Source organism: Ammoniphilus resinae (assembly GCF_017873965.1).
GTDB lineage: Bacteria > Bacillota > Bacilli > Aneurinibacillales > RAOX-1 > Ammoniphilus_A > Ammoniphilus_A resinae.
This window is the reverse complement of sequence record NZ_JAGGKT010000005.1, coordinates 173,015-230,685: the sequence shown is the minus strand read 5'-3', so window position 1 is coordinate 230,685 and position 57,671 is coordinate 173,015. Positions and strand designations below refer to the sequence as shown.

General features: G+C 46.1%; 49 protein-coding genes (2 of these 49 running past the window's edge). 42 read left to right on the top strand and 7 right to left on the bottom strand.

Translation table 11 applies throughout. From position 1 onward, the window contains the following. From J2Z37_RS11090 to J2Z37_RS10995, 20 genes are all read left to right on the top strand, one after another. Positions 1 to 924: the end of an AAA family ATPase gene (locus tag J2Z37_RS11090; protein ID WP_209810323.1), read on the top strand. It extends 1,338 nt beyond the left edge of the window; the window shows 924 of its 2,262 coding nt (coding positions 1,339–2,262); its start codon lies beyond the left edge, outside the window; the stop codon is at positions 922 to 924. 222 nt (positions 925 to 1,146) lie between these two features. Then, positions 1,147 to 4,176 carry a cyclic nucleotide-binding domain-containing protein gene (locus J2Z37_RS26000; RefSeq protein WP_209810322.1) on the top strand — a complete coding sequence of 1,010 codons (3,030 nt, stop codon included), beginning with the start codon at positions 1,147 to 1,149 and terminating at the stop codon, positions 4,174 to 4,176. A gap of 11 nt (positions 4,177 to 4,187) precedes the next feature. After that, positions 4,188 to 4,619, top strand: coding sequence for an ATP-binding protein (locus tag J2Z37_RS11080; RefSeq protein ID WP_209810321.1), 432 nt, complete (start codon positions 4,188 to 4,190; stop codon positions 4,617 to 4,619). 30 nt (positions 4,620 to 4,649) lie between these two features. Further along, complete coding sequence (locus tag J2Z37_RS11075; RefSeq protein WP_209810320.1) at positions 4,650 to 4,988, top strand: STAS domain-containing protein; 339 nt, start codon at positions 4,650 to 4,652, stop codon at positions 4,986 to 4,988. Between the two features lie 18 nt (positions 4,989 to 5,006). Continuing rightward, positions 5,007 to 6,386 (top strand): PP2C family protein-serine/threonine phosphatase, encoded by a 1,380-nt coding sequence (locus J2Z37_RS11070; RefSeq protein WP_209810319.1) that lies wholly within the window; start codon positions 5,007 to 5,009, stop codon positions 6,384 to 6,386. Between the two features lie 342 nt (positions 6,387 to 6,728). Further along, a complete protein-coding gene (locus tag J2Z37_RS11065) occupies positions 6,729 to 7,292 on the top strand; it encodes a Pvc16 family protein (protein WP_209810318.1) in 564 nt (187 codons plus the stop codon). 120 nt (positions 7,293 to 7,412) lie between these two features. Next, entirely contained in the window at positions 7,413 to 9,095 is a 1,683-nt protein-coding gene (locus J2Z37_RS11060; RefSeq protein WP_209810317.1) for a phage tail sheath family protein, read from the top strand. 38 nt (positions 9,096 to 9,133) lie between these two features. Then, positions 9,134 to 9,571 (top strand): phage tail protein, encoded by a 438-nt coding sequence (locus J2Z37_RS11055; protein WP_209810316.1) that lies wholly within the window; start codon positions 9,134 to 9,136, stop codon positions 9,569 to 9,571. Positions 9,572 to 9,667: 96 nt separating this feature from the next. Further along, positions 9,668 to 10,045, top strand: a complete 378-nt coding sequence (locus J2Z37_RS11050; protein WP_209810315.1) for a phage tail assembly protein — start codon at positions 9,668 to 9,670, stop codon at positions 10,043 to 10,045. Between the two features lie 20 nt (positions 10,046 to 10,065). Further along, positions 10,066 to 10,239: a DUF6760 family protein gene (locus J2Z37_RS11045; RefSeq protein WP_245203729.1), complete on the top strand. Its 174-nt coding sequence runs from the start codon at positions 10,066 to 10,068 to the stop codon at positions 10,237 to 10,239. 5 nt (positions 10,240 to 10,244) lie between these two features. Further along, positions 10,245 to 10,694: a phage tail protein gene (locus J2Z37_RS11040; protein WP_209810314.1), complete on the top strand. Its 450-nt coding sequence runs from the start codon at positions 10,245 to 10,247 to the stop codon at positions 10,692 to 10,694. A gap of 25 nt (positions 10,695 to 10,719) precedes the next feature. Then, positions 10,720 to 14,442 carry a hypothetical protein gene (locus J2Z37_RS11035; protein WP_209810313.1) on the top strand — a complete coding sequence of 1,241 codons (3,723 nt, stop codon included), beginning with the start codon at positions 10,720 to 10,722 and terminating at the stop codon, positions 14,440 to 14,442. A 134-nt stretch (positions 14,443 to 14,576) separates the two neighbouring features. Further along, positions 14,577 to 15,206 (top strand): CIS tube protein, encoded by a 630-nt coding sequence (locus J2Z37_RS11030; RefSeq protein ID WP_209810312.1) that lies wholly within the window; start codon positions 14,577 to 14,579, stop codon positions 15,204 to 15,206. Positions 15,207 to 15,223: 17 nt separating this feature from the next. Continuing rightward, positions 15,224 to 16,324 (top strand): phage late control D family protein, encoded by a 1,101-nt coding sequence (locus J2Z37_RS11025; RefSeq protein WP_209810311.1) that lies wholly within the window; start codon positions 15,224 to 15,226, stop codon positions 16,322 to 16,324. A gap of 32 nt (positions 16,325 to 16,356) precedes the next feature. After that, on the top strand, positions 16,357 to 17,052 hold the full coding sequence (locus tag J2Z37_RS11020) for a phage baseplate assembly protein V (RefSeq protein WP_245203728.1): 696 nt from the start codon (positions 16,357 to 16,359) through the stop codon (positions 17,050 to 17,052). A gap of 21 nt (positions 17,053 to 17,073) precedes the next feature. Beyond that, on the top strand, positions 17,074 to 17,475 hold the full coding sequence (locus J2Z37_RS11015) for a GPW/gp25 family protein (RefSeq protein ID WP_209810310.1): 402 nt from the start codon (positions 17,074 to 17,076) through the stop codon (positions 17,473 to 17,475). After that, a complete protein-coding gene (locus J2Z37_RS11010; protein ID WP_209810309.1) occupies positions 17,459 to 20,623 on the top strand; it encodes a baseplate J/gp47 family protein in 3,165 nt (1,054 codons plus the stop codon). Before J2Z37_RS11015 ends, J2Z37_RS11010 begins: the two co-directional genes overlap by 17 nt. A 14-nt stretch (positions 20,624 to 20,637) precedes the next feature. Beyond that, a complete protein-coding gene (locus J2Z37_RS11005; RefSeq protein WP_209810308.1) occupies positions 20,638 to 22,782 on the top strand; it encodes a putative baseplate assembly protein in 2,145 nt (714 codons plus the stop codon). Between the two features lie 12 nt (positions 22,783 to 22,794). Continuing rightward, the gene (locus J2Z37_RS11000; protein ID WP_209810307.1) at positions 22,795 to 24,846 is read left to right on the top strand and encodes a phage tail protein; all 2,052 of its coding nucleotides are present in this window, start codon (positions 22,795 to 22,797) and stop codon (positions 24,844 to 24,846) included. 21 nt (positions 24,847 to 24,867) lie between these two features. Then, entirely contained in the window at positions 24,868 to 26,541 is a 1,674-nt protein-coding gene (locus J2Z37_RS10995) for a hypothetical protein (RefSeq protein WP_209810306.1), read from the top strand. A gap of 16 nt (positions 26,542 to 26,557) precedes the next feature. Here J2Z37_RS10995 and J2Z37_RS10990 read toward each other — a convergent pair whose 3' ends face one another. Together J2Z37_RS10990 and J2Z37_RS10985 are read right to left on the bottom strand one after the other, a co-directional pair. After that, positions 26,558 to 28,222: an MORN repeat-containing protein gene (locus J2Z37_RS10990; protein WP_209810305.1), complete on the bottom strand. Its 1,665-nt coding sequence runs from the start codon at positions 28,220 to 28,222 to the stop codon at positions 26,558 to 26,560. A gap of 34 nt (positions 28,223 to 28,256) precedes the next feature. Continuing rightward, positions 28,257 to 28,643 (bottom strand): DUF4280 domain-containing protein, encoded by a 387-nt coding sequence (locus J2Z37_RS10985; protein WP_209810304.1) that lies wholly within the window; start codon positions 28,641 to 28,643, stop codon positions 28,257 to 28,259. Between the two features lie 245 nt (positions 28,644 to 28,888). On the opposite strand from J2Z37_RS10985, the gene J2Z37_RS10980 reads away from it, so the two are divergent. The 14 genes from J2Z37_RS10980 (at position 28,889) to J2Z37_RS10915 (ending at position 45,551) form a co-directional block, all read left to right on the top strand. Further along, entirely contained in the window at positions 28,889 to 31,633 is a 2,745-nt protein-coding gene (locus tag J2Z37_RS10980; RefSeq protein WP_209810303.1) for a HAMP domain-containing protein, read from the top strand. A 21-nt stretch (positions 31,634 to 31,654) separates the two neighbouring features. Continuing rightward, entirely contained in the window at positions 31,655 to 32,209 is a 555-nt protein-coding gene (locus J2Z37_RS10975) for a GNAT family N-acetyltransferase (RefSeq protein WP_209810302.1), read from the top strand. A gap of 385 nt (positions 32,210 to 32,594) precedes the next feature. Continuing rightward, positions 32,595 to 33,287 (top strand): GntR family transcriptional regulator, encoded by a 693-nt coding sequence (locus J2Z37_RS10970; RefSeq protein ID WP_209810301.1) that lies wholly within the window; start codon positions 32,595 to 32,597, stop codon positions 33,285 to 33,287. 117 nt (positions 33,288 to 33,404) lie between these two features. Further along, the gene (locus tag J2Z37_RS10965; protein WP_209810300.1) at positions 33,405 to 34,469 is read left to right on the top strand and encodes a TRAP transporter substrate-binding protein; all 1,065 of its coding nucleotides are present in this window, start codon (positions 33,405 to 33,407) and stop codon (positions 34,467 to 34,469) included. A gap of 70 nt (positions 34,470 to 34,539) precedes the next feature. Continuing rightward, positions 34,540 to 35,070: a TRAP transporter small permease gene (locus J2Z37_RS10960; protein WP_209810299.1), complete on the top strand. Its 531-nt coding sequence runs from the start codon at positions 34,540 to 34,542 to the stop codon at positions 35,068 to 35,070. 6 nt (positions 35,071 to 35,076) lie between these two features. Beyond that, the gene (locus J2Z37_RS10955) at positions 35,077 to 36,357 is read left to right on the top strand and encodes a TRAP transporter large permease (RefSeq protein ID WP_209810298.1); all 1,281 of its coding nucleotides are present in this window, start codon (positions 35,077 to 35,079) and stop codon (positions 36,355 to 36,357) included. A gap of 141 nt (positions 36,358 to 36,498) precedes the next feature. Then, the gene (locus J2Z37_RS10950) at positions 36,499 to 37,812 is read left to right on the top strand and encodes an acyclic terpene utilization AtuA family protein (protein ID WP_209810297.1); all 1,314 of its coding nucleotides are present in this window, start codon (positions 36,499 to 36,501) and stop codon (positions 37,810 to 37,812) included. A gap of 2 nt (positions 37,813 to 37,814) precedes the next feature. Continuing rightward, entirely contained in the window at positions 37,815 to 38,126 is a 312-nt protein-coding gene (locus J2Z37_RS10945) for an AtuA-related protein (protein WP_209810296.1), read from the top strand. A 315-nt stretch (positions 38,127 to 38,441) separates the two neighbouring features. Further along, entirely contained in the window at positions 38,442 to 38,849 is a 408-nt protein-coding gene (locus J2Z37_RS10940) for a M48 family metalloprotease (protein ID WP_209810295.1), read from the top strand. Next, a complete protein-coding gene (locus J2Z37_RS10935; protein WP_209810294.1) occupies positions 38,850 to 39,521 on the top strand; it encodes a class I SAM-dependent methyltransferase in 672 nt (223 codons plus the stop codon). A 361-nt stretch (positions 39,522 to 39,882) separates the two neighbouring features. Next, entirely contained in the window at positions 39,883 to 40,962 is a 1,080-nt protein-coding gene (locus J2Z37_RS10930; RefSeq protein ID WP_209810293.1) for a TAXI family TRAP transporter solute-binding subunit, read from the top strand. A 43-nt stretch (positions 40,963 to 41,005) separates the two neighbouring features. Further along, complete coding sequence (locus tag J2Z37_RS10925) at positions 41,006 to 41,524, top strand: DUF1850 domain-containing protein (protein WP_209810292.1); 519 nt, start codon at positions 41,006 to 41,008, stop codon at positions 41,522 to 41,524. Further along, positions 41,505 to 43,451, top strand: coding sequence for a TRAP transporter permease (locus J2Z37_RS10920; protein WP_209810291.1), 1,947 nt, complete (start codon positions 41,505 to 41,507; stop codon positions 43,449 to 43,451). The genes J2Z37_RS10925 and J2Z37_RS10920 overlap by 20 nt, the downstream gene beginning before the upstream one ends. Positions 43,452 to 44,204: 753 nt before the next feature. Further along, a complete protein-coding gene (locus J2Z37_RS10915) occupies positions 44,205 to 45,551 on the top strand; it encodes a M20/M25/M40 family metallo-hydrolase (protein WP_209810290.1) in 1,347 nt (448 codons plus the stop codon). Between the two features lie 21 nt (positions 45,552 to 45,572). Here J2Z37_RS10915 and J2Z37_RS10910 read toward each other — a convergent pair whose 3' ends face one another. Together J2Z37_RS10910 and J2Z37_RS10905 are read right to left on the bottom strand one after the other, a co-directional pair. Next, the gene (locus J2Z37_RS10910; protein ID WP_209810289.1) at positions 45,573 to 46,454 is read right to left on the bottom strand and encodes a response regulator; all 882 of its coding nucleotides are present in this window, start codon (positions 46,452 to 46,454) and stop codon (positions 45,573 to 45,575) included. Then, on the bottom strand, positions 46,435 to 47,625 hold the full coding sequence (locus J2Z37_RS10905; RefSeq protein WP_209810288.1) for a sensor histidine kinase: 1,191 nt from the start codon (positions 47,623 to 47,625) through the stop codon (positions 46,435 to 46,437). The genes J2Z37_RS10910 and J2Z37_RS10905 overlap by 20 nt, the downstream gene beginning before the upstream one ends. A gap of 155 nt (positions 47,626 to 47,780) precedes the next feature. On the opposite strand from J2Z37_RS10905, the gene J2Z37_RS10900 reads away from it, so the two are divergent. Beyond that, positions 47,781 to 48,998, top strand: a complete 1,218-nt coding sequence (locus tag J2Z37_RS10900; protein ID WP_209810287.1) for a dicarboxylate/amino acid:cation symporter — start codon at positions 47,781 to 47,783, stop codon at positions 48,996 to 48,998. Positions 48,999 to 49,476: 478 nt separating this feature from the next. Next, a complete protein-coding gene (locus tag J2Z37_RS25835) occupies positions 49,477 to 49,605 on the top strand; it encodes a hypothetical protein (protein WP_280922198.1) in 129 nt (42 codons plus the stop codon). A gap of 14 nt (positions 49,606 to 49,619) precedes the next feature. Here the strand turns inward: J2Z37_RS25835 and J2Z37_RS10895 are convergent, their stop codons facing one another. Then, complete coding sequence (locus J2Z37_RS10895) at positions 49,620 to 50,528, bottom strand: nuclease-related domain-containing protein (protein WP_209810286.1); 909 nt, start codon at positions 50,526 to 50,528, stop codon at positions 49,620 to 49,622. A gap of 91 nt (positions 50,529 to 50,619) precedes the next feature. Between J2Z37_RS10895 and J2Z37_RS10890 the strand changes: the two genes are divergently transcribed. From J2Z37_RS10890 to J2Z37_RS10870, 5 genes are all read left to right on the top strand, one after another. Continuing rightward, positions 50,620 to 51,651: a threonine aldolase family protein gene (locus tag J2Z37_RS10890; RefSeq protein WP_209810285.1), complete on the top strand. Its 1,032-nt coding sequence runs from the start codon at positions 50,620 to 50,622 to the stop codon at positions 51,649 to 51,651. Positions 51,652 to 52,423: 772 nt separating this feature from the next. Continuing rightward, positions 52,424 to 53,683, top strand: a complete 1,260-nt coding sequence (locus J2Z37_RS10885) for a ribulose-bisphosphate carboxylase large subunit family protein (RefSeq protein WP_209810284.1) — start codon at positions 52,424 to 52,426, stop codon at positions 53,681 to 53,683. Positions 53,684 to 53,698: 15 nt separating this feature from the next. After that, entirely contained in the window at positions 53,699 to 55,012 is a 1,314-nt protein-coding gene (locus J2Z37_RS10880; protein ID WP_209810283.1) for a four-carbon acid sugar kinase family protein, read from the top strand. A gap of 24 nt (positions 55,013 to 55,036) precedes the next feature. Beyond that, on the top strand, positions 55,037 to 55,867 hold the full coding sequence (locus tag J2Z37_RS10875) for a phosphogluconate dehydrogenase C-terminal domain-containing protein (protein WP_209810282.1): 831 nt from the start codon (positions 55,037 to 55,039) through the stop codon (positions 55,865 to 55,867). Positions 55,868 to 55,895: 28 nt separating this feature from the next. Beyond that, positions 55,896 to 56,546, top strand: a complete 651-nt coding sequence (locus tag J2Z37_RS10870; protein ID WP_245203727.1) for a GntR family transcriptional regulator — start codon at positions 55,896 to 55,898, stop codon at positions 56,544 to 56,546. A 25-nt stretch (positions 56,547 to 56,571) separates the two neighbouring features. Here the strand turns inward: J2Z37_RS10870 and J2Z37_RS10865 are convergent, their stop codons facing one another. After that, positions 56,572 to 57,141, bottom strand: coding sequence for a CBO0543 family protein (locus J2Z37_RS10865; RefSeq protein ID WP_209810281.1), 570 nt, complete (start codon positions 57,139 to 57,141; stop codon positions 56,572 to 56,574). A 39-nt stretch (positions 57,142 to 57,180) separates the two neighbouring features. Then, positions 57,181 to 57,351 (bottom strand): hypothetical protein, encoded by a 171-nt coding sequence (locus tag J2Z37_RS10860; RefSeq protein WP_209810280.1) that lies wholly within the window; start codon positions 57,349 to 57,351, stop codon positions 57,181 to 57,183. Between the two features lie 245 nt (positions 57,352 to 57,596). Here J2Z37_RS10860 and J2Z37_RS10855 point away from each other — a divergent pair, with 245 nt between their 5' ends. Next, positions 57,597 to 57,671, top strand: the start of a protein-coding gene (locus tag J2Z37_RS10855) for a GNAT family N-acetyltransferase (protein WP_209810279.1). Its footprint extends 522 nt past the window's final position; only the first 75 of its 597 coding nucleotides appear in the window; it begins with the start codon at positions 57,597 to 57,599; its stop codon lies off the right edge, out of view.

The window sequence follows — 57,671 nt, the reverse complement described above, 5'->3', positions numbered from 1 at the left end:
TGGAGAGACATAACTGCAGAGCCCCACATCCCTCGCCCATCCAACACACAAATCCTTCATCAAAGCGCTTATCAGCTGATTAGCCATCGTCTAAAGGACAAGGCAGTAAAGATGGAAGCCCGTTTTGGCTGGGAGGATCTCATCCTGCCGCCAGAAACGATCCAATTGCTTCGTCAAGCTTGTAGCAGACTGCAGCATCGACATACTGTTATGTATCGTTGGGGCTTTGATCGAAAGATGGCCTATGGCAAGGGGATTAGCATGCTGTTTACGGGTCCGCCTGGAACAGGTAAAACAATGTCTGCAATGGTAATTGCCAGGGAGATGGATGCAGAACTATACCGTATCGATTTATCTAGAGTGGTCAGCAAATACATAGGAGAGACAGAGAAAAATTTAAGCGATATTTTTGAGCAGGCTAGATTAAGCGGAGCGATTCTGTTCTTCGACGAGGCGGATGCCTTATTCGGCAAACGCTCTGAAGTAAAGGATTCTCATGATAAATACGCGAATATGGAGACTTCGTATCTGCTGCAAAAAATGGAAGAATACGACGGACTTACAATACTAGCAACGAATTTCTCGCAAAATCTGGACGAGGCTTTTACCAGGAGAATACAATTTATTATTAAATACCCATTCCCTGACGCGGTTCAACGAGAGCAGCTATGGCGATCTGCGTTTCCCTCTCAGCTTCCTGTTGAAGAGATTGATTTTGCATTTCTCGCCCAAACCTTTGACTTAGCAGGCGGTCCAATCAAGAATATTGTTTTGACGGCATCGTTTCTAGCTGCGAGCGAGGGCGTGCCGGTCTCTATGAAACAGCTGATCGAAGGCGCGATGCAAGAATACAAGAAAACCGGGAAGTTGCTGCTTAAGGATCGATTAGGGCCTTACGCCGATTATGTATCATCCCCAATCTAATGCTAAGAGGTGTAGGTGACTGCTTCGGCAGTCTTTTTTATTTGTCTTTTGATATATCAGAAAGACGTGATTGAATCATCTAGGATGCACGCAAAGATTGCGAATATGTCAAAACTGAGTTAATATTTTTACAGAAGTTGCAATAATTATAAAGTCCTAGTCATTATCCTCAATTTTTCCTGGGTTGAACAGATTTTAATAGATTATAAGGTGGAGCTGCGTGTGTTAGCTGGAATAGAGACATTATTTAATCTAAAATTCGAAGATCGGCGAAAAGTATGGATCTTGGGAACGGTTTTTTTCCTTGCGGGTGTTTCCGAGATGGTTAATTATACTTCGTTTATGTCTATTTTTAACAGCCGGGTAGGAACGCAATCTTTACCTATGATGTATCTGATTGAAGCCTTCGTGCTTCCCCTTGAGGGGTGGTTTTTTTCGTTCTTATCACAACGTTTGTCAAAACCGCGCTTTATGATTTCCTTGTACACCCTTTTCATTTTAATTGGGGTGATGAATGGGGGTGTGTTGTTAGCCTTCCAATGGTTTGGATGGCAATGGGACGGCTTTTACTTCCTTTTGTTTCTAACATCCAATTTTGTGGTTCGACAACAGACCTTATTGATGTGGAGCACGGCGTTTGATTTATGTCCAACCCAACAGGCGAAACGGGTGATGCCAATCTTTGTACTTTCGGCGATTATCGGCGGCATCGTGGCAGGGATTCTATCGAATAAGTTGGCACCGATTATCGGATCGGACGTGCTTTATATTCTAGCATCTGTTTTTTTATTGCTAGGTTTGCCCAACTTTCTCATCGCCTTAAAACAATTTTTAATCCCGCTTACGTTTAAAGGGAATTTGGAAGCCGAACAACACACATCATCTATGGCCTTTTATTTGAAAGAGACGTTGCGATCTCCATTCTTGCTTACAGTCATTGGTATCATGACATTCATGCCTGCTATTTATTTCCTAATGGAATATCAATACTTCACTGTTGCCCAGTCCGTATTCCATACAGAAGCGCAATTGACTTCTTTCTATGGATTCATGGTCATTCTTCTATTCTGCGCGGCTTTTCTTCTTCAATTATTTGCTGCAAAGCTGATCGATCGATTAGGTGCGAGTAACACGATATTTGCCATCACATTGATATTTTTAGGCTGTTTTTCCCTTGTTGCGATGTTCATCGAGGCTGAATTTGCGCTTACCTTTGTTTCTATAGGGTACAGCCTTACTTATTTGCTGCTTTATTATTTTGCCGAGCCGGGGTACCAATTCTTTTTTAAAATGCTTCCCATTCAGCACCGGGATGGGTTTCGCTATCTTGCCCAGGGGATTGCTGCCTCGGTGGGGATTCTGCTGGGTTCCGCCCTTTCTATGCTGCACTCTGAGGCGCTGCTTTCTTTACCTGAGCAGGCGCTGCTTGGGGCATTCATGTCCGTTTTACTGCTTGTCCTGGCATGGATTGGACGTCATCTCTATATTAAAGAGCTTGTACGCTATTTGAAGGTCAGCGGTTCTGCGGTTAAGGACTTTCTCAATGAGCTTCTTGAATCGATGAAAAATGACCATGTACGGCAAACGTTGGTGGAGCAACTGAATTCTCCAAGCGAAACGGTCCAGATGTTAACGATTGAATTATTTTTGAGTCATCCGGACCCCGCTGTAACGAATTCCTTAGTTCAATTGGCAGAACGTAGTTCGGAGCGAATTCGGACCTTGGCGCTGGATGCCATTCATCCAGAGGGTTGGAGAACACTGAATCCTAAAAGGCAGGAAACCTTTCTGACGGATCAGGAGGCATCCGTCCGTGCAGCGGCGTTTCGCAAGTTGTTTTCCGATAGGAACCTAATAGGCGATAAGCACCGTTGGATTCAAACAGCCCGTTCGGATGTTAGTCCTGTTGTACAAGTGGAAGCGTTGCGGGTGATGGAGGAATCAGAACAACTCGGTGCAGATCTACGGCGGTTGTTAGGAGAAGGAGGGGAATCTGCCATCCTGGCATGTGAGGTCATTGCAGAGCGGGGACTCCAGGAATTTTATTTCGATGTCATGATGTGCATGCTTGATCCAACACCCGTCGTGAAGATGACAGCCGTTCGAACCATTGGGAAAATTGGCGGCCACGAAGCTGCTACGAATTTAACAGAATTGCTTGTTGGAGCAGACATGGAATTGCGCACTGCGATTGAACAAGCATTGATCGACATCGGTACCTTGGCACTGCCTGAATTAACTCGGTTTATTCCCTCAACAAATGATGAAATCTGGCGAACGGCTGTTACCGTCGTGAATGCCATTGGTTCTGATAAAGATATTCAGAACTTGATTGTGCCATCCTGTGTGAAGAAACTTCTCGAATTACAGGCCAATCACGAATATGTAAGAAAGATTCAAGCCGCGGGACGTGAAGAGTGGACACAGCTGGCACATAGGCGCAGTGATGAATTGACTTTATCTTTACTGGATACGATTTGGACGGTGATGATCCGATTTGGAGATGAACGAACCATCCCGCAAATCCGACAGGCTGTTGAGGACCAAGATGAAGAAGTCCGTGACCATGGTTTGGAAATTTTGTCGGAAGGATTAGGGAACCCAAAATTAGCGTCAGCACTATTAACTTTCTATCAGAGAAACCCGTATTTAGTTGGGGTAGATGGCGGTCATTCCGTGCCCTCGCAAACTGTGAAAACAGCAGTAGACTTATCTGTTACCGTTACAGATCCGTGGTTGCAGGCAATAGCAATTAAAGCCGGTGTGGCAGAAGGAGAATGGGAATTGGTCAATAATTGGGAGTATCTAAGTGCTTTAGACAAAATCGTACTTCTTAAACAAGTTCCTTTGTTTGAGGAAATCCCGATTGAGGAGCTAGGCCGTGTGGCTAGCATTGCAAAAGAGAAAGTATACCAAGAAGGTGAATATCTGATCAAACAAGGAAACCCGGGTGCATCCTTATTTGTCATTGTGGAAGGTAATGTAGAGATCAGCGGCATGAATGATGACGGCATTGAAGGTACCATTAGTATTATGGGACCGAAGCAATCTGTTGGCGAAGCTGCTCTTTTTGATGATCGGCCTTCTCTTGTCTCTGCCCAAGTCATTTTTGATTATGTGAAGGTTCTTGAAATCGAGGGAAAGGAAACGGCGCGGCTCGTCCGGTTGTATCCGAACATCGGCATCGGTTTATTGCGTTCGGTTGGGAATCGTTTAAGAACGATGGAACATATGGTACTTAAGCTTGGATAGGAGGGGAAATCTTGAAAAGAGAATCTATCCAATTAGCTCCCAACCTGGAAGAGTGGGGGCATCTGAAGCGATTGGTGACGACTTTCTGTGAAGAAAATGAAATTGCCGATCAATTAAACATAAGCCTGCAATTGGTTTGTGAAGAGTGGTTCACGAATATTGTTGTGCATGGGTATCAGGGGAAGGGGGAAGCTTCCTCAACTCCCCCATTGATTGAGGTGTTTCTCTGGATAAATGGGGCAGGTGAAGTCACCATTCAATTTATCGATACGGCCCCTGCCTTTAACCCGCTTGAAAGACAGGACCCAGATGTCACATTGCCTGCCGAGGATCGTTCAATTGGCGGACTTGGCATCTTTTTGATCAGGACCACGATGGACAGCTGTGAGTACAGCAGAATTGATGAAAGAAACCGATTCACTATGCGTAAGAAGGTCAAATAATAGGAATGAGAAGAGGGGAGGATCCAGGGCATGAACATTGTCGTGGAAGAGCAAAAGGGCATTCAATTTATTCGGATCAATGGAAGATTGGATGGAACAACCATGCAGATCGTTGAAGGTGAATTTTTGGAATTAGTGAACAAGGGATCCAAGTTCTTCGTATTTGATCTGTCAGAGCTTGAGTACATAAGCAGTGCAGGTTTGCGGGTGATGCTGTTATCTGTGAAGAAAACGAGGGCCGCGGGGGGGAAGATCGCCTTATTTGGGTTGAATGAAAACGTAAATGAAGTATTTAAGATCTCGGGATTTTCCACGATCTTCCCGATCTTTCAAACAGAAGAGGAAGCGCTGAAGTTTGCAGCTTCTTAAAGAAAGCTGGGATTTTCAATGATGTACGTTTTAGAGATTCTTGTTTTCCTGCTGTTGATCATGATGGCCATTGCCTTTATCTTTTGGAAAGAATGGCGCAGAACAGTCACCTTATTCAACATTGGTCTGGAGTTAAGCTCTACCATTCAACGCAAGGATCTGTTGCAAATTATTATGAAAACCGCTGCGAAAACAATGAATGCAGAAGGTTCTTCCATCATTCTCGTCGATGAAGAAAGGGATGAACTATATTTTGAAGTGGCAATTGGAGAGAAGAACGAGGAGATTCGGGAGATTCGCTTGAAAATAGGAGAAGGGATTGCCGGATGGGTGGCGAAGACGGGGGAATCTATCCTTATTCCCGATGCTGCAAAAGACCCTCGCTGGTCAAACCGCGTATCTACCAAGGTAAATGTTCCAACAAGAAATATGATCTGTGTTCCTGTCATTACGAATGGCAAGACGTTAGGTGTCCTTCAGGTAATAAACAAAAAGGGAAACAAGTCTTTTAACCAACGAGATTTGCGTTTGTTGGAGATGATCGCCTCTCCAACGGCTATCTCTCTTGAAAATATGTTTTTATATGAAGCATTGGTCGAGTCGCTGGAAACTTTGCGTAAAACGACAGCTGCCAAAGAGCGGATGGAGAGTGAACTGCAGATTGCCCAAGACATCCAACGAAGCTTCCTGCCGGGTTCTTCCCTCCAAATGGGCGGGGTTGAACTGTTTGCTTGTTTGTTTCCTGCGAAAGTGGTTGGCGGGGATTTCTATCATTTCATTCCGCTTGATGACAAAAAACTCTTAATCTGTTTAGGGGATGTTTCAGATAAAGGAATGCCCGCTGCTTTGTTTATGTCGGGTTTGATGATCTGGATTCAGGCGAAAGCAAATTCCTATCATACCCCCGCAGAAATTTTGCAAGAGATTAACCGTGAGGTCAGTTCGGAAGATTCGACGATGTTTGCCACCATTTTTTTAGCGATCCTGGATGTGCAGACGGGACAACTTTGTTATTGTGACGGAGGACATTGCACGCCATACATCATTGGGAATCATGGAGTCAGAGCGCTGGAAGGGATAAAAAATCTCCCTATAGGGATCTTTGAAGATGGGGGATATGGAGATCAGGAAGTACGGTTGGAACCTGGGGATTCACTAGTGCTTTATACCGATGGGATTACAGAAGCAGAGAATGACCAGGGTCAGTGGTTCACAACGAATCGCCTATTTCAAGTGTTAGAGGGTTGCACAGCATCCACACCGCGTGTGGTAACCGAATTGTTGCGGGAAGAAGTGCTTGGATTTGCAAACGGTCATCCGCAATCCGATGATATTGCGATAATGGTTGCAAACTTCGACGGTATTCGAGCAAATTTTCATTCAAAACAAAAAATGTGATTGCGGTTTTTGCAAGATAATGTAAAAATAGGACTATAGCATGCTAGGACAATAGTCATTTTATTGCTTTCAGGTGGGAAGGTATAATGCACTAATAACATCCATCCTCTTCCTGCTAATATCGAACCATAGAAGCATTAAGCATTTAATGGGAGGGGATTGATTTCCTTTCCGCTTGGGAAGATTATAAACCATTTTCAGTATTATCATCGTAAATAACTTGATAAGACCTCATAGGCATTTCTGAATTCGGTGGGCTATTTTTACAGAAAATTCAACCTATATTTAAGTTTTAGTTTCCAAATTAAGAACCTATGCAGAGTATTGGGGGGATGAGGGTCTTTGGCTTCTTACACGGTTATCGCTGATGTTGGATTATCCTTAGTTAAGGTGTTAAGAGAGGCGCTCGTTCCTGAATTAATTGGTCACCCTGATGGAATCGGGCTAGCGCATCCTCATGATAAAGGGGATATGAATCTTAGCCTATTCCTATATGAAGTAAAGGAAAACACAGACTTTCGCAGCAATGAGCTTGTTGATTTAGGCAATACCATGCGCTTTCCGCCTGTGGCTTTGGATTTAACCTATCTGATTACCGCCCATTCAGCCTCCGATGTGCTCTCGCGAGCCATTGACGAGCATCGGATAATCGGCAGGACGCTTCAGGTGCTTCATGACCACAATGTTTTAAAAGGGGAGGACCTTGTTGGTTCCTTAGAGGGCTCTGGAAGTACCTTTCGTGTGGTAAAAGAGGAGGTCCTGCTTGATAAGGTTGTTGGTTTATTCCCAAACATGCCATACAAACTGTCGCTAAGCTATAAAATTGGCCCCGTTTATGTAGACTCAACGCGAACGAAGACAACATCCCGCGTACGGGAACGACATGTTCATGTAAGTCAGAAGTAATTCACTTTGTAGCATTGATCGGTCGCATTTTGCGAATGGTCTTGCATAATATTTCACCCCGAAAGGAGGAACCGATTTCGGAGGGGACCTAACCCCTATATGTAAATCGGGCACTTAAAAATGGCTGAATATTTATCACCGGGTGTTTATGTCGAGGAGTTTGACAGCGCCGGTCAACCGTTAGCAGGCGTAAGCACAAGCACCGCAGGTTTCATTGGATTGGCTGAGAGAGGTCCTGTTGAAGGATTGCCTGTCCTCGTAACCAGCATGAACGATTTTAAAAGAAACTATGGCAAGTATTTGTCAGAAAATCAGTTTGGTGCCTATCGTTATCTTGCCTATGCGGTTGATCAATTTTTTGTCAATGGAGGTTCTCGCGCTTATATCATGCGAATAGCGCCTTCCGACGCGGCTATTGCATCAAGCGTTGGCGAGTTGTTCAGTATATCCGCGAAAAATCCAGGAACTTGGGCGAATGCAGTGGAAATTTACTGTGAACCTTCGAGTAAAGCGAAGACTCAAATTTATGAGGATTTGGGTGGCGGGAAATACAGAGTAAAGAATGGTGCAGGCTTCAATGAAGGGGATGCAGTTACTTTCTTTACGGGTGACGAGAAGATCTCCAATAAGGTTATGGAGGTTCGCGATAATATCATTGGCCTGGAGAGCGCATTCGAAGGTGACGTAGTAGATAACGGTTTGCTGCCAGTGAAGGTTCTGTCTACTGCTGAATTTACAATGCATGTTGTATATGGCGATGAAGTAGAAACTTATGAAAATTGCTCGTTTAATCGCGCAGCGGCGAACCATGTTGATAAGGTAACCTCGCGCTCAGCATTAGTACATATTCAGGCAAACACAGACGATGTTCATGCGTTTGGTGATTTTGCCAACAAATATACCGTGTCCCTTTCCGGCGGATCCGATGGTTCGATTGGTGGGATTAGTCCATCCGATTATATTGGGGAGGATAATGGACCAGGCAAACGGACTGGGATCCAGGCTTTTGTTGATAATGATCAAGTCAGCATTATGGCTATTCCGGGTGTTACGGATCCAGCTGTGCAACTGTCCCTTGTCGCACATTGTGAGAATTTGGGCAGCCGATTTGCTATTTTGGATATTCCAAGAGCAAAAACAAAGGTGCCAGATGTACTGACGCACCGTGATATTTTTGATTCTAGTTATGCGGCGATGTACAACCCTTGGCTGCAAGTGTTCGATCCATTGGAAAAACGCAATATCTTCGTTCCCCCTTCTGGCTCCATGGCTGGGGTTTATGCACGCAGTGACAATAGCCGAGGGGTGGAGAAGGCTCCTGCCAATGAAGTGGTGCGAGGGGTAACAGGGCTAGATGTACAGTATAACAAGGGTGAGCAAGATATTCTGAATCCGAAAGGGGTCAACTTGATTCGCAGTTTCTCCGGACAAGGGATCCGCGTTTGGGGAGCGAGAACAACATCCTCCAATACTCTATGGAAATATGTGAACATTCGCAGACTTTTTATTTTTGTTGAAGAATCGATCAAGGCAGGGACCAACTGGGTTGTCTTTGAGCCGAATGATGAGCGCCTTTGGGCACGTGTCCATCGTACAATTGATGCCTTCTTAACTCGCGTGTGGCGCGGCGGTGCGTTGATGGGTTCATCTCCAGGGGAAGCATTTTACATTGATATTAGCAGCAATACGATGACACAGGATGATATAGATAATGGTCGCCTAATCTGTGTGATTGGAATCGCACCGGTAAAACCGGCTGAATTCGTTGTATTCCGCATTACACAGAAGACCAATGAACAGTAAGAGTCAAAATAATATCAACAAGAAAGGAAGAGTAGAGTATGGCTGGTGAACGTAATGATCCATATCGCAAGTTTCGATTTCGGGTGGAAGTAGAAGGCATTGAACAGGCTGGTTTTAGTGAAGTGTCAGGGTTTGACGCTTCCTTGGATGTTGTCGAGTATAGAGAAGGTACAGATGTCATTACTCCTAGAAAATTGCCTGGTTTGGCGAAATACGGAAATATCTCGTTAAAATGGGGCGCTACGGATTCTATGGAATTGTTTGAATGGATTCAGGAATGCATTGTAGAGGGGACCATTGAAAGAAAAACAGTCACCATCATCGCCATCGATGAGGCTGGTGAGGATGTTGCAACCTGGCAAGTGATGGAGGCATGGCCTGCGAAATATACTGCACCTGATTTCAATGCTACGGCATCCGAGGTGGCCATTGAATTGCTTGAATTGGCCCATGAGGGCATGTTGCGCACACAATAATGAATGATGAAGACAGAGGAACAACGATATTTAAGCTGTTCCTCCGTTTCGTTTATTTGATCTACCAGAACCAGAAAGTCATCAAGGAGGAAAAATATGTCGTTTAAGACGGAATATGAATTTGAGTTGCCTAAAGGATTTATAGACGAAAATGGAAATTTGCATCGCAGAGGCACCATGCGTCTTGCGACTGCTGCAGATGAGATTCTGCCGATGCGTGATCCGCGCGTACAGCAAAACCCTGGTTATTTGACCATTATTTTACTAGCACGGGTTGTAACGAAGCTTGGGGATCTACGCGCTATTGACACTAAGACGATTGAAAAATTATTTACAGCTGATTTGGCCTATTTGCAAAATCTTTACCGCGAAATCAATGAGGGGGAGAAGTTCTCTGTTCAGGCTGTTTGTCCTAAATGCGATCATGAACATGAGGTGGATATCTCTTTTTTGCCCGTAACGGAGCAAGTATAAGCCTGTATCCGGAGGACCGCTTGTATGAGGAAATGGGATTTGTCGCCTACTACTTCCATTGGAGTCATGAGGAAATTATGAATATGGAGCATCGCGAGCGGCGGAAATGGTGTGAAGAGATTTCCAAAATTAATCGTAAGATGAATGACGAGCCCGAAAAACACAATCCTTTCGACGTGTTTAAGAAAAGGTGATAGGCATGTTTCACAATGAAGATAATGTACGACCATATGTTGTTGGTGCATATCGGTTTAGGGTTGAACTTGACGGGATGTGGGTTGCCGGCTTTTCCGAAGTAAGCGGGCTTTCTATGGAAACGGAAATACACGAAGTGCCGGAGGGCGGGCTGAATCAATTTGTTCATCGTCTTCCTGGGAGAATCAAGCTGGAACCTCTTATACTAAAACGGGGCATGACTATGACAAATGAGTTGTGGAAATGGTATATGCAGGTTGTGAATGGGAAGATAGCCCGCAGAAATGGGTCGATTATTATGTACGATGAGCAGGATGAAGAATTTCGCCGTTGGAATTTCTATGATGCTTATCCATCAAAGTGGACGGGCCCTGAGCTGAACGCAATCAGCAGTGAGGTCGCGATTGAATCGATTGAATTGGTACATAATGGGTTTCGCAAAGTGAAGATCTAGATGATTTTAATCCGATGGAGGGACGATGGCAAACATGGACAATCACAAGAATAAGAACATCCCTAAGACATATGTTGTCCACCCAACCTCTATACGAAAGCCAGTGCGTCGTGAAAAGGATATCGGATCAAGATCAGAGCCTCTCAATAATCCGTTGCGTTCCATTCGGATAACGGATGGGTCTTTTGCAAACCGTCTGACAAATAAGTATGGGTGGTCTGTCGGGCGTAGCCCGGAACGCGGAACGATGATTCATCGGAGAGGTCAGACGGCACCTCTTCAAGTCTCGTCTTCCCCCATCCATTCAGTAATTTTTATGCGAAATATTCACTCTGTTTTGCAGATGCATTTCCGATTAGTAGATTCAAAGTTGCGGACCAATAAGGAACGCCACATGGATCATTCACCTGCAAAGGGGATCCCAAGGGTGGACAACCAGCGGGTGATAAAGCTTTTTAATTCCCTTCCCCTGGTTCCAACTGGTGAAAGAAATTCAATAAATGGGACGAACAGGGAAGTTATAAAAGAATACCAATTGCTGCGAAATCAATCTGGAAAAACGAATGATCCACAGTTAGGGATTGGAGCAGGAATCGCAGATTCCATCAATCATCAAGGCAGTTGGCAACGTTTGATTTCCCGGAATTTTATAAATCATAGATTGTCTGTTGCGGGACAAACCCATAGAAAGCTTCTGCCTGCTTTATTAAATCAAGTTTCGACAACGACTCCCACGCTGCGGGAAGAGATCATAAGTCCAACAATAAAAGCAGTGCGGGAGAAGACTTCCTTTTCACCTTCTCTGCTTTTAAACGTTTATTTGGAATCTATCCATCACAATAAAAACGATTTGATAGATTTCCCACTTCATCTTATAACGAATACCCAACATCGGGAGGTAGCCCGTTTTCAAAGAGTCTATGCGATGTTTCCAGGGGGGGATTCGAGGAGCCGTCTGAGGTTGGGGAATACCTTGCGGGATCAGAACCATGTGAAAAATGTGGTTCAACAAGATCAAACCCCACAACGAGTGCTGCGCGTGCAAACCGCTTTGCAGTATCTAATGCAAAAACAGTGGACACCAGCCTATTCGACTGTTCATCGGATTTTGCAGCAACGGATCCATCGTATTACAACAAGGCAGGATACGTTCCAGCAGGATCTGATGCAGTTTCGATCCATACAGCAAAGGGCTGAACCAGGGCATTTGGGCGAGGTAGTTAGGTTGCAACAAACGATACGGTTGGAAACTACTCTGCATGGTGAAATTCAGCAAGAAAGGCCGCAAGTGCACCGATCCCCAGTAAGGCGGAGGAGAGCGGGGTTGGAGCAGGTTTCTTCGAATCAGCCAACGGTTATATTTAAACGGATTCCATGGCTGCCTTCAACGGTGGAGAGGATTACCCAACAACACACAACCATTTTGAAATTGGTACAGCGACAACTGCGGTCACAGCACTGGATAGGGGGACAGCAAGCGGGTCAGAAGACCCTGCAGCAGCACATCCTTCGGCGTACTATGCAATGGCAAACGGTGCAGGACCATTTGATGCAATATCGGGCCTTGTCGGAACTCAATCGACTAGAGCGGCAGGTAAGGGTGCAACAGCATACGAGCCGGTTTGAGATCTCGAGATTTCATCAGATTGGGGTTCATGAGTATAGTCAGGAAGCGATTCGTACCCAGGTGATGCAGTGGCAAATGAGTTTTGGGAAGGCTATTCCAAATGGGTCAGATGTTTCCCAGCCACGTGTTCTGCCGAAGCAGAATCCATGGTTGCTTTCCATAATAGAGCCAATCGTTCAGCATCACACCGCTGTTTTGCAGTTGGTACAACGACAATTGTGGTCACAGCACCGGGTAGGGGAAAAACAAGCAGGTCAGAAGACCTTGCAACAGCACATCCTTCGGCGTACCACGCAATGGCAAATGGTGCAGGAACACTTTCTGCGGCATCGGGCCTTGTCGGAACTCAAGCGATTAGAGCAGCTGGTTAGGGTTCAACAGCATACGAGCTGGTTGGATTTCTTGAAATTTCGCCAGATTCGAGTTCATGAGTATCGTCAGGAAGCAGCGGCCCGAACCCAAGTGACGCGGTTGAAAACAAGGTTGGAGCAGTTCACTTCAAATCATGCAAATACTGCCCAGCTGCAGGGACTGCCGAAACGCTACCCGTGGTTGCTTTCCACAATAGATTCGATCAATCAGCAACACACCACTGTTTTGCAGGTGGTACGGCAACAACTGGCGCATAATCCGGAAGTGCAACAGCGTTTGTGGCAAGCCAAAACTCGGTTAGTCCGAATGCAACATTTGGTGGAGGTTCAGGATCAGACTCGAGCAAGCAATCGAGTGACGAAGGGACTAACAACGTTAAAGCAGAACTTGCACGAGGTGACGCTCGAGCGAATGCCTCTGTTGCTTTCAACGATCCGGCGCATTACCCACCAACGTACGACTCAGTTGCATATTGTGCAACAATCTCTGCTGCGAAACAAGATCATACAACATCGATTCGAACTAGGTCGTTTTGAGCGTGTGAACCGGAAGCAACACCGCATGATGCGAATGGAAACCATCCGGGTTGAGAAGCAAAGACATAAAAGGAATTGGGTGGATCTGTACACAACACTGCGGCAGGAAATCCAACAACAGCTGACCGAGCAGAATGCTATTCCGCAACAAAGTATACAGCAACCAGTCCCGTTGTTGTTTTCGATTCAACAACGTGCAACCGAGTTGCGAACCATACAACGGCATTTGATGCAACAACAGGAATTGCATACATTGCCGAAACAGAAACAGAAACAGCAGTCCGCAGTAAAACAACCACCCGTTGTTCAGTTGCAAACGCGACAACTACGTCTGGCAGTAATTTCGGCAGTGAACCGACAGCAAATCCAATCACAAGCACGACATATGCAGGATACACCGCTGCGCTCGATAACCCAACATCGGGTGGGGCAGCAACTGGTGAAACGTACAGCTTCCGCACGGTTACAAACAACCTTACAGCAGATCGTGCATCAACAACAAACACAGATGTTCCAACAAAAAGTCATGCAGCAACAAGTAACCGCTACCCGGCAGCGTGCAGAACAAGCGCGTTTGCAACAGCCAGTTGTGCGTCAAGAAACAACCCGGTTACATGTGACCCGCCAAAGTCCGGAAGCGTTGCGCGAACACTTGCCACAGCAAATCCGGTTAGAACAGAAAACGACAAGGCTTCATGTCATAAGGGAAGCAGTACAACATCAACAGAAACAAGTAATAAACAGGCAACCGCCATGGTGGAACACTGTGAAAGATCTAAATCATCGCCAATTCGTTCTCCATGAAAATCGGATGGGTACAATACGTAAAAGGTCTGATATTTTCTTACAACAAGGAAGTTGGCAGCGCGTAACACGGGAGGAAAAAGAGCCTGGCAGAGCGCAGCTTCTGATCAATCGACAGAATAAACAAAAGGTGTTGGAGCGGGAATCTGTCGTTGAAACACGTGGACAAAGGCAAAGACAAAGGGAAGCGATCCGATTAGATGTTTTGCGGAAAAACACGACGAATAAACCTATCCAGGAGTCAGCCCTGCAAACACTGCAGCAAGCGATCAAGACGGTGGAAAATGACTTGAACCAGACAAAAGAGCAATGGGCGAAACCGACAGTAGACGTCAACCGCTTGGTCGATCAAATGTATAAGGAATTTTCCCGTCGCATGCGCATCGAACAACAGCGTAGAGGGATGTAAGCAAAGCATGGGCCATGAGCCTATGAAGGACAAAGACCACCCAATCAACATAGAGAATGTCCTTCATAAGCCCGAAGAAGACACTCTCGAAGACATCCCGACCCAAAATTCAGAAGCAAACGAGGTGAGAGGAATTGGCTCTTAAGAAAGCTATGATCATGGTGCACCGTGGGCCTATAACGGAGCGAATCGATGTGCTGTTTAATCCGAACGAATACATGCTAGACTCGTCAAATCAATATTCTTGGCAGACGATCCCCGGCCTCTCGCAACCGATTGCACAATTTGTCAGTGGGGAGGCAACTACACTGACGATGGAATTGTTCTTTGACTCCTACGAGAAGGGGACCGACGTTCGGAAACATACCTCTAAAATCGTAGGTTTGCTTGATGTGGATAAGGATTTGCATGCCCCCCCACTCTGTAAATTTGTCTGGGGAAGCCTGCAATTTAAAGGGATTATTGAAAAGGTGTCCCAAAAATATACCATGTTTCTGGAATCTGGGATCCCGGTTCGAGCTACGCTGACTGTGACATTTAAAGCAGTACAGAGTATCAAGGAACAGTTTAAGCGGATTCCCCGTCAATCGGCGGATCGTACGAAGCAACGTACCGTGAAACAAGGGGACCAATTGTGGCGCATTGCCGCAGAAGAATATGAAGACCCTGGCCTGTGGAGGGAAATTGCCCGCGCCAATGCCATTAAAAATCCAAAACAACTAGAGCCAGGTACAGTGATTAAAATTCCGCGATTGTATGGATAAGGTGAGGGATAACAGCCATGAGCAGTGTTAAGTTGGGAACGGAAAAGTATACATTCGATGCACTAGAGAAAAAGTACCGCAATTTCATCGCACCAGGGTTTAAGGTAGTCATCGATAATAAAGATGCTGTTCGTGAGGGAATGGCGATCACGAACCTGTCCGTAGAAACCACGGCTTCACAGGAATCGGATATAGTATCCTTTACAATTGGCAATGCCTATAATTTGATGACAAGAGAATTTAAGTGGTTAGACCAGTTATTGGTCCTTGGTAAAACGCTAGAGGTGCAAATAGGTTATACAGATCGGCTTGTGCCCTTATTTTTCGGATATATAACGGCGGTAAACGTCAATTTTCCGAGAGGGGGCACGCCTGAACTTACGGTCTCCGGTATGGATCTATCGTTTAAGATGATGCGGGGACGGAATGCCAAGTCTTGGGCTAATCGCAAAATATCGGACGTTGTCAGGGAAATTGGACAACGATATGGTGCAAATCACTTTGTGATTGACCAAACATCCAAACCGATCCCCAGCTTTCCTAAAAAACCAGAAAGTGATTATCAATTTCTGCAGGATTTAGCCCTGTCTTTGAACTATGAATTTTTCATCGTGGGGAAAACCTTATACTTTCGCCAAAAAAACAAGAATAAGACCCCTCTCATGACACTCTCCTGGGGAAAACATTTATTAAGTTTCAACGTCGAACAAAATATTGCCGACCAAGTAACAAAAGTGATTGTAAGAAGCTGGGACGCCAAGAATCAGAAAGTGATTGAATCATCCTCCAGCACTGTCAATAAGATTGGAACGAACACGAAGACAGGGGCGGATTTACTAAAGACACTGGGATCCTTTGAAGAATATCTTTACTTGAACGCCGAGGATGCCCAGGATGCAAAAGAAAAGGCTGAGGCTGCAATGAATGAACGGGCGATGAAATTAGTGTCCGGTGACGTGGAATGTATTGGGTTACCTGAAATCAGGGCAGGACGATACATTAAATTGGATGGACTTGGCAAACAATTAAATCAGATTTACTACATTAAAGGTGCTACACATACGATCGACGAAACAGGTTATCTAACCCAATTTCAGGTGCAAGGAAATGCGGTGTAATGATGAATGAAATATTTGATTCCTTAAATGCTATGAACGATAGAATGCTAGGACTTGTGAATGGTGTTTATGTAGGTATTGTCACAGACAATAAAGATCCAGAAAATCTTGGGCGAGTAAAAGTCAAAATACCCATCATTGACGATAAAAACGCTTTGGATTGGGCACGAATGACCACGTTAATGGCGGGAAAGGACCGCGGAACATTGTTCGTGCCAGAGGTAGGCGATGAGGTACTGGTTGCTTTCCAAATGGGAGATATTCGTGAACCGATCGTCATCGGCGCCCTGTGGAATAAGAAGGATCCACCTCCATCTGGAAAGGATGATAAAAATAACGTCCGAAAAATCAGATCACGAATGGGACATGAAATTATCTTTGATGATACACAGGGTGACGGGAAAATTACGGTAAAGTCGAAGGAAGGACATCAATTGGAGATGTCTGAAAAAGCAGATACAGTCAAGCTGCAGGAGAAAAGTGGACAAAATACCGTGATTATCAAGGGCGGTTCGAGCAATGAGATTGAAATAAAAAGTGGTATGACAAAAATCACGATTAATAACAAAGGTGATGCCATTATTGAAAGTGCGAAAAGCATCAAGCTAAAATCAACCCAAATTGCCATTGAAGCGAATGCTACCCTTGATTTGAAAGCGTCTGCTGCACTGAATCTGAAATCAGATGGGATCGTGACCGTGAAAGGCTCGATTGTCAAAATCAATTGAGACCGGAAATGAGAGGTTAATATGTCAAAGGACTTTTTAGGACAGGGCTGGAAATTTCCAATCGAAGTCGATAGTTCTACTGGCCGCATCAAGCAGGTGCAGCACGAAGAGGACATTGCCGAAGCTATCCGTATTATCATCTGGACTGCCAAGGGAGAGCGTTTAATGCGGCCTGACTTCGGTTGTGGGATCGATCGATTTCTATTCGAAACCAATGATGACACGACATTACGTCTTATCGAAGCAGAAATCGACGAGGCGATTCGGATGTGGGAGCCCCGTGTTCATGAAGTACAGGTCCAAGTGGAACGGGATGCTACACATGAAGAGAAACTTCTTATCCATGTTCAATATGAGGTAAGAAACACCAACAATTTATATAATCAGGTTTATCCTTTTTATTTATATGAGGGATCAAATTAAACTTTTCGGAGAGAGATGTATGGCCAATCAAAGTGTGGGTGGGGGTTCCCGCTATCACTCCCCAACGATTGACGAAAGAAATCTGGCAGACTTAACAGAACAAATGAAACGAATGGCTCCCTTCTATACACCAGAGTGGCGCTTCAGTCCTGAAGACCCGGACCCGGGAACAGCTTTGTCCCTCATGTTTGCTCACTTGTTGGCGGGGAATATTCGCAGGCTTAATCAAGTTCCATACAAGAGCTTCTTAGCTTTTCTCAATCGTTTTCACGTAGAACTTGCCCAGGCGCGCCCCGCCTTAGCACAGTTGACATTTCAACTCACAGAGGGGGCACCTGAACCGGTATTCGTAGAGAAGGGGGCGCGACTTGCAGCCGCTGTTCCAGGCGAACCTGAACCCATCTTGTTTGAGACAGCGCGTTCTGTCCTGCTTACAACGGCGCGGTTGACAGACATCTTGGCCGTCAGTCCCAAACGGGATCGAATTGTAAGGCTCGCTAAGGAAGGCGAGTCCTTGTCGTTTTATGGGGATGATCGCGGCACTGCGTTATTCGGACTGGAAGGCAACAATTTGCAGGAACATGTGATGTATATTCAGCATGATTTTCTCTTTTTGTTAAAAAACCCCGCTTTTTTAGAATTTAGCTTATTTAACGCACAAAATGATTACGCTGTCGGTGAAAGTGTAAAGCTTTTGTCTGATATGAATGCCGTTCAGTGGGAGTATTATAGCGCAGGAGAATGGCAGCCATTCGATCGCGTGTATGGCCAAGGATCCACGATTCGTCTAATTAAGCTGCGTAAGCTCGCTATCGATAAGTTTGAATACAATGGGATTAGCGGGTATTGGCTTCGTTGCCGGGTAAAATCACTTGATGAATCGTCCGAGGCCGCCGCACTTGGGAAGATACAATTGGACCGACTTACCATGAAAAGTGAATTCGCAGCGGCCTCGGACGAAGAGGGGATTATCCCTGATCGACTTTACTATAACGATATTCAAATCGATGCGGAAGAAGGCTGTCAACCTTTTGGTGATTTCTTTGCGCAGTATGGCTTGTTTTACATAGCAAATAAAGAAGCATTGTCGAAACGCGGTGCGCAGATTACGCTCCGTTTTGATATGGAGTTTTACCAACATCGATTGCTTCCAGATCGACCGCCGCAAATTAATTGGAAACCGATTATGAAACGTCATGAGGTGGATAAAACGGAAATTCCAGACCCAGTGACGATTGCAAATGTCCAATGGGAATACTGGAACGGCAGCTCTTGGGTAAGGCTCCCTGTGAATGCGGAATCGCAGAAACTTTTCAGCATTCCTAGAGAAGGGAAGGAGACGGTGGAAATTTCATTTATCTGTCCGGATGACTTGCAAGAGATCTTCGTCAATGCTGAAGAGAATTATTGGGTTCGAGGACGGATTGTGCAGATTCATAATGCCTATTCACCGAATGCGATTTACTTTGCACCAGTTATCCATCGGCTGCGTCTTCGTTTTGGTTATGAAAAGCCAATCTATCCGCCACAGCGCTTGTTCCTTCTGAATAATTTAGACCTTAAGGAACGGACCAACGAGGTTCAGACCGGTGGGATCACGTTCCGCCCATTTCTTCCTCTGGAAGGGCGTAACCCTGCGGTGTGGTTTGGTTTTGATTCCCCGCCGGTACGTGGTCCGATCAGTCTGTATTTCAATTTGAACCAGCGTCGTACGACAGAAGCAGACATCCCGTTCATTGAATGGGAATATTTGAAGAAGGTAGGCAGCTCCCCTCACTGGTCGTCATTGGCGGCTGCCGATGAAACGAACGGATTTACTAGAAGCGGTGCTGTTCAATTTGTAGGACCACAGGATTTCGTAATGGAAACGCGTTTTGGTGTAACGAAATATTGGATCCGTGCCGAAAATCGCGATGGGCGCTACGATCATGAGTCTGCAGCGGATAACGTGCCTAGAGTATTGGACCTTTCCTTGAATACGATTCTGGCCGTTCAACAGGAAACGATTACGAATGAGCTGCCGCAACGCCTTGAAGTTTACGACACAGCAGAAGAGCATATGAGCGAGTATTTTGTTTTGTCGCGGACACCTGTTCTTACGGAAGAAGTTTGGGTCGATGAGACGGGCTTGATTTCCAATGATGAAGTGGATGACCTCAAATTTGCCGGAACCCCAATCGAAATTGTACGTGATTCTGAGGAAGAAATCCTACGGATTTGGGTGCGCTACCAAGCGGTGGATCACTTTTTGAAATCAACCCCGACAGATCGCCATTATGTCATGGACCGGGCGGCGGGGCGACTCTCGTTTGGCAATGGGAAGGCGGGCAAAAAGTTCATGCTGTTGGGGGAAGACACCGTAAGGGTTACGTATACGACAGGCGGAGGCAAACGGGGGAATGTACCTGCAGATACCATTACCTCCTTACAGGATTCGATTGCTTTTATTGATGGGGTGACGAATCCATTTCCCGCGGCTGGAGGGTGTGACCCGGGAACAGTGGAAGAAGCTGCAATTCAGGGGCCGAAGTTGTTTACACACCGGAATCGTGCCGTAACAGCAGAGGATTTCGAGTGGCTGACGCGTCAAGCGCATCCCAATGTGGCGAAAGTGAAATGCTTGCCAAACTTAAATGTGAAATTGGAAAAGGAACCAGGCTCACTATCCATCGTTGTTTTGCCCAAATCGGGAATGGGGGATGGTGCGCATTTTCAAGAGCTAAAGCGAATCGTAGAGTCGAGTTTGTTGCAAAGGACTGCTGGGAATATAGCTTTCCCGGGCAGTTTGCAGGTGATGGAGCCTGCGCTGCTTGAAATTGGAGTCCATGCGACGGTGTGGGTCAGAAGTATGGACGACGTTGTTCCAGTGGAAAGGGAGATTATTAGAAAGTTAAATCGGTTTCTGGATCCTTTAACAGGAAATGCGGATAACCGCGGATGGAATATTGGACAAGCTGTGCACCATTCGATGTTTTATGCGCTGCTCAAATCCATTGGACCTGTTTTGCATATCCCCCAGTTGGCAATCGATGTTCATAAGAGGGAAGACGGCGTGCGAACGGAATGGCATCCCGACCGAATCCCCGAAGTTCCGCACGGGATTGTCGTTGCCGGCCAACATCGTATCGTGGTCGAAATGAAGAAATAAGGGGGGATATGGTTATGTTACCTTTGCCGAATTTAGATGATCGTACCTTTGAGCAGCTTGTTCGTGAGGCGCGTGATCTCATTCCTGGCATTTTTACCGAATGGACCGATGAAAATGCGCACGACCCGGGGATTACATTGCTCGAGATGCTTGCCTGGCATATTGAAATGCAGCAATTTCAGCTGGACCAATTAACAAGCGACCATGAGCGAAAATTCCTAAAGTTGTTGGGAGAATCGCCGAGAGACCGAATTCCGGCTGCCACTTCGGTGAGCTTTTCAAACGCAGAACGCCCCATTCTTATCCCCTATGGGACACTTCTGCATGTAGAAGAACTTCCGTTTGAAACAGTCCGGTCTGTGACGGTCTTGCCCGACACGACCAAGCGAGTGTTTGTGCATACTGCTGAGAACTCACGGGAGATCTCAGATGATTTTGAATCAGGCAGTGCCCCTTTCTATCCTTTTGGTGAACAGGGGAAGGTCGGTTCCAGTATGGAAATTACCTTGGAACAGCCTTTGCCTGAGGGGATGCCGTTATCCTTGTGGATCGAACTGGCTGCCCAAGAGCCGACAATCCGGATCCCCGCTCGCTATAAGGAATTCACTCCTTCAGGAAAAGTGGTTTGGAGTTATTGGCAACAAGAGGGGGAACGAGGAAGCTGGCGGCCTGTCGATCTTGAACGGGACGAGTCGTATGGTTTCCATCAGAGCGGGCCGATCTTGTTTCAAATCCCGTCAAGTACAGGGCGCGTCCATCGATTGAAGGCTCAATTGGTAGAAGGCGGGTATAACGATGCCCCGTGCGTTCGACGTTTAATATGGAATGAGGTATTCGCCAAGCAAGGACAGACGCTATGTCTCTCTGAATGCTTCGATCGTCCTGAAGGGGAGCATGAAGAAGTAGAATTTCCACTTGCGCATTCCCTGTTTCAAAAAGGAGAGATCTCTGTTCAATTCAAACATCCTAGCGGAGGCTGGGTAGACATTGATGAAGAGCTTTATACCGTCACACAATTCGAAGGAAAAGCCAAACTAGTCTTTCAGAAGGACACGGAACTCCCAAGCGGAAAGGAATGCATTCGTGCCATTGCTGTTTCCAAAGAAATTTCCGGTCGGACATTTTGCGGCAGAGGGACAGGAATCTCCGGTCAAACTTGCCCCATTCTATTTCAACCGATGCTGCCCGACCAATTACAGTTACAGGTTGGTTGGATAGTGGAAGGCGAGAATACCACAGTTTGGTACGATTGGCAGCGGGTGCTAGATTTCGATGAATCGCATCCGGACAGCTTCCACTATGTGATTGATGCAGAGGAAGGAGTCATCCGTTTCTCAGATGGAGTGAATGGGGCAGTGCCGCCCTCTACCCCTTTTGCCAATATACGAATGATTGGATTTCGTCTAGGAACTGGGGAAGCTGGAAATGTAAATAAAGGCACGATTCGGAAAATCGAAGTAGCCGAACCGCTTCAAGTGACAAATTTATTTCCTGCATACGGGGGCTCCGAGCCTGAATCGATGAAGCAGGCTATGGAGCGAACGAAGCTGCGGATTCTTGAACCCAATTGCGGGGTTACGGCGGAAGACCTTGAACGACGGGTGATGGAGATTCCGGGATTGCGAATTGCTAGAGTGAAGGCGATCCCAGGTTATAAAACAACCATCCATAATTACCCTACGGAGCGAGCGTTAGGACATACCTCTATCGTCATTGTCCCCTATAGTAAACAGCAGCCCTTACCGCAGCCAACAGAGGGGATGATGCAAACGGTGCGAAGACATCTGGAGCCCTATCGTCTACTAACGACAAGGTTACATATCATTCCACCAGAATATGTGAGGGTAACTGTAAGAGCTATCATCCGGGTTGACCCCCGTTACGGGGGGCGCGAGATGAATGTGAAACAAGTCTTGAACGAATGGCTTCAACCATATGGAATAGATTCTTCATTTGAGGGTTGGGAATTCGGACGTCCAATATACAAGAGCGATATGTATGAAGTCATTGCCCGTGTACCAGGTGTCCAATATATTCAAGATCTATGGTTGATGGCCGACGGAAAGGATGTTTATCGGGAAGAAGGCGGTGATATTCACATTCCGCCGAATGGCCTAGCCATCTCAGGTGAACATGAAATTGAATTTATTACAAATTAAGGGGGATGGGATATGAGTGAACCGAAGTTTTTCTCATTTCGACAGCCACCTGACTGGAGGCGGGGAAGGCAATATCAACTGAAGGCGACGAAGGGTGGTTTAACGGTCGTTCAGGAACATGTTTATCGGCATAGGCGCCGACATCCTCTTGTTTATTCCGGACTCGCACAGCCTGTTATCGATCTGGTGGCTGACCGTGATGGACGGTGGTTTATGCTAGATCAACAAGGAAACATCTGGCGGACAGATTTATCCAGTGGCCATGTTGAATCTTTAAGGTTCTCAAGTCAAACCGATGCCAGCAAACCAACACGCATGGCTGCAACGAGTGATTCCCTTATTGTCTTGCAATCGAATGAAGAGGTCGTCCTTCAATCGATGTCTTCAGATCGGGCACAAATCAAATGGATGACCAATGAATGGAATGGCCAAGTATTTGAGGGCTTCGCACTTGCCGCTGAACCCAAAGATGGTGTGATCGTTCTGGCGAAATTCAAGGAAGAAGAGACCCTTCAATTCCTGCGTTTCGATGCCTCTGGATTAGCAACAGGTGTGATCCCCCTCCCTTTTCTTGAGAAGGCAGGAGCATCAAGCATAAATGCAGATCGCTTTGAAATTTCGCTCGGTTCATCTGATCATGGATGGTTCCTGGATAGGGAGCAGCAGTTGATTATCCAAATCCATTTGCCAACCAACACCGCTACCTTGGTGTCGGTTCCAAGCCATTCTGGGTTCGTTGCAATCTGTGGTGCTGGGCCTGACTCGTTCTGGGGGCTGATTCATAATGCACAAGAATCCCCCTCCCATTCACTCGTACATATTCATACGGATGGACGGATGATCGAGCGTGGCCATGTCGGCAATGGACAGGGAACCCGGCTCATAGCGGGGAGGGAAGTCCTCTATTTATGGGATCCATGGGAGAGCTGTGTTCACACCATTCAACCGATCCTGGAAACGGCTGTTTGGAGGCCATTTGGAAGGCGTTTAGGGGTATGGATGAGCGACTCCCTTGATAGCGGTACTCCTGAAACCGAGTGGCATAAGATTGTGTTGGATTCGTATCGGGAGAATGATACACAAATTAATATTCGCTATTTTGCTTCGGAGGATAAAGAAATTGTACTCCATCATGAGCGGGTAAACCTTGATTCTTATATCGCGGATCCAACGATCGCGCCGGAGACGAAGCTAACTGCTTTGTCAAGCCTATGGTTGAAGCCGCTGCGGGACCCGCATGATGCCTTGCTGCTCGAGGCAAAAGGACGTTATTTGTGGATATACATGGAATTGATCGGTTCAGAGCAGCATGCACCGATCATTCAAAGTTTAGAAGTACATTTTCCGCGAAACTCCTACCTAGAATATTTGCCATCTATCTATCAACGTCATGAGCAAACGAGAGATTTCCTTGCGCGTTATCTTAGCATTTTCCAAACCATGCTAGAGGAAACCAATCAAAAGATCCATTGGACAACACGTTCATTAGACGCCAATCGTGCATCTGGTCCAACGTTGCGGTGGCTGCTGGGGTGGTTAGGGATTCAGGCAGAGGATAGTTGGACAGAGGAGCAACTGCGGAAGCTGTTGAAGCAGGCCCCAACCATCTATAACCTGCGTGGTACCAGATATGCTATGGAGGCATTGATTTCCATCTATACAGGGGAACGGCCCATTATACTTGAATATGACCAAGTCAAGCCATTAAAGGAGAATCCGGAACTTGGCGAAGTCGCGGACAGGCTTTATGCTGCGGACCCTTATGTATTTAATGTACTCGTCAAGCCTGAGCATGCCGATACGGAAATGAAACGGGTCGTGTTACAACAATTAATAGACGCGTCTAAGCCAGTATTTACTACGGGCAAATTGATTATATTACAGCCTTGGGTATATATGGACCTTCATTCGTATTTAGGAATGAATACCGTATTGTCTGAACCTACCTTACTTACTATGGATGGACGTTCATCGATGCCACACCATACGATTACGATAGATATAGGGCAAGACAATCGAGTGGACCAACACACAAGACTCGGATTGGATTCTCGTTTGGAATAATCAGTGATAAGGGGGGAAAGGATGAATAGATCACGATACATCCCATTTGAACGTAACAGGTATTTCTATGGAAAATTGCTAACCGTCCGTGACTTCATGTCCGAGCAAACGTATTTCACCGATAAGGGCAGACTGTTAAATCGTTTGCTCTTTGGAAGTGGTGTTATTTCAGGGTTACAGGTTGTGGCCGTTGATGACAAATCCGTCTCAGTTGAAACGGGTGCTGCCTTGGACCAGATGGGGCGAGAAATTGTTGTTCCATCGCCAGTGACATGGAAACTTTCCATGTTGGACGGATTCACCAATAACGAATACGCAAAAAATGTATACTTATGTATTGCCTATGATGAAAAGGGCAAAGAGCCTGTGCATTCAGTAGCAGGCGCATCTGGACGGGATGAAGAGGTAAGCGAACATAACCGAATATTGGAGAGCTACCGACTATTTATTCGTGAAAAGCCGCCTCAACCTAGTTTGCAAGAATATGATCATCTTATTGAAGATACCTCCATTTGGTATGAGGATGCACATGTAAGGATTCTTCAGACCGTTCCAAGGTATATTGAACCTTCCTCGACATTTGACTTGCGAATCACAATTGAAAAGACCATTCAAACTCCTCACATCGAGTTTGAATATGAGCCAGATTGGTTTGGTGTGGAAGCCATAGAGGAATTGCCCGAGGGGAAAGTGAAATTCTCTGAACCTACAGATGGGGGACAAACCACTTATTCGAAAACCATCCGTTTACGTGCGCTCCCTGTTCCTCCAGCTGAGAAAAAGATGCAGGGCAAAGTGAGTGTGAAGGCAGGTACAACCCGGCTGATCGTCGGGGATCGGCTTCTCTATGAATTAACGCATGTGAAACAATCGATAGAAATCAGTGAGGAGTCTAGTGAACGGCGCATGTTCCAAGCATTTTATGAACGATCATTGGATCGCTCATTGGAGTCCCCATCTGAGCCTTGTGTCTATCTGGCAAAGATTAACCTGCTGCAAATGGGTGCGACTTACGTGATTGAAAGTGTAGAGCGAGTCCCATTTCAGGATTATGTAATCAATCCAACGATGCTCTATAAAATTTTATCGTTGCAGGAAAGGACAAGTTGGCAACCTCGCGAGAGTGCAAGCGATCGGTCCCCAAGTGTTCCTATTGTGCCGGAAATCATAGAGTTTCCAGATATTAAAGAGGAGTTCTTAGCCTTCCAGGAAGAGGAGGAAGAACCTGAAAGAGAAGAACAAGTTGCGACTGGGATTGTGGAAATATCGATTGTCCCCCAGGAGAAGAAGAAATGGTATCAAAGGCGCCAAAAAAACTTCTATTCTGAGGAGATTGAACATGGATTAGGGGCAGGAGCCGTTCTAATTACTGCAGGTATATCGGAAGAACGCAAAGAATCCGAAGAGCTCTTGGCAGACCTCTTGAATAGAAACAATGCGATTTATTATGGATCGAAAGAAGTATTTTCAAATAGTGAGTATGATTCTGATTATCCAAAGGTATCCATTGGTTCTGTTCATTATCCGAAGAAAGGGACTTTTCGGCTGGGCGTCCGGGTTCACCAGAAAACAGAGCGTACACGCATTCGAGTTCGCTGGTGGGCAGTGAAGTCATTTGGGGACAGTGTGGAAATGGAAAATAGACTAGAGGAATTGGTAATGCATCAGCGGGAGGTTGCTGTTGCAAAGAAATAAACGAAAGAGGGCGGAGTTATTCCGCCCTCTTTATGATTGCCGAGATCGGTTTGCCATCTCCATCTACGGTGATCCTGTATGAATAGTTATTCCAAAAATACAATCTCATCGAGCCGAGATCCGTAACAAAGGCTTTTGGTTCTTCTTCCTTGATTAATTTCTCCAGATGTTGATAGAGCTTGTCCAAGGCCGGCCTGCTGCTGAGCTGTATTTCTTGTACCGCTGCTTCGTCCGGGTTCGTCTCATTCGATGCAACAATGAAAGTTAGACCTAGTTCTAGGAATTGCATTTGAATGGGAAGGTTAGCAGTGGTAGTTTCAGCCGCCTCCACAACCTCAGCATCATTTTGCTGTTCAGGTGTTTGTTGTTCCACTTGTTCCACCTTTTCCGGAGTATTAGGTGTCTCTTGTGTTTCTGTTTCTGGTGTTTCTTGCGTTTCTGGCGATTCCGCAGTTTCCACTGTTTCTGGTGTTTCCGGCGCTGGACTGATGACTTGGGTCCCTGTTGCTTTGCCCAGCAGCTCCTCTAGACGAACTGCGGATATACCAAGAAATGTATCAAATGCTAATTCTCCGTTTTTAAAAAAGCCTTGATATAAAACGGTGCCGTCCTCTTGATACCAAGTCCCCAATCCATCTGAAACTCCATTCACAAAATGACCCTTGTACTCTAGTAAACCTAGACTATTATAAAGCTCACCTGCTCCATGAAATCGATTACTCTGGAAATCTCCATTATATCGTATATTGCCGTCGCTTGCGTAAAGGGTTCCGTTTCCATTATATTGACCAGTGAGAAAGCTGCCTTTATATTTTACGATTCCACTTTGGAAGTACTCTGTTCCAGACCCCGAGGGCAGTCCGTTGCTAAATTCCCCCTCGTATTGAATCATTCCATTGGAATAGAGCTTCTTGCCCTTGCCGTTGTATTTTCCTGCCAGGAATTCCCCTTGATATAGCGTTTGGCCAGTGAAGTTATATTCCGTTCCTTCTCCGGTGTAGATCCCGTTCGCAAAGCCGCCCTCATAAATTAGCTTAGACGATTCCGTGTAGATTCGCCCCTGTCCGTTTGGTACACCTGCTTTAAATTCGCCCAAATATTTCACATTGCCATTCGGATAGTAAAGGGTCCCTTGTCCAGAATACAAGCCGTCCGCAAAATCACCCTTATAGACGAGGATCCCATTCTCGTTGTATTCACTGCCTTGAATAAGCAGGTTATTCTTAAATGTTCCCTCTTTCATTAACTTCCCGTTCGGCAAAAAGAGTTTTCCAGATCCGTCATATTTTCCTTCGATGATTCCACCTTCATATAATAAGCTGCCATCCTCCGCAAAGAGTTTTGCTGTCCCGGAGAAGTCAGCAGCTGGCGCAGATGCGCTTACCGTGATGGCTGGGACCCGGTTTAACCACTTATTGATAAACTTCGGTGGTTTAATGAAAATGAAGAAGTAAAGCAAAAGAATCACAAGGATGACAATCACGATCAGTTTTTTGGAAACATAATAATTGCCAATAGGAACATAGCTTGCTTTTGTAATCTCTTTTTGGCCTAGTATTTCTTTGAATTTTTTCTTAATCCATTTTGCTAGAAACTTGGGCCATTTTCTAATCATGCCTAACGGCTTAATGACTTTTCGTTTAATGGGGTTGATAAAAGGCATTACAATTTTTTGAATCAACAGGCTCGACTCCTTTTAAAACAACAATAAAAAACTATGGAACCTGTACCGTCATTTGTCCGGGATTCGTAATCGAAATGACGCCTCCCCAATTGCACATACACTTAGAAGTATTGTTTAAAGCCGGCATATTCGCAACAAGAACCGTCGGAGATCCAGGAACCCATGGTGCTGCGGTGACAGGTACACAGGGCATCGGCGTATGGGCACCAAATGCAGCCGCTGTAGCAGCCGCCACTGCCGGGTTGGCGATAGAGTTGCACATACCGAAGGGAAGAATATTAACCATTGGCTTATTATCCATAATGTTCGCGGTCGGAGCAGCAGACATGACACGATTAGCGGGTAATACAATTAGTGAGCTTGGAGTTGTTCCGAAGCTGCATTGTAGCATAGCACCAGCTGTAACAGCTTGTCCCATTGAAAACCTCCTTAGAATATCCACCATTTTTCAATTCTACTATATTTTATGAAGATTGAGCAATAAATTTGCCCTATTTAAAACACAAACAACTAGTTTTATAGTACTATAAATGGGTGGAAAAGATTACAAGGAGGTCCAGGAAATGAGAGACTTATGGCATATAATCTAAGTCCTTTGTTTATTTCTTGGTCCTTCTATAAGTGGTATGGGCTCTTAGGCCCATGGAGAAGAGGGATAATCCTATGAAATTCAAACTTGGTTTGTTGATTGCCGGGACAGTCTTTGTAGCTGCTCTCCTCTTTATCTTTAGGGATACATGGTCTGCCAATCCTTTTGAAAATGAGGTAGCTTACTCCAATATTTCCCGTGTGGTGACCGATTCGAATGGCGCCATTTATACGGTAACCAATTCAAAGAAAACGCTTCAAAAGGTAGATTCGTCTGGTAGACTAATCTACTCCATTTCAAGCAGCGAACACGAGCAGCCCAACACCCTTCAATTATTTAATAGCATGGCAGTAGATGGTGAAGGAAATGCCTATGCACTTATTACAATTCTTGATTCTTACGGTCTAAAAGTATCAGGTGAACAGATTATCAAGATTTCACCCGACGGCTCGAAAACTAGCATGGTGTATGAAGAGGAATATGCTTTCTCGGATAATTTATTGCGCGTGGGTAACATCCAATCCCTTTCGGCAAAAGATGGGTTTGTATACTTTTTCCGGAAGGATGCTGAAACGTCCTCGCTTTTACGAATCCCATCAACAGCTGCAGCATCACAACAAAACCCGGAAGTCGTAAAGACCATTGAAATGCCAGCGAATCGTTACTTAAACGAATTTACCGGCAGCCAGGATAACCACATATTTTTCACTACGAAGCGGGGATCATTATATGCCGTCACAGACGGCGACGTGAGACAGATTTATCCCCAATCTTCGCAGAATCAACTGAATTTTCCGGTAGGTATTTTCACGAAAGATCATAGAAATATCTACTTTATTGACTATCATCAGGAAGCGATCAATCGGGTCGATGTTCGACAATCGGGTTACCCAATTATACCTGTTGTCACCATGGAAACACTTAAAAATCAATACCCCAATATTGAATGGTCTGATTTCACCAATATTACTGTAGGAAATGGTCTAATCACAGTGGCAACCTCTGACCAGCTCGTTCAAATGAATCCGAATGGTGAGATTATTGATGTTCTGACCAGCTTTCATTATTCTCCTAAGATCGTGTGGATGGGATTCGGGTATTGGCTACTGCTTGGCTTATTTGGTTTCTTGTTGGTATTAGATATTCGTCACATATACGTTTATATCTTGGGAAGGAGGGTTTCCCTTCTTTTAAAACAACTAGGTGTCATTATTCCTGTCGTTCTTCTGTCCATGGTTGGTTTATCGTATTCTGTATACTCTTCTTTCTCGGGAGAAATGAAAGCTGATACACAGGGGCAACTCGAATTGCTCGCAGGCAATGGTAAATATCTAGTGGATGGAGCCCAGTTGGAGGGGCTCAATTCGCCGCGTGATTTCATGAGTGAGGATTACAAAACGATAAAACAACGGATTAATGAGTTGTTCTCACGTTCCGGTGAAGATCGTGACGGGTTATATAGCACGATATACCGTTATATGAATGGGAATCTGTATATTATTATGGACGATGACGATAGCGTGACCATGTTTCAGCCGTTTCCATTGAGTGAAGAGAACCTACTTGTGCTACAGCAAGGGAAAATCGTTTCGGGAGAGTGGGAAGACGCGAGTGGTCAATGGATGTATGCGTTAGGGCCTTTATATAACCCGCAAGGCGAAATCATTGGAATCTATGAAACGGGTAAAGATTTAATTGGTATGAAACAGAGCAACTTGAAGATTATGACTAATGTGTTGAAAATCATCTCAGTTATCGGTGTAATTTTGTTGCTTGTTATCACTGCAATGACTGTTTATTTACTATCGTCCATTAGAAAGCTGCGACGAAGTGTGAATTTGATTGCTAAAGGTGAATGGGACGTCATGGTTCAGATCCACACGCGCGATGAGGTGGAGGAACTTGGAGAGCGGTTTAATATGATGGCAAAATCCATTCGCCAATATATTCAAGAGGTAACGAAGTTGAGTGATTCCTACTTCCGATTCGTTCCACAACAGTTTCTAAAGGTTCTTGGAAAGGACAATGTGACACAAATTAACCTGGGGGAGCAGGAAAACAGGCAAATGACGATCTTGGTTTGCAATATGCGTCATTTTACGGAGTTTTCCACAACCCTTACGTCGGAAGAAAACTTCCGTTTTATTAATTCCTTTTTGAAAACGTTTGGCCCTGTCATTCGTGAGTATGGCGGGTTTACAAGCCGGTATCTGGGAGCCGGAATGCTTGCGATGTTTCCCGATGATCCTTCTGCAGCGATCAAAGCAGCCGTTAAACTGAGGTCAACGCTTGAAACCTACAATAAAGAACGGGAAGGGGAACCGATTGATATTGGCATTGCCGTTCATTATGGGGATGTAATGCTCGGAATTATCGGGGAGGAACAAAGATTGGAGGGAAGTGTCATTTCCAATCATGTTCAATTAGCCCTTGATCTAGAAAGAATTTCAGAAAAACTTGGCGTCACCGTCCTGCTAACAGAAGAAACATTGCGCTTCGTAAATAAAGGGTTGCCGAGGCAATATCGTAAACTTGGTTCATTTCAGATTGATGGGGAACACCGAACTATTGAGCTGTTTGATTTATACGAAGGAGATCCTGAGCCAATTCGCAGACTAAAAGATGAAACCAAACAACAGTTTGAACATGCGATTGAGTTGTTTCAAAATGGTCGGTTCTATGATGCCAGAGAAGGATTCGTTACAGTGGTGAAGAAAAACCGTGATGATCTGGCCGCCAAAATGTATTTCTTTGCCTGTGACCAATACTTCCAGGAAGGTGTTACCGCTGACTGGAACAACTCACTTCGTATTTCATAATTTTTTAGGGGAGGTAAGCCAATGTTAGAACCAATCACAAAAGACCTCAAAAGTCAGGCCGAATTGGAAATTAAATGGGTACAAAGCGGAACAGAGGCAGGAAGGGTTTCAGACTTCCTGCTTGGGGAACATTGTTTTGATGACCAAAGATTTACGCCAGGGGAGATTGAGCAATTGCGGTGGTTACCGGTTCGCAGTCTTCAGGAAAACCATGTCAACTGCTGGTATACAGAAGAACAAGGGAAAGTCATCTCTGCTATTATTTTTGTCGAGAATGAACATCATAGCGGCGGGTATCGTTTGGAATACTTCGGCGTCCATCGTTCTTATCGCCATCAAAAATTGGCTTGGCATCTCCTAGAGGCTATGTTTCAATACTGTCGATCAAACAATGGCCGCTATGTTGAAACCTTCACCTGTGACTTGCCCGAGTATGCCAGTGCACGCAAACTATTTGAGCGAAACGGGTTTACTTATATGTGTCGTCTACCGGATTATTATTATGAGGGAGAAGGGAAGCTATTGTATTTGAAAATGTTAAAGGATCAAGCTTTTCAAGTAAGCGCCAGGCCTTAGAAATGTTCAGAAACAGAAGAATTGAATTTTGGTAACTCTAGGGACAAGCTCAAGGGAGCTCGGAAGCAAGCCCAAAAAGCCTGAAGACTGACTATAGATAGTATGACGGGGTGGATTTCAATAAGCGGAGATATCTTCCGCTTATTGAAATCCACATTTGCCTTTTAGACCATTTGATTGGTAATTCTCCATTTTTATGAAAGCAACCCGCCCAGCTCAACTCAACAATAATCAACAGCCCCCTGCTTTCCTCAAAAATTAATGGGCCTTTCCGCTTGCAATATTTTAAAATTAGCAATTGACTACACCTATAAATTAGAATATTATGTATACAAATAAAAATACAAATTAAAATACTAATTAAATTAGTAGGACGTGATTGGAATTGGCTAGGAGGAGAAATGGAGCAAAGGCAATAGAGGTTTACAACGAATTGAAGAAGATGATTTGCTCCTTTCATTTTTATCCTGGACAGCCCTTGGTGGAAGGGAACTTGACGGAACATTTTCAGGTCAGCAGAACACCAGTACGGGAAGCGATGATTAAATTAATTCAAGAGGGGTTCCTCGTAGAGGAATCAGGGCATGTCCAAGTTGTTCATCTGACACCCGATGATCTCTACGATATCTTTCAGATTCGACTGGCTCTTGAAGGGATGGCGGCTGAAATCGCTGTCTCTGCTGTCTCTAATGAGGGAAACCAATTGGCCAAAAAACTGAAAGCGCTTAATGATGAAATGAAGATGCATCTGGAAAAAAACAATGTAAATCGTTTCTTTGATTTAGATGAGGAGTTTCATCAAGTGTTAATCGCTGCTGGTAAGAATAAGCGGATTGTTGATATTTTGGACAACCTTTCTTTGCAATTACAGCGAATTCGCCGATTAACGGCATCGTATGCGAACCGTGCCTATCAGGCAGTCGAAGAACATGACCAGATCGTTCTGGCAGTCGAAGCTCAAGATCCGGTGAAGACAAAAAGGGCAGTACAACAGCATATTTTAGCTGTTCAAGAGACGATCATCAGATTGGGTGATTTAACTGCAGTTTATAGCTCTTTTCTATTAAACCGACCATGAAACGGGGGAGGAATTGACAGGGAGAGAAATCGCTCTTTAATGGGTAATCCTTGTCCTGGTCCCATGCAGGACAAATGATTATAAATTTTAACTTCATCAAACTAGGGGGTAATGTAGATGAAAAAGTGGTTTAAGAGTGTATCTGCTGTTATGCTAGCATCCTCATTGTTGGTTGTATCAGCATGCGGCGGGTCACCAAGTTCTAGCGAGGGAGGGTCAGGCGGAGGATCTGCCGAACCGGCTCCGAAAGCAGATGATAAGAAAGCTGGAGGAGAAGTTATAGAGTGGGACATGCCTTCTGTTTATGCTGAGGGTTCTGCACCCGTTAAAGGTGCCCAGAAGTTTGCAGAACTGTTGGATCAGAAATCCAATGGGCAAATCAAAGTCACGGTTTTCCCGAATGGTTCATTAGGGACAGAGCGAGAAAACTTTGAGGCGCTAAAAGCGGGAGATGTAGAGTTGATTCTTGCCGGATACCAAGGTCAAGATATGTACGCTCCGGAGTTTATGTTTATATCAGCTCCCTTCCTATTTAAGAGCATGGACCACGTGAAAGCCGTGTTGAATGGGGATTTAGGAAAGAAAATGTTTGCGAAGATGGACGAATCCGACTCCCATGCATTGGGTAGCATCATCCGCGGTCCTCGTCATATGACAGCCAATAAAGAAATCAAGACACCTGAGGATGTCAAAGGATTGAAGCTGCGATTGCCTGAAATTGAAGCCTGGGTTGCCGCATGGAAAGCGTTCGATACCTTAGCAACTCCTGTCGCCTTGCCTGAATTATATGGAGCACTGCAGACAGGCGTGGTCGAGGCTTCGGAAGGACCTACTGAACAATTCTATACATTTAAACTGCAGGAAGTTCAAAAATATATGATCAAAACGTCTCATATTTATGAAGCCACATTCTTCTGGATTAATAAACCACTATGGGATTCCTTAACACCTGAACAACAGAAGTGGGTTCAGGAAGCATCGGATGAAGCGATTGCTTACGCAAACGATGAAGCAGAAAAAGATGCCGTTAAATTTGAAAAGGAAATGGTTGATGCGGGTATGACTGTTGTTGAGCCTGACCGTGACAAATTTGTAGAGTTAGCCCAACCAGCATTGAAGGAATTTTTCGAAACCAAGTGGACCGTTACGAATTTGGATGAAATCAACAGTTACGCCAAATAAGCAGTTCACCCTTTGGGAACGGAATGGTCCGTTCCCTTCCTATCATTAGTAGCGTGAAAGGAGAGAAACGATGAAGCGTCTGGTAGCAGGTTTTGAGAGATTTCTAGATTATTTTATCGTCACCATGACGATAGGAATTGTCGTATGTGTGGCTCTGCAAGTACTATTCCGCTATGTGTTTGCCTATTCTGCTCCCTGGACGGAGGAAATTGCCAGATTTATGTTTATTTATCTAACCTTCGTCGGTTCAGCGGTATGTATGAAAGAGAAAACACATATCACTATTGAAGTGTTAATTGAAGTCCTACCCAAGTGGCTTCGCAGTACAACCTTAATCTTGGTGCAGCTGTTAACGATGTGGTTCCTCGTCGTTGTGTTGATTGGAAGCTGGCAAATGGTTCTAAGCAGTACCGAGGTGCGGTCTGCCTCCTTAATTTGGCTGAATTATTCGTATGTGTATTTTGCCCTTTTCTTTGGTGCCGTTCTCATGCTTATTTATAGCATTTTTAGATTGTATGAGTTAGTTCAGTCTATTTTTCAACCGGTTCAGAAGGAACAATCATTGCAGTCCCAAAATCAAACGATGGATGGGGGGAGGTAATTCATTATGGCTATGGTTGTATTTATTGGTGCGTTGCTGTTTCTCTTTTTGGCGGCTATGCCCGTTGCGTTTAGTATGGGTTTCACCTCCTTACTGCTCATGCTCATGGATGGAAAGATACTCTACGGAAACATTGCCCAAAAGATGGTCGGCGGAGTGAATAGCTTTGTCATTCTAGCAGTTCCTTTATTTCTATTAGCAGGAAAATTACTGAATGTTGGTGGGATTACAGATCGAATCTTTAAATTCTGTCATGTTTGCGTCGGTTTTCTTCCAGGAGGACTTGGTCATGTAAACGTAGCCAGCAGTATTATCTTTTCTGGTATGTCAGGAACCGCTGTTTCCGACGCCGCGGGGCTCGGAACCATCGAGATTAAAGCGATGCGCAATGCGGGTTATCCAAAGGGTTTCTCCTCAGCGATTACCGCTGCGTCTTCGACGATTGGACCGATTATTCCACCAAGCTTGCCGATGGTGGTGTATGGTGTCTCAGCAGGGGCGTCCATCGGTGCGCTATTTTTAGCCGGTTTGATCCCGGGTCTTCTGATGGGATTGGCCATGATGCTTTTGATGGCTTACTTTGCAAAAAAGAAAAACTACCCCCGCGGTAATTATCCAACGGCTAAAACCTTTTTTATCGCATTAAAAGAAGCGTTTCTCCCATTGCTCACTCCTGTCATCATTATCGGTGGGATTTATCAGGGGATCTTTACCCCGACAGAAGCAGCGGTTGTAGCGGTAGTGTATGGCTTACTCCTGTCAGGGCTCATTTACCGCGAGCTTAACTGGCCGACACTTCTTCAAGTTTTTCGGGAAACGGCTAGAGACAGTGCTGTCTTGGGGTTGATCCTTGCCTGTGCTACGCTTTATGGAAATATTATCATGCGGGCCAAGATACCGATGCAGGTTCTGGACTTTTTTACCTCACTTGCACACAGTCAATGGACCATGCTGATCGTTTTAAATATTTTCTTGTTAATTGTCGGGGCTTTCATGGAAACGATTTCGGCCATTACGATCCTGATGCCCATTATGCTACCGCTTTTGGATAAGTTCGATATCGATCCCGTTCATTTTGGGGTGATTATCGTATTGAACCTGATGATTGGACTGTTAACACCACCATTTGGAATCGTTTTGTTTGTTATCTCCAAAATTGGAGAAGTAGGCATTATCCAATTAACTAAGGAATTGCTTCCATTCATCGCCGTGTTGCTTGTAGTCTTGGGACTCATTACGTTTTTCCCGCAAATTGTATTGTGGCTACCGAGTTTAATGTATACCTAAAAACGATAAAAGCAGGACTTGCCCACAGGGAATGGTGGGGAGACCTGTTTTTTTCTTCTATGTACCCCTCCTCTCTAATTTATCCAGAATAGTTATAATATAATTACTAATAGATTCCAACTCGAAAGGAGCTGATACCACATGATACGCATAGGTTCAGGAGCCGGGTTCTCAGGAGATCGCCTGGAACCAGCCGTGATACTAGCGGAAAAAGGAGAGCTTGATTATCTGGTTCTCGAATGCTTGGCTGAACGGACAATAGCCTTGGCGCAACAACGGAAAAATAGGGATCCCAACAGCGGCTACGATCCATTACTAGAAAAGAGAATCGATCTCCTTCTCCCCATCCTCAAAGAAAAAAAGATTCGCCTCATTACTAATATGGGTGCCGCAAACCCAATCGGGGCTGCCAAAAAAATCATGGAGATGGCAAAGCGGAAAGGGATCCATATCAAAGTGGCGGCGGTGACAGGTGATGATGTTTTGGAACATCTGGATGGCCAGCAAGAAGTGTTAGAAACAGGCAAACCCTTGTCCAAACTGTCAAACCTTCTTTCCGCAAATGCCTACATTGGCGCGGATGCCTTATTACCTGCACTAGAAAGCGACGCCGAAATCATTATCGCCGGACGGGTGGCGGACCCTTCTCTATTTTTAGCGCCAATGATCTATCATTACGGGTGGTCCGTGGACGATCTGGACAAGATCGCCCAGGGAACGGTAGTTGGTCATTTGCTAGAATGTGCAGGGCAGCTGACTGGGGGGTATTTTGCGGATCCAAGGAAAAAAGAGGTCCCGGATTTGGCGCGGTTAGGGTTCCCCTTTGCTGATGTGGGCCCGGACGGAACGGCGGTGATCGGAAAAGTGGAGGGGACCGGTGGATTCATTAATTTGGCAACGGTGAAGGAGCAACTATTATATGAAGCAACAGATCCTACAGGGTATCTTACTCCGGATATTACCGCAGATTTCACCACGGTACGTCTTCGGGAAATAGGGTCGAATCAGGTCGAGGTGTCAGGTGGGAGAGGAAGGCCGAAACCCGCTACTTTGAAAGTCAGCCTAGGCTACCACACAGGTTATGTAGGGGAAGGAGAAATCTCTTACGCAGGTCCCAATGCCTATAGTCGGGCTGTTCTAGCTGGGGAAATCATTCAGGAACGGCTAAAGGATCAATTCCCCGATCTTCGAATCGATCATATCGGGGTGAGTTCCGTCCACCGGACCTATTTTGGAGAGCTTCGTGAACCGTATGAAATTCGTCTGCGGGTTGCAGCAAATGCGACAGATTCAGAAAATGCGGCGATCATTGGGGAAGAAGTGGAGGCGCTTTATACAAATGGACCAGCTGGTGGCGGTGGAGCGCGGAAGTATGTGAGAGAAGTGATCGGCATCGTATCCACTTTGATCCCCCGAGAAAAGGTCCAGACCCAAATTTCGATTCAGGAGTGTTAATCATGAAGAAAAAGCTCTATGATTTAGCGCACAGCCGAGCGGGAGATAAAGGAAATACGTTAATCCTTTCGCTTATTCCATACGATGAGGCCGACTACCCTTTATTGTGTGAAAAGGTCACACCGGACGCGGTCAAGCACCATTTGAAAGAGATCGTTTTGGGCGAGATCATCCGCTATGAAATGCCGAATCTAGCATCCTTACAATTTGTTTGTCACCAAGCCCTGCTTGGAGGAGTAACGACCTCTTTAAGCATGGATACGCACGGGAAAAGTTTAAGCTATGCCTTTTTGCAGATGGAGATTGAGGTTTAGGGGAGCTCGCCTTTAAGAGGAGAATTGACTCCTAAATTAAGATTGAAGGTGAAAGTAGCCGGAATAAGGGGAGAATTACTCCTATTAGCTGTGGGGATGCCGGAATTATTGGGTTTTATTGGATTAGGAGTAAACTCCCCCCTATTTTTCCGAAAATCAGCCCTCTTTTAAAAATAGAGTAAAATTCACCCTTATTCAATGCCCCTGACAAAAGGGGAGAGTGCTCATAGGCTTGCTCGGATACTCCCCCCGTAACGAGGAGATAATATTTGGAAATTCTTTCGTGCCAACCACGGCGTGGGGAAGGTGAGAAATATGGAAACTATCGACTTTTATATCGATTGGGTGCAAAAGCAATTTCACTGTGAAGTCTATTTTATTGATGATCCGGAAAAGGTCAACGGATTTGTCGAATATCGAAATGGCGGGCACGTCATCTATATCCTGGGAGATCGCGAAAGGATGGAAACAGAGGTTTTTCTCGATATCCTCGCTCACGAAATTGGACATGTATTGTATAATCGAAAGATGATAGAACTAGGAATGTCTTATACAGAAATCGTAAATAGAACACAAATTAAGCTGGATTGTTTTCAATATCTTCTTGGCCAACACATCATCACCGACGAAGAGTATTCGAGACTGTACGCTTCCATCGAGGAAGAATGGTTTAGCAATCAAGCCAAAGAATCCATCCTAGAGAAAATGAAAGGTTTGAGATGAATGTCGGAAACGCAACAAATCATCGAAGCATTCACTAAAAGTTTACCGGATTATCTTGAGGACGTCGAGATGAACTCCGGAAAGCTTTTTTATTCACTTACCTGGCAGCAGATCGCGGAGCACTTGGATGCAAATAAAGCCATCCTAGATATCGGTTGCGGCTTCGGTTTAACGTCTATTTGGTTTTCAGAACAAGGCCATTCCGTCACAGGTGTCGACCTCACCCCGGATATGATAGCCGCTGCGGAGCAAAAGGCAAAGGAAAAGCAGCAACAGATTACGTTTCTCCAAGGAAACATCGACACCCTAGACCACATCCCGCAAGTAAAAACTTACGATTGGATCATTTGCCACAATGTCCTCGGATATGTAGAAAATCCGCAAGAGACGATCCGTATGCTGAACACGAGGCTGAACCCCGGTGGCTATCTTTCCATTATTGCCCACAATCCCGCGGCAAAAGTCCTCCGAAAAGCCATCGTAGAGAACAACCTACCCGAGGCCAAGGAATCAATCGATGAGGAAGAAGAGTACAATTCCTTGATAGGAGCCTATGTCAAACAGTATTCAATCGAAACCTACCTGCAATGGTTTGAATCGATGGAATTGGCGGTTAAAGGTCGTTACGGTATTCGCTGTGTTTTTGATTACCTGGGTCCGGGAGAGCAATAAGGCAATTTACAGCAGCTTCTAGATCTTGAGCTTCAATTAGGCAGATTAGGTCCCTATCGGGATATTGCTTTTTTTACACATTTTATTGTGCAAAAATAGCCGCCAAGTTGGACCATTCGTTTGCCTGTAAATAAGGAATTTGTTCTCCGCCACCCTGGAACATAGGGGAGTTCCTGAAATATAAAGTCCCCTGTGTCCGCTTATTCTCTGCGCCCGGCATGTCCCCTGTCGAAACGACGCCCCCTTTTTTATATCAAATGAATTCATAATATTAAATATTTACCATATTATTGTAATTATGATATTATTGTGTGTGTAACAAACGTAGGCACATTTCTACCACATATTAAGGGGGATTGGAATGAAAAAGAGAAAAGGGATACTCAGTTTGGTAGCGGTTGCAGCATCTTTATCGTTAATTGTTAGTGGTTGTGGAAGTCAACCAGAGACAACCGCACCTGCCCCTGCGCAAAACTCGGGCTCTAGTTCTGGGGGAGGACAAGCGGCCACACCAGCTCCTGCGCCTGCACCTGAACAATCGGGTGATACCTCAGATGCCTTAAAAGGGCAGTACATTACCATTTTGACCGGTGGATCATCTGGCGTGTATTTTCCTCTGGGCGGAACGATGGCGAAAGTCTTCCAAGAGAAGCTAGGCGCAACCGCGACGAGTCAGTCGACGGCGGCCTCCGCGGAAAATGCGAAGAAGTTGAATCAAAAAAAAGCGGAAGTTGGTTTCTTGATGGCTGATACAGCCGGGGATGCCTATGAAGGTGTCGATAGCTTTGCAGAAAGCGGTGCACAGGAAAACCTGCGTTCCATTGCAGCGCTTTATCCAAACTATTTGCAGATTGTAACGACAAAAGATACAGGAATCAAGACGATCGAAGAGCTGAAGGGCAAGAAGCTTGCCGTCGGCGCACCGGGTTCCGGGACGGAGATCAGTGCACGCAGGGTGTTGGATGCATATGGAATGAACTATGATGATGTGGATGAGGACTTCCTTTCTTTCGCGGAAGGGGTTGAGGGGATGAAAAATGGGACAGTAGATGCCGTCGTCATCTCTTCGGGGCTGCCGAATGCGGGGATTTTGGAATTAGCGACAACGAAAGAGGTTGTTCTCCTGGAGATCTCTGAAGATAAAGTGAAGAAAATGGCTGAGAAGTACCCATCTTTCTTTGCCACCCCTGTGCCCAAAGGAACGTATGACGGTCAAGACGCGGATGTGACAACGGTTGGGGTGAACAACGTGCTGATGACACATAAGGACGTACCGGAGGAAACCGTTTATTTAATGACCAAAACATTCTTCGAGAACTTACAAGCTTTTAGGGATACCCATAACGCAGCAAAAGGCATCTCGATTGATACTGCCAAGCAAGGGCTGCCAGCTCCTTTGCATCCAGGCGCTGAGAAATATTATAACGAGGTGAAGAAATAAGAAGGATGGTGGGGACGTTACGTTCCCATCTCCTTTTTCCCTTATGAAAAAGAAAGCATGGCTCACAGTTCTATTCACTATCCTGTTGCTTCTTCTTTTTCTTCCCACCCAAAACGGCTTTGAAATTGCGGCTCCCCGGGAGCATCAAGTTTTGCGATTTATTCCGAGTGAATCAAATCAGATTACCATTGGGTGGCGGCACTCTGTCGAGCATCAACCGTGGCAGGAAATCTATCAAGCCATTGATGGCGGACAATTGGTGCTTGTAGAAACGAGATTTAAAGCATATGGTGCTGGCGTTCCCGATGTAGACGGACATGTGGATCACATCGAAAATGGCTTTTTGGTCGTAAAGGGGATTGAGCGGAAAATCGATCACTATTCTCTGTTTTATACCCCGGGCTCCCAGTATTATGTGGAAACAAACGGAGTTAAATATCCTTTGAAAGATTTTGTTCCCCCGGATACAGCCCTTACGATTTCATCGCAAAGAATCAGCATCTTAGACCGGTTAAGGATCAAGTGGGGAGAGGAGGCAGCCTTTGCAGAACGCAACGAATGAAAATCATGTTGACGACGTGTTGAAAAAATATGACGCCGAAGCTCGGTATCGGACGTTTGACTCTAAATGGGTCATCCGCCTCGTTTCCGTGTTGGCCGTTGGTTTAGCTCTTTTCCATTTGATTACCGCCTATACAGGTCCTTTGGTTACATTACAGCATCGTGCTTTACACACGGGAGTGGTTATCGCCCTTATCTTTTTGCTCTATCCAGGCAGGAAGCGTTCTTCCAAAACGAAGGCTTCATTCTTTGATTTTCTGGCAGGAATCATTTCGCTTATTACAACCGTTTATATTTTTATTGACTATGATGGTATTGTCTCCCGCGCTGGGGATCCCAACACGGTAGATATCGTTCTTGGGCTGCTTACCATTCTGCTCGTCTTGGAGGGCGGGCGGCGCATTGTCGGAAATGCGCTGACCATCCTTTGCCTGCTGTTTCTCCTCTATGCTTATTTTGGTCCATACATGCCGATGGTGATTGGGCATCGGGGCTATAGTATTGAGGACATTGTCAACTATATGTATTTAACGACAGAAGGGATCTACGGTACGGCGATTGGGGTTTCGGCCACCTACATCTTTTTGTTTATTCTGTTTGGATCTTTTCTCGATAAAACAGGGATGGGCCAGTTGTTTAACGATACTTCGATGGCGATTGCCGGAGGGACATCGGGCGGTCCCGCGAAAGTGTCTGTGCTCTCTAGCGGTCTTTTGGGGTCGATTAACGGATCGGCGATTGCCAACGTCGTGACCACGGGAGCCTTTACGATTCCGCTGATGAAAAGGACTGGTTATTCGCGCAACTACGCGGGAGCGATTGAAGCCGCAGCTTCGGTTGGAGGGCAAATCATTCCTCCAGTTATGGGTGCAACTGCTTTCATTATGGCAGAAACGCTAGGCATGTCCTACGGTAAAATCGCGCTTGCCGCAATCATCCCTGGACTTCTGTATTACATTGGGGTTGTTATGATGGTTCATTTCCACGCCAAAAAAGTGGGGATGAAGGGGCTCTCGCGAGATCAATTGCCGAGGATTTCCGTCGTTTTGAAAGAACGCGGACACCTGATCCTCCCGTTGATCATTCTGATTTATTTGTTGTTTGGCGGGTATACGCCGATTTTTGCGGCATTCTTCTCAATTATCGCTACCGTGGTGATCGCCCAGCTTCGTTCAACAACACGAATGGGATTGAAAGATATCTGGAAAGCCTTAGAGGGCGGCACGCGGAGTGCACTCAGTGTGGCTATGTCCTGCGCGATGGTCGGTCTGATTGTTGGAGTGGCGACGTTGACAGGTTTCGGGCTGAAAATGACCAACGCCATCCTCATTCTTGGAGGAGGGAGCATGTTCCTGACACTGATCTTTACGATGATCGCCTCGATTATATTGGGGATGGGACTTCCGTCAATCCCGACCTACATTATCACTTCGAGTATGGCGGCACCCGCTTTGGCATCCTTTGGGGTGGACCCCTTCGTATCACATATGTTCGTCTTTTACTTCGGTATCTTGGCGAACCTGACTCCACCCGTAGCCTTGGCGGCTTTTGCAGGGGCAGGAATCGCTGGCGGGGATCCAACGCGAACCGGCTTTATCTCGCTTCGGCTTGCAGCTGCAGGCGTCATCGTTCCGTATATTTTCGTCTATTCGCCTGAGATGTTGATGCAAAACGATGCAACAGTCGGGCAAATCATTATGATCGCGGTCACAGCAACTATCGGAGTCGTCAGCCTTGCCGCGGCTTTCGAAGGGTATATGCTGACAAAGCTTGACTGGATCATGCGAGTTGTAACTGTGGTCGGAGCGATCACACTGATGATCCCGGGAACAATGACGGACATCATCGGGGCATTGATTCTGGTGCTTGTCTGCGTGAGCCAGTGGTATAAGAAGAATAAAAAGGTGAATGGAGACCTGACTGCTTAGTTAGATGGATGAACCCCTGGGGAGTGACCTGGGGGTTTTTTTGTTGGGGCGGAGTGGATGGCGTGGGGAGCGCGATGAAGATCAATGTGGCGGAACAGATGTCGTTCTTTGAACTTCATCGGTGCTATGAAGATCAATGTGGTGGATCCGAGGGCGTTCATTGAACTTCATAGGCGTGATGAAGATCATTGTGGGGGATCAGAGGTCGTTCATTGAACTTCATTGGTGCTATGAAGATTAATGTGGTGGATCTGACATTGGTCATTGAACTTCATTGGCGTTATGAAGATCAGTGTGACCGTTCTGATGTCGTTCATTGAACTTCATCGGTGCTATCTATGAAGATCAATGTGGTGGATCTGACGTTGGTCATTGAATTTCATTGGTGTTATGAAGATCAGTGTGACCGTTCTGATGTCGTTCATTGAACTTCATCGGTGCTATGAAGATCAATTTCCTGCTCACCTTCCCTTCTAGTTAAAAAGGCTTTTTTACTCAAAAAGTATAATTCCTGACGGAAAGGGAGATTGTCCACAGGGTTCGCGAGATCCCTATCCCTCCCTTTTCAGAATTTCGAATAATAATGTAGGACATCCTCCTAACTTATTCACAACCAATTCCTTTCCTCTACCAATATATATAAAAATTAACAAAATAAAATGAATATTACTGTATCTTTCTGTCTCCTTTTATAACCCAACCATACAATCAACTTAAACCCGGAAACAACAAATTAAGAAGGGATTTGATCAAATGAAAAAGTTTACTGCTGCTGCAACGGCGGCGATACTGGCGACCTCACTCCTAACCGGAACCGCCTTAGCCGCAGGTCCCAAACCGAAGGATCATACATACGTTCTCTCATCTGAAGTAACCCAAGTTTACACCAATCTAATGTCCGACCAGACCATACAAAAAGGGCTTGAATTCATCCAGGCCGACCACGATAACACCGTCCAGGAACAAATCACCATCACGGAGATTCCTGCACCACCGTTCAAAGAGGAGGTTCGTGCCGAGGACTACAAGAAGCGTTTGCAAGAGCTCGGTCTGCAAGATGTGAAGATTGACTCGGAAGGGAATGCCTATGGAGTTCGCCCGGGAACGGGGGATGGTCCGACGTTGTTTGTTTCTGCCCACCTCGACACCGTATTCCCTGAGGGAACGGATACAACGGTGAAGGAACAAGACGGAAAGCTCTATGCCCCGGGGATTAACGATGATGTGAGAGGGCTCGCGGCGTTGCTTTCGATTGTGCGTGCGTTCAATGAGACCAATGTCCAGACCAAAGGGGATATTATTTTCGGCGGCACCGTTGGGGAGGAAGGACTGGGTGATCTTCGCGGGGTGAAGGCCTTTTTCAAAGAGCATCCGCAAGTGGACGGATTTATATCTATTGAATCTGGAAGTCCCGCACGAATTACCTATCAAGCCACCGGAAGCCACAGATATAGTGTCACCTACAAAGGACCTGGCGGCCACAGCTTTGGGGCATTTGGACTGCCAAGCGCGATTCATGCACTCGGGCGGGCAATCTCGGATATTGGAGATTTGAAAACACCAACAGAGCCAAAGACGACTTTTACCGTAGGAACAGTGGGCGGTGGAACATCTGTGAATTCGATTGCAGCTGAAGCTAATATGCAAATAGATATGCGCTCCAATTCGGAAGAAGAGTTACTGAAATTGGAAGAAAAGGTGCTCAAGATCGTGAACAAAGCAGCAGGTGAGGAAAACAAGCGCTGGAAAGTCGAGGATGAAAAAGGGGTAAAAGCCGAAATTGAGCTGATCGGGGATCGTCCGGCGGGGACGCAACCTGCGGATGCACTCAATGTTCAAGCCGCTTGGGCTTCCGCGGAAGCGATCGGAGTGGAGCCCCAATTGTCCGGACCAAGCAGCACAGACTCTAATCTGCCAATCAGCCTAGGCATCCCATCACTGACCCTTGGTGGCGGGGGAACTGGCGGCGGGTCGCATTCACCGGGTGAATGGTTCGATCCAACCGATGCGTACCAAGGACCGCAAAGAATCTTCCTGACGATTCTTGGACTTGTCGGCGTCGAAGGCAAAACCGACCCATTGCTAGCAGATCGGAATTAAGCAACAAATGGGGTAGCCAGCCTACCCCATTTCCATTTGTTGTTTTGCCTCAAGGTAGAAGGCCTGAATAAACTTTTTCGTGTTAATCCGGGGTGACAACTCTTCGCCGTCTTCCAACTCGCGCATTTTCTTGCGAACCTCGGTGAAATCAAAGAACTTGCCGGCGTAATTCTCAAACTTCAAATTCGTATAGTCCGTCAAGCCAAGTGAAGCGATCTGGTTCAAAGCCTGATAAATCGCCCGCCGAATCCGCTGCTCCGCCGCTTTTATTTCCTTCTTAATCGTGACAGCAGGACCGCCCCTTTTCAGAACAATCTGATGCATCAGCTCCTTCAAAGGCGGAAACTCGTCTCCCTCATTTTCATACAAATACTGAAGAATATCGATCAAATCCTTGCTCCCGCTTTCCCCGATCATCCCTAGCTCCGACAAAAGGAAATGCCCACATTGCGAGATATCTTTTTCCGGTTGGACCCGAACTTTTTTATCCATCAATAGATTCAGGGATTCCCGCACGTTTTGAATTGACTTCTCCAGCCATAATCGTTCGTTCACTTTCCTCAAAATGGAAAGCACCTCCAGGCGGTTAATCGGCTTCGTGATGTAATATTCAATCCCAAGCGCGTAGGCTTCCCCGATCAATTCCTTTGACTCGACTTGCGAGATCATAATGATTTTTCCTTCGAAAAAGGGGGTGAGCGCGCGCACCGTTTCAATCCCGTCACGCAAGGGCATCAGCAAATCGATCAGCAGCACGTCCACTTTCTGCATGAAAAGATTGTGGGCGTCAATCCTCGAGCCGTCTTCCGAGAAGCCAACCACTTTTCCCAAATCTCCATCTTCAATGATTTCCTCAAGCATCGCGCGGACGACCGGGTCGTCATCAACCAGATAGTAGCGCATGTTCCCACCCTTCCTTTATCAGATGATGGATCGGCAAACAAATGATGAACGCCGTTCCTCCGGTGTCCTCCAATCGGATCCGTCCCCCAGCGCTTTCTGTAACATCGCGGACATAGGTCAGACCGATCCCGGTGGAAGGCTTTCCGGATAAATCGTATTTCGTTGTAAACCCTGGTTGAAAAATGAGGTCCCGCTTTTTATCAGGAATCCCGGGTCCATCGTCGACCACTCGAAACTCCACGTCATCCTCTTTTCTGCAAATGAAAATGTGGATCACCCCCGTATCCTGAATCGCTTCCACCGCGTTGGCAACGAGGTTATTCAAAAGGGACAATGCTGTGTAAACATGGTACTGAGGATGTGCGCCTTCGATTTTCAAATGAAACGTGATCTTTTTGTGGAGCAAATCTGCGTATTTCTGGTTGATCCTGACGACGATTTTTCCTAACTCTTCAGCACCCATAAAATCCTGAATACTTTCGTTGCAAATCATTTTACTTAGACCGGCGTAGATTCGTTGTTTGTCTTTTTTCATCTCGTGAACTTGTCCAGCGATTCGGAGTGCGGTTTGTGCAAATTCCGATGGTTTGAGATTGCGGTATAGGTCGTAGGCATCCTTCGTGATGGTTTCCGCCTGCTGCATCGTTTTCTTGAGGTGAACCATTTCTTCATAAAGGTTGGAAATCAAAACGAGCATCTGCTCATTTCGCTTTCGCTGCTCCCTATAGATCAGGATGTTGTAAAACCCTAGCACAAAAAAGCTTCGAATCACGGCGAGGATCGCAATATCATCGAGGGACGACAGCGGAAAGGAGCCGCGTGCACTAATTTCCATGATACTGGCGGCGATTTCTACGATGACAGCGAGAAACCCAAGGAGCAGGGGCCGCTGGTAGAAACGGTTGACGTGCAACAAAGCAAACATTCCACCATATGTTAGATAGTAGAAAAAGACGGGGGAGTGCAGCGACCAAGCTTCTTCTGTGAACCCGCCGAGTGCGAGTCGAAACAGGACCACCGCGATGCCCGTCAGGACTCCAGATACTATCGGGGAAACCCGCTGCAAGAACAATAGAAAAAATAGAAAAGCTGGTGTCCCCATGCTTACCCGGAAGTCATCGCCAAAAGGGTAAAACTTCAGCTCGCCCGCGATCGGAACCGTAACAAGCATCAAGCCCAAAATCCACGCATTTTCCCTGATTGTTTTCCACCCCTCCTAACAATTTGCAGACTATTCTAAAATTTATGGAGTGTTTTTGTGATTTATTGTAGGTCATAAGTACAATTTTGTTGGAACTCAAATCCCAAAAAGAGGAGGTTTGTTTAATGAAAATGAATTTGCTTACCAAGATTTTGATCGCGTTTGTTTTGGCCATTGTTGCTGGAGTCTTGTTTGGGCCTGCCATCGAAGTGGTAAAACCGCTCGGTGACTTGTTCCTGCGGTTGATTAAATTCATCATGGTGCCCTTGGTACTTGCTTCTTTGGTTGTGGGGGTAGCTAGTATCGGGGACTTGCGGTCGCTTGGAAGGATTGGGGGGAAGACGGTTGCCTACTACTTAGTGACGACAGCGATTGCGGTTACCATCGGACTTGTGCTGGGGAATTTGTTCGCGCCGGGTGCGGGGTTAGATCTAGCGGGTACTACGGATAAAGTAGCTGCCAACGAAACTCCCGGAATTATTGCCACTTTGTTAGCGATTGTACCGACCAATCCTTTTGCCGCGTTGGTTGAAGGGAACATGCTACAGATTATCTTTTTTGCTATATTTTTGGGATTGGCGATTACCGTGTTGGGGGAAAAGGCACGGACTGTCCATACCTTCTTTGAACAACTCGCAGAAATCATGTACAAAATCACCGGCATCGTTATGCGCTTCGCTCCATATGGGATCTTCGGGTTGATGGCGCCAACCGTGGGACAGTACGGATTGTCTGTGATTTTGCCGCTACTGAAGATTATTTTGGTCGTTGCCGCTGGATGTATCCTGCATGCTGCTCTATTCTATTCGTTATCGGTTCGACTCTTTGCCAAAATGAATCCGTTTACTTTTTTCAAGGGGATTGCTCCAGCAAGTCTGGTTGCATTTAGCACATCGAGTAGCGCGGGGACTTTGCCTGTCACCATCAAGTGCACCGAGGAAAACCTCGGGGTTCCGACGAAGGTTAGTAGCTTTGTGCTCCCGCTCGGAGCAACCATCAATATGGACGGAACCGCCTTGTATCTCGGGGTATGCTCGTTGTTTGTGGCGCAGTTTTTCGGCGTGGACCTGTCGATTGCCCAACAGGCTACTATCGTTCTGACTGCTACGTTAGCTTCAATTGGGACTGCAGGCGTTCCTAGCGCGGGCCTAATCATGATGACGATGGTGTTGGCCTCGGTCGGGTTGCCGCTGGAGGGGATCGCCTTGATCGCCGGCGTCGACCGGATCCTCGATATGTTCAGAACGTCCGTTAACGTAACGGGAGATGCTTCTGCGGCGGTTGTCGTGGCGGCGTCGGAAGGCGGGCTGACGTCGGTCGCGGGGAGTAGGGAAGGAAAGTAAGTCGGTTTAAGGTTGGGGGATGGGGTTGGAGGAGAGACCTTGAGGCAGGGCCTTAAGGTCTTTTTTGTTTGGGGGCAGAGCCAGATAGGTGTGTGATTGTTTTTAAAATGGGTTATGAAGATCAATGTTGGCGAAGTGACGTTGGTCATTGAACTTCATTGGGGTTATGAAGATCAATGTTGGCGAAGTGACGTTGGTCATTGAACTTCATCGGGGTTATGAAGATCAATGTTGGCGAAGTTGCGTTGGTCATTGAACTTCATTGGGGTTATGAAGATCAAAGTTGGCGATGTGATGCTGGTCATTGAACTTCATCGGGGTTATGAAGATCAATGTTGGCGAAGTTGCGTTGGTCATTGAACTTCATTGGGGTTATGAAGTTCAATGTTGGCGAAGTTGCGTTGGTCATTGAACTTCATTGGGGTTATGAAGATCAATGTTGGCGATGTGACGCTGGTCATTGAACTTCATTGGGGTTATGAAGATCGATGTTGGGGAAGTGGTGTTGGTCATTGAACTTCATCTACTTTATGAAGAACAATCCCTGCTTCCTGATAGAAAGGGAGATTGCCCACAGGTTACGGGAAGCCCCTATCCTCACCTCTAACAAGAGTTATTATATTATTCATAGAAAGACCATTGATGAACTCCAGATCTTTTAAAGTTTTTCTCCAAAATCCTCCGGATCCTCTGTTTAGAAAAGGTCCCCTGACACCACCCGTGGATAATGTTTGTAGTCAATTTAAGTTCAGGAAAGAGCACCTGAAATTCCCGCACACTCCGCAAAACAGCGCTCGGAACAGGCTCATTATAATCACATTCCTTACAGACACAGTTTACTTTCCCAACTGAAACAAAAAATGAATGACACCTTGCACAAGTAATCCCTTTCTTCATTTGCCCATAGTCATAGGATGGCAGCTGCAGAAAAGGGGACTCCTGGATATGCAAAGCAACTAGCCTTTCAGCTAGTAATCGGTGCTTCCCATTAAGCCGCGATTGGATCCTGTTAAGTTTTTGAAAATAGCGATTCAACTGGTTTGGGAGAATGATCGGCTTGTCGAGAGGCGCCTGGAATAAGGCGAATTCTGGGTTGATAAAGACTACTGAAGCATCAATGGGGAGGTTATATCCTAAACTATTGAGTAATTGGCGGAGCAAAGCCTCACTTCGAGACAATTGGTGGAGGGGATTGACGATTTCCAACCGAGGTCGCTTATAGAATCGATCGCCTTCAAAATAATAGTCCCCCTCGTAATTCTTCACTTCAAAAAAGTAGATTGTCTCCGAAGCAATCAGAAGTGAGTCAATCTGAAAAGTGGTGGTACCGGCTTTTAATAGAAGGTCATTTAAGATATAGCACTCGCACTGCAGTTTTTCTGTCCAAGTATCAAACATCAACTCCCCTTCGTAGCCCTTTTGCAAATTTTGATAGTACTGCTTTTCCTTTTCTGGCAAGTCCATTCGGGTACCCAACATTCCAAACATCAAAAGCTCCGCCGGTTCAGTCCGAGGTTTATAAAACAGCATAGTCCACATCCTTTCTCTACTATTTTGTCATAATTAAATTAATATTTCCATAAAAATCTGCTAGTATAAAACTAAAAAGGAGAATTCGATCGTGGATAAAAAGATAGATTTGCGCAGTGACACGGTTACCTTGCCAAATGAGGAAATGAGGGAGGCGATCAGGGCGGCTGCTTTGGGCGATGATATTTTAGGAGAGGATCCAACGGTAAAGGAGCTCGAACAACTGGCTGCGTCCCTACTAGGGATGGAAGATGCGCTGCTCACCATTTCCGGAACGATGGCAAACCAAATCGCGGTGATGGCGATGACGCAGCGGGGGCAGGAAGTGATTTTGGGGCGGGACTCTCATTTGTATAATTTGGAGGTGGCGGGGTTGGCCGCACTCTCCCAGGTACAAGCTCGGCCCGTTCCGGTTCACCAAGGAGTCTATGACATCGAATCCATCGAAGCCGCAATCCAGCCGCACGGAGTCCAGACCGCGAGAACGGGATTGATTTGTCTGGAGAATACGTACAACCTAAATGAGGGAGCAGTGTTCACCCTAGAACACATGAGGGAGATTCGGGAGTTAGCCGATCGCTATCAAGTCCCCATTTATCTTGATGGCGCACGTCTATTTAATGCTGCAACTGCACTTGGTGTTCACCCCTCGTTGATTTGTCGAGAAGTCGATGCGGTGCAAATTTGTCTGACAAAAGGATTAGGGTGCCCGTTGGGATCCCTACTTTTGGGATCACGGGAGTTCATTGCAGAAGCAAGGAACATCCGACAACGGTTAGGCGGGGGAATGAGACAGGCCGGCATCATTGCTGCACCTGGACTGATTGGATTGACTAAGATGATCGACCGGATTGGCGAGGATCATCGGAACGCAACGAGACTCCATGCCGGTTTATCTGGGATCGCCGGGATTCGCATGGCTTTTGAGAAAGCAGCCACAAACATCGTTTCTTTTGAGGTAGTAAAAGCGGGATGGGATGCGGATCGATTGATCGCGAAATTGCAGCGGAGAGGAATCTGGGTCAAAAAGATTGGCGCCCGAAAAATGAGGATGGTTACGCATTGCCAGATTTCTTTTGAGGATGTTGAACACACCCTTTCAAGCATGCAGCAGATTTTATAATAGGTTGGTAAAAGCCGGCGGTGTCTTCTGTTCAAACTATTGAAATGATAGTAAGAGGTGGGCTTATCATGATTAGCGATAAAACCCATCATCCCCGATGAACAGACTGTTTCGAAATCTATCACCGGGATTAGGTATTTTAAAAATTACTGTATTAAATATAAGGTCTCGTTTTCCGAAGGAATACGTTTACTGTTAATCTTTTTGCCTTCCCGGTGTCGTTTTAGTATTCGCTTGGTTTATTCCAGTATTTTTGCACTGTCTGGGCATCTATACCACCATTTAAATCAACTAACAGTGTACACGTAATTAATCTACCACTACCTTGGTATTTGGACCGCGGGAGTTCCCGGGGCAGGTTTGATCATGATGACGATGTATTAGCTTCTGTGGAGCTGCCTTTTGAGAGCGATTGCCCTAATCACTGATATTGACCGTACTTTGGATACGTTTGGAATTTTCTTCAATGTGGCTTGGAATGCTCCGTGGCAGTTCTGAAGCAGAGTGAGGGACTGAACTAATTAACAGCTGGATTGACCTTCATAGTGCCGATGAATATCAAAGACTAGCGTTTGAATAGCGCGATTGACCTTCATAGCCCCGATGAATTTCAAAGCCGCCCCTCAAACACCCCTCCGATCAAACACAAGAAAAAACCCCACAAATCGTGAGCAACTAACTTAGATCTAAGTTGTATCTTGACAACAACCACCTATCATTGATAAAATTCAGACAATAACCAAAATTCAACCCAACAAAAGGAGTTATATCATTGAAACAAGATCAGATCCTTGCCACTTATTTCATTGAAACCCCGTACCCGCTGGAGCATGCCGCACAGGTATTGGCTGGGGAGCAGTCGACGGGGACTTTTGTGAAGGTGCCGGGGGAGACGGATGAACTGAAGGAAAAGCACGGGGCAAAAATCATCGAGATCAAACCGATGGAGTCCGTGCCAACCCCCTCCCTGCCAGGTGCCCACCTACCCAAAGGCATCGCCCAACCCGTCTTCAACCGAGGGGAGATCACGGTTGCTTTTCCTTATCACAACGTCGGGCCCTCGATTCCCAATTTGCTTGCGACGGTAGCGGGGAATCTCTATGAATTACGCGAATTCTCGGGTCTCAAACTGCTAGATTTGCAACTGCCCCAAGGCTTCATGGAAAAGTATCAAGGCCCTAAATTCGGAATAGAGGGGACTCGCCAGCTTGCAAGTGTTTTTGGACGTCCAATCATCGGCACGATCGTTAAACCCAATATCGGACTTACTCCAACCGAGCTTAAGACCATCGTCAGAGAGCTGGCCATGGCCGGTGTCGATTTCATTAAAGATGACGAAGTCAACGGCAATCCGCCCTATTTTCCCTTACAAGAACGCGTCAAAGCAGTCATGCAGGAGATCGAGAGAGCAGCCGACCAAACCGGAAAAAAAGCCATGTACGCCTTCAACATCACTGGGGACATCGATGAGCTTCGCCGAAATCATGATCTCGTGGCACAAGCTGGAGGAACCTGTGTGATGGTCAGCATCAACAGCATCGGACTCGCCGGCGTTGCGCACCTCAGAACCTACAGCGATCTGCCGATCCATGGGCACCGAAACCAGTGGGGAGCGATGACTCGCTGTCCGGCACTAGGCATGGAATTCACTGCCTATCAGAAACTTTGCCGCCTCGCAGGGGTTGACCATCTACATACGAACGGACTGCACAATAAGTTTTTCGAATCAAATGAATCGGTTGTGCAATCGATTAAAGATTGTTTGTCACCCCTATTTGGGGGGATGGAAGTGATGCCGGTACTTTCTTCCGCGCAATGGGCGGGGGTGGCTCCGGAAACTTATCAACAAATTAATTCAACAGACGTCATCCACATCGCAGGCGGAGGCATCATGGCACATCCGGACGGGATTTCGGCAGGGGTGAAAAGTATGATCCAGGGGTGGGAAGCCGCTCTACAAGGGAAAACCGTAGATGACTACGCCCAAACTCATCCGGAACTGCAAAAAGCCATTGAGAAGTTTGCAAAATAAGGGAGGTCTACCCAGATGAACCTTTTACTTTGTTATTACGGGGATGATTTTACCGGTTCGACTGACTCCATGGAGGGGCTCGCCCTGCACGGGATCAAAACGATGCTATTCCTGCAACCTCCGACTGCCGAACAACTAGAACAATTTCCGGATTTGCAGTGCTTTGGGGTGGCGGGGACCAGCCGCTCGATGAAACCTGAGCAGATGGAACAGCAACTGCTTCCCATTTTCCAACAGCTCCAACAGACACCGATCGTTCATTACAAAGTGTGTTCCACTTTTGATTCGTCGCCGGAGATCGGGAGTATCGGGAAAGTGATCGACATGGCCAAAACCCAATTTACAAAAAGCCGTGTCATCCCGCTTCTCGTAGGGGCACCATCGCTCAGAAGGTACACCGTTTTTGGCAATCACTTTGCCACCGTGGGGGAGGAGACCCATCGGCTCGACCGCCATCCGACCATGTCCAGGCATCCTGTGACGCCGATGGATGAAGGGGATCTACGGATTCACTTGAACAAACAAACCGACAGCAAAATCGGCCTGATGGATATCCTTGATTTAGAAGGTGACTTGGAAAAAGTCACATCACGCTATGAACAAAGGCTCCAAGAACACCCAGATGTCCTGCTGTTCGACGTTCTCGATTCTGATCGACTGGAAAAAGCCGGTTCGCTCATTTGGCGTGAGGCGAAGCACCAGCCACTTTTTGTGGTAGGCTCCTCCGGTGTTCAATACGCATTGGCAGCCGCTTGGCAGAAGCAAGGACTGATCTCCGGCACTCATTCTATGAAGCCAGCCCAACCGACAGACCAACTCCTGGCGATCAGCGGCAGCTGCTCACCAGTCACCCAAGGTCAAATCGAATGGGCACTCGAAAATGGGTTCCATGGGATCCGGATTCCTATGGAAGTCAGCAACAACTGGGAAGCAATCCTGCAGGAGGCCCTAACCGCAATAAACCAGGGGAGAAACGTTATCCTGTATTCGGCGCTCGGCCCAATGGATCCATCGATCGCAGAAAATCGCGCGAGAGGCCTAACCGCCTCCGCCTCCGGGAAATTTCTTGGACAGCAGCTCGGCAACCTGGCCCGCCGAATCATCGAGGAATCGTCCATCCGACGGATCGCCTTCGCAGGAGGGGACACCTCCAGCCATGCGGTGAGCGAGCTCGGCATTTTCGCCTTAGAAATGATCGCACCGCTCGCGCCAGGTTCACCTCTGTGTCAGTGTTACTCTACCGACCCGCGAATCGACGGACTGGAAATTACCCTGAAGGGTGGTCAAGTTGGGGAAAGATCCTTTTTTGGCAAAGTGCTTCAAGGATAAATAATGAAAAAGGGGAAAAAGAAGATGACAACAATTGCTTTAGTAGGTGCAGGCGGAAAGATGGGGAATCGTTTGACCGATAACCTAAAAGATTCAAAATATGATATGCTTTATGTCGAGATTAGCGAAACGGGGATCGAGCGGCTGGCCCAAAAAAACCTCACCGTTACCCCTTTAAGTGATGCTGCGGGGATGGCCGATGTGGTGATTTTGGCTGTTCCCGATGTGGCCATCGCTAAAGTATCTGCTGGAGTCGTCCCACAGATGAAACCGGGATCCATGTTGATCCTGCTCGATCCCGCGGCTGCGTATGCAAAACATCTGCCGGATCGCCAGGACATCAGTTATTTCATCACCCATCCGTGCCACCCGCCGGTTTTCAATGATGAAACAACCCCTGAGGCGAGAGCTGATTTGTTTGGCGGAATCGCAGCGAAGCAGTCGATCGTCTGTGCCTTGATGCAAGGTCCTGAGTCGGACTACGCAAAAGGGGAGGAAATCGCTCGCACATTTTACAAGCCAATCCTTCGCTCCCACCGCGTGACCGTCGAGCAAATGGCGACCCTCGAACCGACGATGGCGGAAACCGTATTGGGTACCTGTGCGATCGTGCTGAAGGAAGCGATGGATGCGGCGGTGAGAAGAGGTGTTCCCGAGGAGGCGGCGCGCGATTTCATGTTGGGACACATCAACACGATTCTTGCTTCTGTGTTTGGGGTGAGTGGCAGCCCACTTTCTGATGCGGCCCTTGTGGCGATTGAATATGGGAAAGAGCGGATTCTTCAACCCAATTGGCTCGACGTTTTCGAGACGGAGAAACTTGATGAATCCATCGAATTAATGCTAAAAGCATAATATGGATAAACCATAGGGAAGGGAGGTTATGAAAAAAGTGAATATGACATCATCGCCCCCCCTCTTGAAGGAAAAAGCATATATCGAAATCAAAAACGGGATCCTGCACGAAGTGTTCACACCCGGCCAATTTTTATCCGAACGGCAACTGATCGACTATTTGGGCATGAGCAAGACCCCGATCAAAGCAGCGCTTGAGCGGCTCGAGACAGAGGGGTTCATTACGGTATCACCAAAGCAGGGGATTATCGTCCGCGAGCTTTCGCTGGAGAAAATCAGCCATATCTATGATTTGCGAATGGCCTTGGAGGTTTTTATCGTAGAGCAGCTTGCCGGGAAACTGCGAAAGGAACAGATCGAGGCCTTGGAGCAAAATCTGCAGCAAACGACAGCCCTTGCCGAAGCTCATGACGAAAAAGGATTTGCGCAGGCGGACGCCGATTTCCATCTGCTGCTTTGCCGTTTTTCCGGGAACACGGAGATTTTTCGCATCATGGAGAACTACCACGATCACCTCTACCGGGTTGTCCTTCGCGTTCTCCAACGAGATCCTGGGCGGATGCAGTCATCCTATGAGGATCATGTCGGCATCTATCAATCCCTGCTGGACCCTGAGCCAGAGGAATCAAAAAGGTTAATGAAAGAACATATACTTTACGGGAAACGGATATTTCTGTAAGAGGGGAAAGCGGATGCTTTCCCTTTTAATGATTTTTTTGTTTGTCGAGAAACACAAAACTGTTAAACAGCCACTTTGAGAGTAAAATAATCGGGACGTACGCATACAAATATAATTCCAGATAATTTAATCCTTGATGAAGGCGGAAAAAATCGAAATAAGTCAGGATGGGCTTTATAACAAAGGCAAATATGGCCCCAAGAATCAGGGCATATAGGTAATAATTTTTTTGCCGGGAGCTGACCCATTGGTATAAGAGCATAAACACAACAGGAATCAGTGCCGTATCTAGCCCCAAGGTGAGGCGTAAATAAGGAAGAACAAAATAAGGGTATTCCCAGTATCCCAACCGTATCCCTGTAACATCAACGTAGGTGGTGATAACATGGACACAAAAACCAAAGAAACCTAACATAAAAACCCGGTTTCGATCGATGGTAAAATAGAGGACAATCAAGGGAATCACGATCATCGCGATGGTCACCCAGAATTGCCAAGAGGTAAGTCCAGAAAAATGACTCCAATATTCCATTAGAAGGCTTCTAAGTTGCGCTTCCTGCTCACCGATCTTGTTTAGCAACTCATTTTTACTCATTTTCTAATCCCCCTCCCTTGGACCGCGTCAGCATTAGTCCTATACTTCGCTTTTTTTCTCATTTCTGTGATAGGGGTCGAACGCTTCCGGATTTTCCGGATCCAAATTCGTTCGCATCCCAATAAGGGGGCCTTTTGGTGCCTCGGCAATGATTCGATCATTTAATTGGTCGAAGTCAGGAGTCTTGGGTACATTTTTATCTTTTGACATGTGCATTCCTCCAAATCCGTTTACTTTTATATTCAACTATTTTTGGGAAAGTATTCATCTACTAGCTCGGTGTTGTGTTGCGGGACTGAGGATCTCTTCCTGAAAAAAAGGGATAGTGATCAAAGGTCACCGAAAAGAGTAACTCAACTAGGATGGGATTTTTTGTAAGAGTATAAAACCTTTGATTTTTTCTTTCTTTTCCTTATAGTTGAAGGAGTGGATTATGAGGAAAGAGGGATTTATTTATGATTACATTCGAGAGATTAATTGGAAAAGAGATAGAGCCTTATGTAGAGCAATTTGCCTGGTTTCGACTAAAC

Coding starts and splice junctions, on each gene's coding strand:
- J2Z37_RS11075 (WP_209810320.1), top strand. CDS start 4,650: ATGAACATTGTCGTGGAAGAGCAAAAGGGCATTCAATTTATTCGGATC.
- J2Z37_RS11070 (WP_209810319.1), top strand. CDS start 5,007: ATGATGTACGTTTTAGAGATTCTTGTTTTCCTGCTGTTGATCATGATG.
- J2Z37_RS11060 (WP_209810317.1), top strand. CDS start 7,413: ATGGCTGAATATTTATCACCGGGTGTTTATGTCGAGGAGTTTGACAGC.
- J2Z37_RS11055 (WP_209810316.1), top strand. CDS start 9,134: ATGGCTGGTGAACGTAATGATCCATATCGCAAGTTTCGATTTCGGGTG.
- J2Z37_RS11050 (WP_209810315.1), top strand. CDS start 9,668: ATGTCGTTTAAGACGGAATATGAATTTGAGTTGCCTAAAGGATTTATA.
- J2Z37_RS11040 (WP_209810314.1), top strand. CDS start 10,245: ATGTTTCACAATGAAGATAATGTACGACCATATGTTGTTGGTGCATAT.
- J2Z37_RS11035 (WP_209810313.1), top strand. CDS start 10,720: ATGGCAAACATGGACAATCACAAGAATAAGAACATCCCTAAGACATAT.
- J2Z37_RS11025 (WP_209810311.1), top strand. CDS start 15,224: ATGAGCAGTGTTAAGTTGGGAACGGAAAAGTATACATTCGATGCACTA.
- J2Z37_RS11020 (WP_245203728.1), top strand. CDS start 16,357: ATGAACGATAGAATGCTAGGACTTGTGAATGGTGTTTATGTAGGTATT.
- J2Z37_RS11015 (WP_209810310.1), top strand. CDS start 17,074: ATGTCAAAGGACTTTTTAGGACAGGGCTGGAAATTTCCAATCGAAGTC.
- J2Z37_RS11010 (WP_209810309.1), top strand. CDS start 17,459: ATGAGGGATCAAATTAAACTTTTCGGAGAGAGATGTATGGCCAATCAA.
- J2Z37_RS11005 (WP_209810308.1), top strand. CDS start 20,638: ATGTTACCTTTGCCGAATTTAGATGATCGTACCTTTGAGCAGCTTGTT.
- J2Z37_RS11000 (WP_209810307.1), top strand. CDS start 22,795: ATGAGTGAACCGAAGTTTTTCTCATTTCGACAGCCACCTGACTGGAGG.
- J2Z37_RS10995 (WP_209810306.1), top strand. CDS start 24,868: ATGAATAGATCACGATACATCCCATTTGAACGTAACAGGTATTTCTAT.
- J2Z37_RS10985 (WP_209810304.1), bottom strand. CDS start 28,643: ATGGGACAAGCTGTTACAGCTGGTGCTATGCTACAATGCAGCTTCGGA.
- J2Z37_RS10980 (WP_209810303.1), top strand. CDS start 28,889: ATGAAATTCAAACTTGGTTTGTTGATTGCCGGGACAGTCTTTGTAGCT.
- J2Z37_RS10975 (WP_209810302.1), top strand. CDS start 31,655: ATGTTAGAACCAATCACAAAAGACCTCAAAAGTCAGGCCGAATTGGAA.
- J2Z37_RS10965 (WP_209810300.1), top strand. CDS start 33,405: ATGAAAAAGTGGTTTAAGAGTGTATCTGCTGTTATGCTAGCATCCTCA.
- J2Z37_RS10960 (WP_209810299.1), top strand. CDS start 34,540: ATGAAGCGTCTGGTAGCAGGTTTTGAGAGATTTCTAGATTATTTTATC.
- J2Z37_RS10955 (WP_209810298.1), top strand. CDS start 35,077: ATGGCTATGGTTGTATTTATTGGTGCGTTGCTGTTTCTCTTTTTGGCG.
- J2Z37_RS10950 (WP_209810297.1), top strand. CDS start 36,499: ATGATACGCATAGGTTCAGGAGCCGGGTTCTCAGGAGATCGCCTGGAA.
- J2Z37_RS10945 (WP_209810296.1), top strand. CDS start 37,815: ATGAAGAAAAAGCTCTATGATTTAGCGCACAGCCGAGCGGGAGATAAA.
- J2Z37_RS10940 (WP_209810295.1), top strand. CDS start 38,442: ATGGAAACTATCGACTTTTATATCGATTGGGTGCAAAAGCAATTTCAC.
- J2Z37_RS10935 (WP_209810294.1), top strand. CDS start 38,850: ATGTCGGAAACGCAACAAATCATCGAAGCATTCACTAAAAGTTTACCG.
- J2Z37_RS10930 (WP_209810293.1), top strand. CDS start 39,883: ATGAAAAAGAGAAAAGGGATACTCAGTTTGGTAGCGGTTGCAGCATCT.
- J2Z37_RS10925 (WP_209810292.1), top strand. CDS start 41,006: ATGAAAAAGAAAGCATGGCTCACAGTTCTATTCACTATCCTGTTGCTT.
- J2Z37_RS10915 (WP_209810290.1), top strand. CDS start 44,205: ATGAAAAAGTTTACTGCTGCTGCAACGGCGGCGATACTGGCGACCTCA.
- J2Z37_RS10910 (WP_209810289.1), bottom strand. CDS start 46,454: ATGCGCTACTATCTGGTTGATGACGACCCGGTCGTCCGCGCGATGCTT.
- J2Z37_RS10905 (WP_209810288.1), bottom strand. CDS start 47,625: ATGCTTGTTACGGTTCCGATCGCGGGCGAGCTGAAGTTTTACCCTTTT.
- J2Z37_RS10900 (WP_209810287.1), top strand. CDS start 47,781: ATGAAAATGAATTTGCTTACCAAGATTTTGATCGCGTTTGTTTTGGCC.
- J2Z37_RS25835 (WP_280922198.1), top strand. CDS start 49,477: ATGAAGATCGATGTTGGGGAAGTGGTGTTGGTCATTGAACTTCATCTA.
- J2Z37_RS10895 (WP_209810286.1), bottom strand. CDS start 50,528: ATGCTGTTTTATAAACCTCGGACTGAACCGGCGGAGCTTTTGATGTTT.
- J2Z37_RS10880 (WP_209810283.1), top strand. CDS start 53,699: ATGAACCTTTTACTTTGTTATTACGGGGATGATTTTACCGGTTCGACT.
- J2Z37_RS10875 (WP_209810282.1), top strand. CDS start 55,037: ATGACAACAATTGCTTTAGTAGGTGCAGGCGGAAAGATGGGGAATCGT.
- J2Z37_RS10870 (WP_245203727.1), top strand. CDS start 55,896: ATGAAAAAAGTGAATATGACATCATCGCCCCCCCTCTTGAAGGAAAAA.
- J2Z37_RS10865 (WP_209810281.1), bottom strand. CDS start 57,141: ATGAGTAAAAATGAGTTGCTAAACAAGATCGGTGAGCAGGAAGCGCAA.
- J2Z37_RS10860 (WP_209810280.1), bottom strand. CDS start 57,351: ATGTCAAAAGATAAAAATGTACCCAAGACTCCTGACTTCGACCAATTA.